This window comes from Rhodococcus sp. IEGM 1305 (genome assembly GCF_030058635.1).
Taxonomy (GTDB): Bacteria; Actinomycetota; Actinomycetes; order Mycobacteriales; family Mycobacteriaceae; genus Rhodococcus_F; species Rhodococcus_F opacus_D.
This window is the reverse complement of record NZ_JASHKX010000036.1, coordinates 1-56757: the sequence shown is the minus strand read 5'-3', so window position 1 is coordinate 56757 and position 56757 is coordinate 1. Positions and strand designations below refer to the sequence as shown.

Annotated in this window: 55 protein-coding genes (1 of these 55 only partly in view); 26 read left to right on the top strand and 29 right to left on the bottom strand. The window is 67.8% G+C overall.

Annotated elements, in window-relative coordinates:
- Window positions 1-366, top strand: partial view of a M23 family metallopeptidase gene (locus tag QM693_RS30870; RefSeq protein WP_105417192.1) — the 3' portion only. 408 nt of this gene lie to the left of the window's left edge; the window shows 366 of its 774 coding nt (coding positions 409-774); its start codon lies beyond the left edge, outside the window; its stop codon occupies window positions 364-366.
- 16 nt (window positions 367-382) lie between these two features.
- Here QM693_RS30870 and QM693_RS30865 read toward each other — a convergent pair whose 3' ends face one another.
- Window positions 383-1396, bottom strand: coding sequence for a LacI family DNA-binding transcriptional regulator (locus QM693_RS30865; protein WP_283354229.1), 1014 nt, complete (start codon window positions 1394-1396; stop codon window positions 383-385).
- Between the two features lie 72 nt (window positions 1397-1468).
- Here QM693_RS30865 and QM693_RS30860 point away from each other — a divergent pair, with 72 nt between their 5' ends.
- The gene (locus tag QM693_RS30860) at window positions 1469-2656 is read left to right on the top strand and encodes a phytanoyl-CoA dioxygenase family protein (protein WP_283354228.1); all 1188 of its coding nucleotides are present in this window, start codon (window positions 1469-1471) and stop codon (window positions 2654-2656) included.
- Window positions 2657-2726: 70 nt separating this feature from the next.
- Entirely contained in the window at window positions 2727-3593 is an 867-nt protein-coding gene (locus tag QM693_RS30855; protein WP_283333583.1) for a sugar phosphate isomerase/epimerase family protein, read from the top strand.
- Window positions 3594-3633: 40 nt separating this feature from the next.
- Here QM693_RS30855 and QM693_RS30850 read toward each other — a convergent pair whose 3' ends face one another.
- On the bottom strand, window positions 3634-4686 hold the full coding sequence (locus tag QM693_RS30850) for a LacI family DNA-binding transcriptional regulator (RefSeq protein WP_283354227.1): 1053 nt from the start codon (window positions 4684-4686) through the stop codon (window positions 3634-3636).
- A gap of 239 nt (window positions 4687-4925) precedes the next feature.
- Here QM693_RS30850 and QM693_RS30845 point away from each other — a divergent pair, with 239 nt between their 5' ends.
- Together QM693_RS30845 and QM693_RS30840 are read left to right on the top strand one after the other, a co-directional pair.
- Window positions 4926-6395: a sugar porter family MFS transporter gene (locus tag QM693_RS30845; protein WP_283354226.1), complete on the top strand. Its 1470-nt coding sequence runs from the start codon at window positions 4926-4928 to the stop codon at window positions 6393-6395.
- Window positions 6396-6471: 76 nt separating this feature from the next.
- Window positions 6472-6876, top strand: coding sequence for a hypothetical protein (locus tag QM693_RS30840; RefSeq protein ID WP_283354225.1), 405 nt, complete (start codon window positions 6472-6474; stop codon window positions 6874-6876).
- Between the two features lie 585 nt (window positions 6877-7461).
- On the opposite strand, the gene QM693_RS30835 is transcribed toward QM693_RS30840, so the two are convergent.
- The 10 genes from QM693_RS30835 to iolC form a co-directional block, all read right to left on the bottom strand.
- Window positions 7462-8463 (bottom strand): ROK family protein, encoded by a 1002-nt coding sequence (locus QM693_RS30835; protein WP_280782356.1) that lies wholly within the window; start codon window positions 8461-8463, stop codon window positions 7462-7464.
- The gene (locus QM693_RS30830; RefSeq protein ID WP_283333587.1) at window positions 8460-9851 is read right to left on the bottom strand and encodes an NAD(P)/FAD-dependent oxidoreductase; all 1392 of its coding nucleotides are present in this window, start codon (window positions 9849-9851) and stop codon (window positions 8460-8462) included. The genes QM693_RS30835 and QM693_RS30830 overlap by 4 nt, the downstream gene beginning before the upstream one ends.
- A 66-nt stretch (window positions 9852-9917) precedes the next feature.
- Window positions 9918-11423 (bottom strand): CoA-acylating methylmalonate-semialdehyde dehydrogenase, encoded by a 1506-nt coding sequence (locus QM693_RS30825; RefSeq protein WP_283354224.1) that lies wholly within the window; start codon window positions 11421-11423, stop codon window positions 9918-9920.
- 11 nt (window positions 11424-11434) lie between these two features.
- On the bottom strand, window positions 11435-12307 hold the full coding sequence (locus tag QM693_RS30820) for a sugar phosphate isomerase/epimerase family protein (RefSeq protein WP_005261338.1): 873 nt from the start codon (window positions 12305-12307) through the stop codon (window positions 11435-11437).
- Between the two features lie 5 nt (window positions 12308-12312).
- Complete coding sequence (locus tag QM693_RS30815; RefSeq protein WP_005562834.1) at window positions 12313-13380, bottom strand: Gfo/Idh/MocA family protein; 1068 nt, start codon at window positions 13378-13380, stop codon at window positions 12313-12315.
- A 26-nt stretch (window positions 13381-13406) separates the two neighbouring features.
- The gene (locus QM693_RS30810; protein ID WP_265146199.1) at window positions 13407-14312 is read right to left on the bottom strand and encodes a sugar phosphate isomerase/epimerase family protein; all 906 of its coding nucleotides are present in this window, start codon (window positions 14310-14312) and stop codon (window positions 13407-13409) included.
- A 35-nt stretch (window positions 14313-14347) separates the two neighbouring features.
- Window positions 14348-16306 carry a 3D-(3,5/4)-trihydroxycyclohexane-1,2-dione acylhydrolase (decyclizing) gene (gene iolD / locus QM693_RS30805; protein ID WP_280782359.1) on the bottom strand — a complete coding sequence of 653 codons (1959 nt, stop codon included), beginning with the start codon at window positions 16304-16306 and terminating at the stop codon, window positions 14348-14350.
- On the bottom strand, window positions 16303-17199 hold the full coding sequence (gene iolB / locus QM693_RS30800) for a 5-deoxy-glucuronate isomerase (RefSeq protein ID WP_280782360.1): 897 nt from the start codon (window positions 17197-17199) through the stop codon (window positions 16303-16305). The genes iolD and iolB overlap by 4 nt, the downstream gene beginning before the upstream one ends.
- A 21-nt stretch (window positions 17200-17220) precedes the next feature.
- Window positions 17221-18120: a Cgl0159 family (beta/alpha)8-fold protein gene (locus tag QM693_RS30795; RefSeq protein WP_283333590.1), complete on the bottom strand. Its 900-nt coding sequence runs from the start codon at window positions 18118-18120 to the stop codon at window positions 17221-17223.
- Window positions 18113-19102, bottom strand: a complete 990-nt coding sequence (gene iolC, locus QM693_RS30790) for a 5-dehydro-2-deoxygluconokinase (protein ID WP_280782362.1) — start codon at window positions 19100-19102, stop codon at window positions 18113-18115. Before iolC ends, QM693_RS30795 begins: the two co-directional genes overlap by 8 nt.
- A 202-nt stretch (window positions 19103-19304) precedes the next feature.
- Here iolC and QM693_RS30785 point away from each other — a divergent pair, with 202 nt between their 5' ends.
- From QM693_RS30785 to QM693_RS30765, 5 genes are all read left to right on the top strand, one after another.
- Window positions 19305-20042 carry a GntR family transcriptional regulator gene (locus QM693_RS30785; protein WP_009474056.1) on the top strand — a complete coding sequence of 246 codons (738 nt, stop codon included), beginning with the start codon at window positions 19305-19307 and terminating at the stop codon, window positions 20040-20042.
- A 31-nt stretch (window positions 20043-20073) separates the two neighbouring features.
- The gene (locus QM693_RS30780) at window positions 20074-21435 is read left to right on the top strand and encodes an MFS transporter (RefSeq protein WP_283354232.1); all 1362 of its coding nucleotides are present in this window, start codon (window positions 20074-20076) and stop codon (window positions 21433-21435) included.
- 188 nt (window positions 21436-21623) lie between these two features.
- A complete protein-coding gene (locus tag QM693_RS30775) occupies window positions 21624-22622 on the top strand; it encodes a substrate-binding domain-containing protein (protein ID WP_280782363.1) in 999 nt (332 codons plus the stop codon).
- Window positions 22623-22761: 139 nt separating this feature from the next.
- Entirely contained in the window at window positions 22762-23820 is a 1059-nt protein-coding gene (locus tag QM693_RS30770; RefSeq protein WP_105414953.1) for an ABC transporter permease, read from the top strand.
- A gap of 5 nt (window positions 23821-23825) precedes the next feature.
- Complete coding sequence (locus QM693_RS30765; protein WP_105414955.1) at window positions 23826-24641, top strand: ATP-binding cassette domain-containing protein; 816 nt, start codon at window positions 23826-23828, stop codon at window positions 24639-24641.
- A 60-nt stretch (window positions 24642-24701) separates the two neighbouring features.
- On the opposite strand, the gene QM693_RS30760 is transcribed toward QM693_RS30765, so the two are convergent.
- Window positions 24702-26102, bottom strand: coding sequence for an MFS transporter (locus QM693_RS30760; RefSeq protein WP_280782364.1), 1401 nt, complete (start codon window positions 26100-26102; stop codon window positions 24702-24704).
- 122 nt (window positions 26103-26224) lie between these two features.
- Window positions 26225-26902 (bottom strand): TetR/AcrR family transcriptional regulator, encoded by a 678-nt coding sequence (locus tag QM693_RS30755; protein WP_280782365.1) that lies wholly within the window; start codon window positions 26900-26902, stop codon window positions 26225-26227.
- A gap of 110 nt (window positions 26903-27012) precedes the next feature.
- On the opposite strand from QM693_RS30755, the gene QM693_RS30750 reads away from it, so the two are divergent.
- Window positions 27013-27927 (top strand): shikimate dehydrogenase, encoded by a 915-nt coding sequence (locus QM693_RS30750; RefSeq protein WP_283354223.1) that lies wholly within the window; start codon window positions 27013-27015, stop codon window positions 27925-27927.
- A 34-nt stretch (window positions 27928-27961) separates the two neighbouring features.
- The gene (locus tag QM693_RS30745; protein ID WP_283354222.1) at window positions 27962-28453 is read left to right on the top strand and encodes a metallophosphoesterase family protein; all 492 of its coding nucleotides are present in this window, start codon (window positions 27962-27964) and stop codon (window positions 28451-28453) included.
- Window positions 28454-28485: 32 nt separating this feature from the next.
- Here QM693_RS30745 and QM693_RS30740 read toward each other — a convergent pair whose 3' ends face one another.
- The gene (locus QM693_RS30740) at window positions 28486-29505 is read right to left on the bottom strand and encodes an Lrp/AsnC family transcriptional regulator (protein ID WP_283354221.1); all 1020 of its coding nucleotides are present in this window, start codon (window positions 29503-29505) and stop codon (window positions 28486-28488) included.
- 142 nt (window positions 29506-29647) lie between these two features.
- Here QM693_RS30740 and QM693_RS30735 point away from each other — a divergent pair, with 142 nt between their 5' ends.
- From QM693_RS30735 to hutH, 3 genes are read left to right on the top strand one after another with little or no spacing between them, the layout of a single operon-like run.
- Window positions 29648-31033, top strand: a complete 1386-nt coding sequence (locus QM693_RS30735; RefSeq protein WP_283354220.1) for an MFS transporter — start codon at window positions 29648-29650, stop codon at window positions 31031-31033.
- The gene (locus QM693_RS30730; RefSeq protein WP_283354219.1) at window positions 31030-32238 is read left to right on the top strand and encodes an amidohydrolase; all 1209 of its coding nucleotides are present in this window, start codon (window positions 31030-31032) and stop codon (window positions 32236-32238) included. Before QM693_RS30735 ends, QM693_RS30730 begins: the two co-directional genes overlap by 4 nt.
- On the top strand, window positions 32235-33821 hold the full coding sequence (hutH, locus tag QM693_RS30725; RefSeq protein WP_283354218.1) for a histidine ammonia-lyase: 1587 nt from the start codon (window positions 32235-32237) through the stop codon (window positions 33819-33821). The genes QM693_RS30730 and hutH overlap by 4 nt, the downstream gene beginning before the upstream one ends.
- Window positions 33822-33842: 21 nt before the next feature.
- Here hutH and QM693_RS30720 read toward each other — a convergent pair whose 3' ends face one another.
- The 6 genes from QM693_RS30720 to pcaH are packed head-to-tail and all read right to left on the bottom strand — an operon-like array spanning window position 33843 to window position 39819.
- The gene (locus QM693_RS30720; RefSeq protein ID WP_037226308.1) at window positions 33843-35054 is read right to left on the bottom strand and encodes an acetyl-CoA C-acetyltransferase; all 1212 of its coding nucleotides are present in this window, start codon (window positions 35052-35054) and stop codon (window positions 33843-33845) included.
- Between the two features lie 36 nt (window positions 35055-35090).
- A complete protein-coding gene (locus QM693_RS30715; protein ID WP_280782372.1) occupies window positions 35091-35888 on the bottom strand; it encodes an IclR family transcriptional regulator in 798 nt (265 codons plus the stop codon).
- The gene (gene pcaDC, locus QM693_RS30710; RefSeq protein WP_283333596.1) at window positions 35885-37087 is read right to left on the bottom strand and encodes a bifunctional 3-oxoadipate enol-lactonase/4-carboxymuconolactone decarboxylase PcaDC; all 1203 of its coding nucleotides are present in this window, start codon (window positions 37085-37087) and stop codon (window positions 35885-35887) included. Before pcaDC ends, QM693_RS30715 begins: the two co-directional genes overlap by 4 nt.
- Window positions 37084-38436 (bottom strand): 3-carboxy-cis,cis-muconate cycloisomerase, encoded by a 1353-nt coding sequence (gene pcaB, locus QM693_RS30705; protein WP_283354217.1) that lies wholly within the window; start codon window positions 38434-38436, stop codon window positions 37084-37086. Before pcaB ends, pcaDC begins: the two co-directional genes overlap by 4 nt.
- A 28-nt stretch (window positions 38437-38464) precedes the next feature.
- Window positions 38465-39106 carry a protocatechuate 3,4-dioxygenase subunit alpha gene (gene pcaG / locus QM693_RS30700; RefSeq protein WP_283333598.1) on the bottom strand — a complete coding sequence of 214 codons (642 nt, stop codon included), beginning with the start codon at window positions 39104-39106 and terminating at the stop codon, window positions 38465-38467.
- Window positions 39106-39819: a protocatechuate 3,4-dioxygenase subunit beta gene (pcaH, locus tag QM693_RS30695; RefSeq protein ID WP_247250296.1), complete on the bottom strand. Its 714-nt coding sequence runs from the start codon at window positions 39817-39819 to the stop codon at window positions 39106-39108. Before pcaH ends, pcaG begins: the two co-directional genes overlap by 1 nt.
- 152 nt (window positions 39820-39971) lie before the next feature.
- Between pcaH and QM693_RS30690 the strand changes: the two genes are divergently transcribed.
- Together QM693_RS30690 and QM693_RS30685 are read left to right on the top strand one after the other, a co-directional pair.
- Entirely contained in the window at window positions 39972-40721 is a 750-nt protein-coding gene (locus tag QM693_RS30690; RefSeq protein WP_005248111.1) for a CoA transferase subunit A, read from the top strand.
- Window positions 40718-41359, top strand: a complete 642-nt coding sequence (locus QM693_RS30685) for a 3-oxoacid CoA-transferase subunit B (protein WP_009474040.1) — start codon at window positions 40718-40720, stop codon at window positions 41357-41359. The genes QM693_RS30690 and QM693_RS30685 overlap by 4 nt, the downstream gene beginning before the upstream one ends.
- A 10-nt stretch (window positions 41360-41369) precedes the next feature.
- Here QM693_RS30685 and fdhD read toward each other — a convergent pair whose 3' ends face one another.
- The gene (gene fdhD, locus QM693_RS30680; RefSeq protein WP_283354216.1) at window positions 41370-42197 is read right to left on the bottom strand and encodes a formate dehydrogenase accessory sulfurtransferase FdhD; all 828 of its coding nucleotides are present in this window, start codon (window positions 42195-42197) and stop codon (window positions 41370-41372) included.
- Window positions 42198-42326: 129 nt separating this feature from the next.
- Between fdhD and QM693_RS30675 the strand changes: the two genes are divergently transcribed.
- The 3 genes from QM693_RS30675 (at window position 42327) to QM693_RS30665 (ending at window position 46117) form a co-directional block, all read left to right on the top strand.
- Window positions 42327-42950 (top strand): GNAT family N-acetyltransferase, encoded by a 624-nt coding sequence (locus QM693_RS30675; RefSeq protein WP_280782377.1) that lies wholly within the window; start codon window positions 42327-42329, stop codon window positions 42948-42950.
- A gap of 62 nt (window positions 42951-43012) precedes the next feature.
- Entirely contained in the window at window positions 43013-44020 is a 1008-nt protein-coding gene (locus tag QM693_RS30670) for an iron-siderophore ABC transporter substrate-binding protein (protein ID WP_283354215.1), read from the top strand.
- Window positions 44021-44068: 48 nt separating this feature from the next.
- The gene (locus tag QM693_RS30665; protein WP_283354214.1) at window positions 44069-46117 is read left to right on the top strand and encodes a S9 family peptidase; all 2049 of its coding nucleotides are present in this window, start codon (window positions 44069-44071) and stop codon (window positions 46115-46117) included.
- Between the two features lie 30 nt (window positions 46118-46147).
- Here the strand turns inward: QM693_RS30665 and QM693_RS30660 are convergent, their stop codons facing one another.
- The 3 genes from QM693_RS30660 to QM693_RS30650 form a co-directional block, all read right to left on the bottom strand.
- On the bottom strand, window positions 46148-46408 hold the full coding sequence (locus QM693_RS30660) for a WhiB family transcriptional regulator (protein WP_280782380.1): 261 nt from the start codon (window positions 46406-46408) through the stop codon (window positions 46148-46150).
- Between the two features lie 63 nt (window positions 46409-46471).
- Window positions 46472-47023, bottom strand: coding sequence for an HNH endonuclease (locus tag QM693_RS30655; protein WP_283333603.1), 552 nt, complete (start codon window positions 47021-47023; stop codon window positions 46472-46474).
- 60 nt (window positions 47024-47083) lie between these two features.
- Window positions 47084-47224, bottom strand: a complete 141-nt coding sequence (locus tag QM693_RS30650; RefSeq protein ID WP_283354213.1) for a hypothetical protein — start codon at window positions 47222-47224, stop codon at window positions 47084-47086.
- A 218-nt stretch (window positions 47225-47442) separates the two neighbouring features.
- Here QM693_RS30650 and mihF point away from each other — a divergent pair, with 218 nt between their 5' ends.
- Both mihF and QM693_RS30640 read left to right on the top strand, forming a co-directional pair.
- A complete protein-coding gene (gene mihF, locus QM693_RS30645) occupies window positions 47443-47754 on the top strand; it encodes an integration host factor, actinobacterial type (protein ID WP_005248100.1) in 312 nt (103 codons plus the stop codon).
- Between the two features lie 153 nt (window positions 47755-47907).
- Window positions 47908-48366, top strand: coding sequence for an SRPBCC family protein (locus QM693_RS30640; protein WP_280782383.1), 459 nt, complete (start codon window positions 47908-47910; stop codon window positions 48364-48366).
- 125 nt (window positions 48367-48491) lie between these two features.
- Here QM693_RS30640 and QM693_RS30635 read toward each other — a convergent pair whose 3' ends face one another.
- The 4 genes from QM693_RS30635 to QM693_RS30620 are packed head-to-tail and all read right to left on the bottom strand — an operon-like array spanning window position 48492 to window position 51739.
- A complete protein-coding gene (locus tag QM693_RS30635; protein WP_283354212.1) occupies window positions 48492-49769 on the bottom strand; it encodes a D-amino acid dehydrogenase in 1278 nt (425 codons plus the stop codon).
- On the bottom strand, window positions 49766-50176 hold the full coding sequence (locus QM693_RS30630) for a RidA family protein (RefSeq protein ID WP_280782385.1): 411 nt from the start codon (window positions 50174-50176) through the stop codon (window positions 49766-49768). The genes QM693_RS30635 and QM693_RS30630 overlap by 4 nt, the downstream gene beginning before the upstream one ends.
- Entirely contained in the window at window positions 50169-50318 is a 150-nt protein-coding gene (locus tag QM693_RS30625) for a hypothetical protein (RefSeq protein WP_280782386.1), read from the bottom strand. Before QM693_RS30625 ends, QM693_RS30630 begins: the two co-directional genes overlap by 8 nt.
- Window positions 50315-51739 (bottom strand): sodium:solute symporter family protein, encoded by a 1425-nt coding sequence (locus QM693_RS30620; RefSeq protein WP_283333608.1) that lies wholly within the window; start codon window positions 51737-51739, stop codon window positions 50315-50317. Before QM693_RS30620 ends, QM693_RS30625 begins: the two co-directional genes overlap by 4 nt.
- A 141-nt stretch (window positions 51740-51880) precedes the next feature.
- Here QM693_RS30620 and QM693_RS30615 point away from each other — a divergent pair, with 141 nt between their 5' ends.
- The 4 genes from QM693_RS30615 to QM693_RS30600 form a co-directional block, all read left to right on the top strand.
- On the top strand, window positions 51881-53041 hold the full coding sequence (locus tag QM693_RS30615) for a CdaR family transcriptional regulator (RefSeq protein WP_283354211.1): 1161 nt from the start codon (window positions 51881-51883) through the stop codon (window positions 53039-53041).
- A gap of 138 nt (window positions 53042-53179) precedes the next feature.
- A complete protein-coding gene (locus QM693_RS30610) occupies window positions 53180-53332 on the top strand; it encodes a hypothetical protein (RefSeq protein WP_009474026.1) in 153 nt (50 codons plus the stop codon).
- A gap of 55 nt (window positions 53333-53387) precedes the next feature.
- Window positions 53388-56063 carry a valine--tRNA ligase gene (locus tag QM693_RS30605; RefSeq protein ID WP_283354210.1) on the top strand — a complete coding sequence of 892 codons (2676 nt, stop codon included), beginning with the start codon at window positions 53388-53390 and terminating at the stop codon, window positions 56061-56063.
- Window positions 56060-56757 (top strand): bifunctional folylpolyglutamate synthase/dihydrofolate synthase (locus tag QM693_RS30600; RefSeq protein WP_283354209.1); only part of this gene is annotated, 698 nt, incomplete at its 3' end. The genes QM693_RS30605 and QM693_RS30600, both read left to right, overlap by 4 nt.

The following is a 56757-nucleotide window of genomic DNA, read 5'->3' as shown; positions in this document are numbered from 1 at the left end:
TCGGGCTTCGGTCCGCGGTGGGGCACCAACCACAACGGCATCGACATCGCCAACTCCATCGGCACCCCGATCAAGGCCGTCACCAACGGCACTGTGATCGAGACCGGTCCGGCGTCGGGATTCGGATTGTGGGTCCGCATCCAGCAGGACGACGGCACCACCGGCGTGTACGGCCACATCGACCAGTCATTGGTGTCGGTCGGTCAGCAGGTCCGGGCCGGCGACCAGATCGCCACCATGGGCAACCGGGGTCAGTCGACCGGACCGCACCTGCACTACGAGGTGTGGGCGGTCAACGGAACCAAGATGGATCCGGCGGGCTGGTTCCAGTCCCGCGGCGTGCCCGTCCCCCAGGGGCAGGGCTAGGCGCTGATCCACGCCGTCAGGGCTGGTTGTACGGGGTGACCACCCGGATGGGTGAGGCGGCGGTCGCGACACCGCCGAGCGCGCCCCGGGCCTGCAGCAACATGCGGCACGCCAGATGGGCGTCGGCCCGCAGATCGTGGTGCAGCACGGCGGAGAGCGTGCCGGCCCGCAACAGCCGCGTGTTGTCCTCGTCGAGGTCGTGGGCGATGAACACGCGACAGGTGCGGCCGGTGCGTTCGAATGCGCGGGCCGTGGCCACGTTGCCGCCGCCGATCGAGTAGACGGCCGCGATGTCCGGGTTCTGCTCGAGCGCCCGGAGCACGAAGCTCTCGATGGTCGCGTCGAGCCCGTCGCTCTCCGCGATGTCGATCACCGCACGGTCGGTGCCGAAACTTCGCAGTGCCGCGCGGAACCCCATCTCCCGTTCCTCCTCGCCACGGAAGGCATTGCTGCTCAGCGTGATCAGGACGGCGGACGACAGGTCGCCGAGCCACTGGTCGACGAGGTACGCGGCAGTCGCCCCCGCGGCCCGGTTGTCGATCCCGACGTAGCCGGCCCGCGAGCTGCCCGGCACGTCGGTGGCATAGGTGACCACCGGTATCCCCGCCGCGGTGAGCCGGTCGATGGCCTCGACGACCTCGACGGAGTCGGGCGCCTTCACGATCACGCCCTGTGTGCCGCGGGCCCCGATCCGATCGAGGGTCTCGACCATCGCCGGTGTCGAGCCGGTTTCCCGGAAATGGAACCGCGATCGCAGAACGGCGGGGGCGAGAGCGGGCAGTTCCGCCTCCACGGCCGCGCGGAACGCGGTGGTGAAGCGTTCGGGGGACTGCATGACGACGTCGACGAGGAACTTGCGTCCACTCAGCTTCAACTGGGTGCGTTGTTTGTCGAGATCGCGGATCGCTTGCTGCACTTCCGCTCTCGTCGATTCCCGTACGCCGGGGCGTTCGTGGAGCACGCGGTCGACGGTGGCCTCGCTCAGCCCCGACTGCTGGGCGATCTCACGGACCTTGTAGCGGTGCTTCACGGCCGCCTCCTGAGGTGAAAATGATGGATTTCTGCTGTTGTTTGCCGATCACATCACAGCAAGACTATCTCCATGACCATCACGACTCCTCCGCCGACCGGCCGGCGTGAGTGGATCCGCGACTCCGACTGCGACCTCGACGTGTTTCGCGTCTCCGTGGATCGCTCGACGAACCCGGCAGACTACCCGTTCGCTCACTCCGTGGAGCAGAACGTCCTGCTGTACCGCAGTGACGTGCTGAAGCCCCACCTCGACGACGCGCAGTCCCGCCGCGCCGTGCAGACCGAACTCGGGCGCGCGCTCACGGACGGTCCCGGAATCGTGGTGTTCCAGAATGCCTTCAGTGATCTCGGCGTACTGGATCGCGCCACGGAACAGTTCGACCTCCTCATCGCGCAGCAACACGCGTCGGGTGGTGTGGTGGGTGACCACTTCGGCAAGGCGGGCGCCAACGACCGCATCTGGAACGCCGCGCAGAAGCTGGCTTTCGGCGCCCCCGATGTGTTCGCCGAGTACTACGCCAACGACATCCTCGCGCTGATCTGCCAGAGCTGGCTGGGCCCGCTGTATCAGGTGACGTCGCAGGTCAACGTGGTCAACCCCGGCGGCGCCGCGCAGGTGCCGCATCGCGACTACCACCTGGGCATCGTGCCCCGGCACGAACTGGCCGAGTATCCGGCGCACCTGCACCGGATGTCGGCCACGCTGACACTGCAAGGGGCGGTGGCGCACTGCGACATGCCCGTCGAGAGCGGTCCCACCCTGTACCTGCCGTACTCGCAACTGTTCGAGGCGGGCTACCTGGCGTTCTCCCGGCCGGAGTTCGTCGAGTTCTTCCGCGCCAGTCATGTTCAGCTGCCGCTGAGGAAGGGCGACGCGGTGTTCTTCAACCCGGCGCTCTACCACGGCGCAGGCCACAACCGTTCGGACGCGCTCCGGCGGATGGCCAATCTGCTGCAGGTCTCGTCGCCGTTCGGCAGGGCGATGGAGGTGCTGGACCGGGAGGCCATGGCGAACGCCGTGTACCCCGCCCTGCTGGCACTGCAGAGTGCCGGGGCGAGTGAGCGCACCCTCCGCAATGCCGTCGTCGCGACGGCCGAGTGTTACCCGTTCCCCACCAATCTCGACCACGATCAACCGGTGCACAGTCTCGCGCCGGCCACTCAGGTGGACACGGTGTGGGAAGCGTTGCGGGAGAGCGTCGATCCAGTGGTGCTCGCAGAACGTCTGTCCGCGCAGACCGCACGGCGACAGCCGTGAGCGGGATTCCCGACGCGGCCACATTGTCACTACAACAGCACCGACCGGTGCGATGGGATGAAAGAGGACGATGACGATTCGACTTGCAGGTGCGCCCATTTCGTGGGGAGTGTGTGAGGTGGAGGGCTGGGGTCACCAGCTCGGCCCCGGCCGGGTGCTCGCCGAGATGCGTGACGCCGGCCTGGCTGCCACCGAACTGGGTCCGGACGGATTCCTCCCCTCGGATCCGCGCGAGCTTACGGACACTCTCGCCCGGTACGACCTGACTGCGGTCGGGGGATTCGTTCCGGTGCTGCTCCACGATCCGGATCATGACGCGGTCGCTGCGGTCGGCGGGGCGATCGAGTCACTCGTCGCGTCGGGGTCGGAGGTGATGGTCCTGGCGGCGGTGACGGGAGCCGTCGGTTACGATTCGCGACCGGAACTCGACGACTCGGGATGGAAGACGTTGTTGCGCAACCTCGACCGCCTGTCGTCGGCCGCCGCCGACCGCGGGCTCCGGGCGGTCATTCACCCCCACGTGGGGACGATGATCGAGAACCGTGCCGAGGTGGACCGCATCCTGGACGGCTCGTCGATTCCGCTGTGCCTGGATACCGGGCACCTGCTGATCGGCGGCACCGACCCCCTCGACCTCGTCACCAGGGCCCCCGAACGAATCGCCCACGCGCACCTGAAGGATGTCGATGCGGCGCTTCTCGCGCGGGTCCGGGTGGGCGAGCTCACCTACACCGAGGCTGTCGCGCAGGGGATGTACACGCCACTGGGCACCGGGGACGTGGATATCGCCGGGGTGGTCGAGCGGCTGCAGAATCAGGGCTACGACGGCTGGTACGTCCTCGAACAGGACACCATTCTCGCGTCGGAGCCGGAGGACGAAGGTCCCGTGCGCGACGTGGTCAAGAGCGTCGAATACCTGAGGAGCATCACGCGGTGAGGCCGTCGCCTCTGCGCTGAATCGTGCCGGCGGGGCGCGGCTACGACCGGGCCGGACCGGTCGTGCCGCGCACCACCAGGTGGGGGTCGATCACGAAATCCTGCGGGTCGAGGTCGTCGTTCTCGAGCCGGCCGATGGCGAACTGCACGGCGTGCCGCGCCAAGCCCTCCGTGTCCTGCCGCACGGTGGTGAGGTCGATCCGGGACAACTGGGCAAGGTGGCTGTCGTCGTACCCGACGATCGAGATGTCTCCCGGCACGTCGACGTGAGCGCGGGTGAACACGTCCATGAGACCGATGGCGCAGCGGTCGTTGCCGGCGAGCACGGCGGTCGGCAGGCGGTCCTCGGCCAGCAGGGTGTTCGCGGCGGCGATGCCTGCGTCCTCGGTGTGCTGGCCGGGAATGACGCGAATGTGGTCGGAGAGGTCGTGCCTGCGCATCGCCGCAAGGTACGCGCGACGCCGTTCGGGTGAGCCCGGGTCCGCGCCGCCGTCGACATGCACGATCTCGCGATGCCCGAGCTCGACCAGGTGGTCGACGGACTGCCGGATGCCCTTGGCGTCCGCTGTCCGCACGGTGTCGACGGCGGTGTGAGGGAGTGCGCGGCCGACGACGGTGACGACGGCACGGTCCGCGAGTGTGCGCAGATACGTTACCTCGGAGAGCGGGCCGAGCAGGATCAGGCCCTCGCACCGGTGGCTGAGGAGGGCTTCGATCGCCTTGTGTTCGTCTCGGGTGGGTGCGCTGGCGGAGAGCAGGACTTCGTATCCGGCGGCCTCGGCCTCCGCGTAGACGGTTCCGATCAGGTCGGCCTGGAAGGTCTGGTGGACGTCGATGAGCACGCCGAGGGTGCGGCTGCGGCCGCGCGCGAGCATGCGGGCGGCCCGGTCGAGCCGATAACCGAGGTCGTCTGCAGCCTGGAGGACGCGATCCCGGGTTTCGTCGGACGCTCCGGGCTTGTTGCTGAAGATCAGTGACACCAGGGTGCGCGACACCCCGGCCCGCGTCGCGACATCGGCCATCGTGGGGCGTCGGTGCAGGGCGGCCGGTAGCCGCTCCGCACCGTCGTGCGCGGCGGCTCGATCGTCGAGCATCTCGATCTCCCTCGGTTGCGTCGTCAGGGGGCGCATTCTCACGCAGCCCGATCTCTGCCCTTGACACCCTCTGTGATTCACATCATAGTAGATAACTGAAGCGCGTTAGTGAAGCGCTTCAGTTCAGCAAACTACGCCCCTTCGGCTGCATCGAGCCGAGCGCACTCGGGCGGTATCGACACGTGAACTGATCTTCCGTGTCGCGATGCGTGAGCATTCCCCAGAAAGGCCAACACCTGATGTCGACAACCCACTCGGCTGCCAGTGCCCGCAAAAACGGCGGCGCTGCGCGCAACGAGCGCAGTCACAAACGCTTCCTGACCAAGCTCACCGTCATCTCCACGCTCGGCGGCCTGTTGTTCGGCTACGACACCGGTGTGATCTCCGGTGCGCTGCTCTACATGAAGGACGAGCTGAACCTCAGCGCCGTCGGCGAAGCCACCGTCGTGAGCTCGCTGCTCTTCCCGGGTGCCGCCGTCGGTGCGCTGCTCGGAGGCCGGCTGTCGGACGCTCTCGGCCGCAAGCGCACGCTCCTCGTCTGTGCGGGTCTGTTTCTCGTCGGCGCCCTCGGGTGTGCGATGGCCCCCAACGTGGAGATCATGGTGCTGGCGCGGATCGTCCTCGGTCTCGGTGTGGGCGCCGCCGCCGTCACCTGCCCGCTCTACCTGGCCGAGATGGCGCCGGTCGAGCGTCGCGGGCGGATGGTGACCATCAACGAACTGATGATCGTCACCGGTCAGATGCTCGCCTTCTCGATCAACGCGCTACTCGACCACCTCATCGAGGATCCGACGGTGTGGCGGTACATGCTGGCCATCGCCTCGGTGCCCGCAGTTCTGCTGATGCTCGGCATGCTCGTGCTCCCGGATTCACCGCGCTGGTACGCGTCGAAGGGCCGGCTCACCGAGACGCGCAGCACCCTCGAGTTGAGCCGCAGCGAATCGGAGGCCGCAGTCGAGTACGCCAGCATCAGCCTCCATGCCGCCCGCGACCGGAACTCGAAGGTCAGTGGCGCCGTCCACTATCTGCGCGACTACCCGTGGATGCGCCGGATCCTCTGGATCGGCTGCGGTCTGGCCATCGTGCAGCAGGCGACGGGCATCAACACGGTCAACTACTACGCCCCGACGATCCTGGAACAGAGCGGGTTGGGTGTCAGCGCGTCCCTGGTGGCCACCATCGCGGTCGGTGTCACGTCGGTGGTCATGACAATTCTCGGAATCATCCTGCTGGGCTACGTGAATCGTCGCACGATGCTGCTGACCGGCTTCATTGGTGTGGCATCCTCGCAGGCCGCGTTGTCGCTGGTGTTCCTGCTGCCCTCGTCCACGGGTCGCAGCTACATCATCCTCGCCGCGATGATGGTGTTCGTCGCCTTCGTGCAGTGCTTCATCGGAACCTGCGTGTGGTTGCTGCTCTCGGAGATCTTCCCGATGGCCATCCGCGGGTTCGCGATGGGCATCGCGGTCTTCGTGCTCTGGACGACGAACGCCTTGATCTCGTTCGTCTTCCCGATCCTGAACTCCGTCCTCGGGTCCACCGGAACGTTCGGCCTGTTCGTCCTCGTCAACCTGGTATCGGTGTACTTCGTGTACCGCTTCGTCCCGGAAACCAAGGGGCGCAGCCTCGAAGAGTTGGAGGACCGGCTCGGCGCAGGCAGGCCCGACGCGTCCGCTGCGGGCAGCACCGCCGCCGTCGCCGCCCACTGATCGCACGCTCTCACGCACCGGTGCCGCCGCCGTCGGGTGGTGATGCCGGTGCGTGGTGGTGTGTGGCTCGTCTCCCGTGCAGTTCGTTCAAGTATTTCGCGTCCTGCTGGTCGTGGGAGCGCTCGGTGAGCAGTCGGAGGGCACAGGAGCGCTGTACCCCGCGGATGTGGTTGTGGGTGAGTTCGATTGCTGCCCCTTCGGGTTCGGTTCGGATGATGTCGCCGCGCGGTGTGGTCCATTCGAGGTTCCCTGCCCCGGTCTGGCGGACGGTCCAGGAGCCGTCGGTTTTCAGCCGGTGGTGGCGTCGGCACAGGCACGCGAGATTCGACTCGACGGTGAGACCACCGTTCTCGGTGTGGTCGTGGTCGAACGGCGTCGTGTGGTCGATGTCGCGAGCCGCGCCGGGACCTGGCAGTTGGGGAAGCGGCAGTTGCCGTCGCGGGCCCGGATCCTGCGGCCGAGAGCCGTCCCCGGTGCGTAGGTGAGTTCGGGTTTGGTTGCTGTGTTCCGGATGTAGGTCACGGGTATGCCGTGAGTCTTCTGAACGGGACTGATCCCGAGGACGTGCCCACCTGCGTCGCCTTCGGTGGCCATTGTGTGGATGCGCTGGAAGACACCGTCGGCGGCCAATGTACGCGCGGAGTCCGCTGGGGGTACCTCCCTGTACGAAGTACTTGGGGGCAGATCGGCCCGTATCCCTCGAGGTGGGCGGGAAGGTCGTCGAATCCGAGGAGCGTCGAGGCGTTGACGACGACCTGAATGAGAGGTCCCGCAACCGCATCGCGAGGGTGTGGGCGTCGGCTGCGGGAAGGTGTCCGTCGAGGTAGGCCATACCGTTCTCCGCGGGGCGGATCCATACGTCGCGATCGGCGACCGCGAGTGTGCTGCGGTGGGCGATGCTGTCGGGGTCGTGACGGGCGATGAGGTATGGGAACCGGAGTGGGCCGGGTTGATGCCGCGGCGCTCGTCCTCGTCGCAGCAGAGGTCGTAGAACTCGGTAACCGCCACAACTTGGCGGGCCGATGCGGCTCCGCGCCCGTGAGTGCTCGAGGAGTCCAGAGACTCGTCAACCACGCACGGGGAGCGGAGCTCCGCTCAGCAGCGCGTCCCTGGCCATCGTGGCGGCCCCGATCCGCTGGGCCGATTCGCCGAGTTGGGTTTCGCGGATTCGGGCGAGGGGGCGGTGTCCGGAACCGGTTGCGAGAGAAGCGTAGACGTCGCGCGCGTGGTCGAGGAACAGCGGTGCCGAACCGCTGACGCCACCGGAGACGACGACGAGATCGGGGTCGTAGACGTCACCGACCATGGCGAGTCCGACGCCCAGCCACCGGGCGAACTCCTCCATGGTGCGGACGGCGAGGGGGTCGCCGTCCCGCGCGGCGCTCGCGATACGGCGGCCGGTGAGCGATCCCGGATCGCTCGCGACCTCGCGTGCGAGGACCGTCGAACTCGTCGGGTCGGCGGCGAGGAGTTCGATGGCCGTGTCGACGAGGGCGGTTCCGCTGCAATACCGTTCCCAGCACCCCCGTTTGCCGCAGGCACACGGTCTGCCGCCCGGGACCACCTGGAGGTGGCCCAGTTCGGGAGCGACGCCGTAACTGCCGCGGTAGAGCGTGCCGTCGATGAGCAGCGCCGCACCGATGCCGGTGCCGATCGCGACCATCACGACATTGCGACCACCGGCGGCGGCACCGAACCGGTGCTCCGCCCACGCCGCCGCGTTCGCGTCGTGTTCGAGGACCACCGGCAGTCCGAGCCGGTCGCTCAGGTCGTTCGCGACCGGCACGTTCTTCCACGGCAGGTGCGGGGCGAAGCGCACCGTGGTGAGGTCGGAGCTGATGAATCCGGCCACGGCGAGACCGACGGCGGCGATCCGATGACGGGACGCGAGCTCGCGGACGGCGCGGTCGAGCGCGTCCTCGAGGGCTTTCGCCGACTGCGGTGTGGGTGCCTGGACGGAGTCGAGTACCTCGCCGGTCTCGTCGACCACACAGGCACGGATACTGGTACCACCGACGTCGATGCCGACGGTGAGAGCGGAAGCAGGCACGGAGGGGACGGTACTCACCGTGCGGAGGCCGTCGCCGCCTCGGGTACCGCCCGGGAAGAATCCTCCCAGGCATCGAGCCGGTTGATCGCCGTCCTCGCGACCACCTGTTGCTCCGTGACCGCCAGGTGTCCCCGGGTCCTGCCCAGGAACGACCATGTCCAGGACATGGCGGTCGCGAGTCGGCTCTTGAATCCGACGATGTAGACCAGGTGGATCAGGAGCCAGAGCAGCCAGGCGAGCAGCCCGGTCAGTTGGAGGCGGCCGACCTTCGCGACCGCGTGGAAGCGGGAGATCATGGCCATGCTGCCCTTGTCGGTGTAGCGGAACGGGGTGCGTTCGGGCTTGTCGCGACCTTTCCGGTGGGCGCGCACCTCCGCGGCGATCAGCTGCGCGGCGTAGCGGCCGCCCTGGATCGCGACCTGCGCGACACCGGGAAGGCCGTCGCGGTTCATCATGTCGCCGACGACGAAGACGTTGCTGTGGCCGGGCAGGGTGAGGTCGGGTTCGACGAGGACGCGGCCCGCACGATCGGTGGCGGCGCCGGTCTGTTCGGCCAGTTGCCGGCCCAGCGGACTGGCTGCGACACCTGCGGACCAGATCTTGCAGGCGGCCTCGATCCGCCGCTCGACGCCGTCCTGGTCGCGGACGGTGAGTCCGTCGTCGTCGACGTCGGTCACCATAGCGCCGAGCTGGATCTCGACGCCGAGATCCTCCAGCGTATCGGCGGCAGCACGACGCAGTTTCTCGTCGAAGGGCGGGAGCACCGTGGGCGCCGCGTCGAGGAGGATGATCCGCGCGTCACGGGGATCGATGGTGCGGTAGGCGCCGGCGAGAGTGCGGTGCGCGAGCTGGGCGATCTCGCCGGCCATCTCGACTCCGGTGGGGCCGGCGCCGACCACGACGAACGTCAGGAGTCGCGCCCGCTCGGCGGGGTCGGTGCTCACCTCGGCGCTTTCGAAGGCGCCGAGGATGCGGCCGCGCAGCTCGAGGGCGTCGTCGATCGTCTTCATCCCGGGTGCGTGTTCGGCGAAATGGTCGTTGCCGAAATAGGATTGGCGGGCACCGGCCGAGACGACGAGGCTGTCGTACTCGGTGACGGTGGTGCGGCCGCGGTGTGTGGACGTGACGGTCCGGTCGGCGACGTCGATCGTCTCGACTCCGCCGATCAGGACGGACGCGTTCTGCTGGTCCTCGAGGACGAGCCGGGTCGCGGGCGCGATCTCACCCTCGGACAGGATTCCCGTCGCCACCTGGTACAGCAACGGCTGGAACAGGTGGTGTGTCGTCCGATCGATCAGAGTGACATCGACGTCCGTCCGTTTCAGGGCCTTGGTGGCGAAGAGGCCGCCGAATCCCGATCCGATGACCACGACCCGATGACGGCGGGCGAGAGAGGTGTCGCTCATGAAGTTCCTTTCGATCGAACGGACTCCGCGCCGGACCGCGGACGGTCCGGCGCGGAGAACCAGTACCTATGCGTTCTGGGGGAAGCCGAGGTTGATGCCGCCGTGGCTGGGGTCGAGCCAGCGGGTGGTGACGACCTTGCCGCGGGTGAAGAAGTGGACGCCTTCGGTGCCGTGGGCGTGGGTGTCGCCGAAGAGGGAGTTCTTCCAGCCCCCGAAGGAGTAGTACGCCATGGGGACGGGGATGGGGACGTTGATGCCGACCATGCCGACCTCGACCTCGTTCTGGAACCGTCGGGCGGCGCCGCCGTCGTTGGTGAAGATGGCGGTGCCGTTGCCGAACTGGCTGGAGTTCACCAGTTCCAGGGCCTCGTCGTACGTCTCGACGCGGATGACGGAGAGGACGGGTCCGAAGATTTCGTCGGTGTACACACTCATGTCGGTGGTGACGTGGTCGATCAGGGTCGGGCCGAGCCAGAACCCGTCCTTGCCGCCGTTCGCCTGCACCTGTCGGCCGTCGACCACGATCGTGGCCCCGTCCTTCTCGCCGGCGTCGATGTAGGAGGCGACCTTGTCGCGGTGCACCTTGGTCACCAGCGGTCCCATGTCGGAATCGCGGGCGCCGTCGCCGATCTTCAACGTGTCGGTGCGCTCCTTGATCTTGGCGACCAACTCGTCGGCGATGTCCCCGACCGCCACCAGGGCGGAGATGGCCATGCAGCGTTCCCCGGCGGACCCGAAGCCGGCGTTGACCATGGCGTCGGCGGCGAGGTCCAGGTCGGCGTCCGGGAGGACGATGGCGTGGTTCTTCGCCCCACCCAATGCTTGGACGCGTTTGCCGTGGGCGGTGCCGGTGGCGTAGACGTACTGGGCGATGGGGGTGGAGCCGACGAAACTGATGGCCTTGATCGCCGGGTGGGTGAGGAGTTCGTCGACGGCGGTCTTGTCGCCCTGCAGGACGTTGAACACCCCGGCCGGGAGTCCGGCTTCGGCCCAGAGTTCGGCCATCCAGATCGCGGCGGTCGGGTCCTTCTCGCTGGGTTTGAGTACGACGGTGTTGCCGGCGGCGATGGCGATGGGGAAGAACCACATCGGGACCATGGCGGGGAAGTTGAACGGGGAGATGATGCCGACCGGGCCGACGGGTTGGCGGAGGGAGGAGACGTCGATGTTGGTGGAGGCGTTTTCGGTCATGCCGCCTTTGAGCAGGTGGGCGATGCCGCAGGCGAATTCGACGACTTCCTGGCCGCGGCTGACTTCGCCGAGGGCGTCGGAGACGACCTTGCCGTGCTCGGCGGTGATGATTTCGGCGAGTTCGCCCTTGCGGGCGTTGAGCAGTTCCCGGAATGTGAAGATCACCTGGGTGCGCTTGGCGAGGGAGGTGTCGCGCCAGGCGGGGAACGCGGCGGCGGCGGCGTCGATGACGGCGCGGGCGTCCTCGACGCTGGCGAGGGCGACCTGACCGGTGACGGCACCGGTCGCCGGGTTGGTGACCGGGGCGGTGTTGCCGCTGGTACCGGCGAATCCCTTGCCGTCGGACCAGTGTGCGATCTCGCGAGTGATGTTGGTGCTCATGTGTTGTCCTTTCACCGCGTGCGCGCGATGTAATCCTTCATGGTCTTCAGTTGGTAGCGGGAGACGTCGTGAGCGTTCTCGTCTTCGGCGAAAACGCTCGACACCATCACCGTGTCGGGTTTGTCGTAGAAGCCGAGTTCGCCGAGCCCGCCGAAGAACTCGTCCCAGTCGAGGTCGCCGTCGCCGATCTTGAGGTGCTGGTGCACACGCACCGGGTTGCCGGGCGGGTTGGTGATGTACCGCAGTCCGTGGGAGCGGTGGTGATCCATCGTGTCCGCGACGTGGACGAGCCGCAGCATGTCGCCGGCCGCGCGCATGATCTCGAGCATCCCGGCGCCCATGTGGTACGAGTGGCACGCGACGTACACCAGTCCGAAGTTCTTCGAGTTGATGCCGCGGATCATCCGGATGGCGTCCAGACCGTTCTCCACGAAATCGTCGGGGTGCGGGTCGATGCGAACGTCGATGCCTTCACGCTCGATGATGGGGACGAGTTCCTCCATCGACCGGTAGAAGGCGCGCTCCGATTCCTCGGCCTTCTCCGGGCGGCCGCTGAACTCGGTGTTCATCACGTTCACACCGAGGTCGACGGTGATCTGAATGGCGCGCTTCCAGTACCGCACCGCCGCCTCGCGGGCGTCTTCGTCGGGGCCCGACCACCGCAGGACCGGCAACACGGAGGCGATTCCGACGCCCGCATCGCTGCAGGACTTGCGGAACTGCCGAACCAGCTCGTCGTCGGCCTTCGGGTGGTTGAAGAACGGGATCATGTCGCGATGAGGGGTGAGCTGCAGGTGTTCGAAGCCGAGTTCGGCAACCACCGCCGGCAATTCGAGGAGGGAGTAGTCGTGGTGGAAGGGGGTGGGGTCGAGTGCAATCTTCATCGTGTTCATGCCCCCGGAATGGAGGAACGGTCGACCATGTCGACGGCCACGCGCTCGCCGGTCTCGAGCGACTGCACGCCGGCAGCGCACACGGCGGCGGCGGCGTAGCCGTCCCACGCACCCGGTCCGTCGATGTAGTTGCCGGTCTCCGCGCCCGTGCGGGCGGCGTTGACCCAGCGCTGGATCTCGACGTCGTACGCCTGGCCGAAGCGTTCCTTGAACGACGGGGTGATCTCCCCGCCCGACATACCTGCGCCCGAGCGGCCGTTGCCCGCGCCGGTGCCGTACTTGCGGACGAGTCCGACATCGAGACCGATGAACGCCGAACCCTTCTCGGCGACGATCTCGGTGCGCACCTCGTACGCGACACCGGTGGTCACGAAGACCTCGACGTCGACGTGGCGACCGGATTCGGTGCTGAAGAACGCGATCTGCGGATCCTGCAGTCCCTCGGGTGCACCCGGGTTCGCGGCGGGGCGGAGGATCTGTACCGAGGTGATCTCCTCGTCGAACAGGAATCGGGTGACGTCCACCTCGTGGACCAGCGAGTCCTTGACGATCATCGAGCTGTCGAAGCTCGGCGGCACGGCGGGGTTGCGGTGCACGCAGTGGGCGAGAAGCACCTGCCCGAACACACCATCGTCGATGAGCGACTTCAGCTGCTCGTACTCGTGGTCGAAACGTCGCATGAAGCCGACCTGGATCAGCTTCTTACCGAGCTCGGCTTCGCGCTTGACGATCTCGAGGGACGTGGCGACGTCGGTGGTCAGCGGCTTCTCACACATCACCGGCTTGCCGTGCTCGAGGCAGGCGAGAAGCTGCTTCTCGTGCGTCGGGCCGGGGGTGGCCAGGACGACGGCGTCGACACCCGGGTCGGCGATCGCGTCGAGCGGGTCGCCGATCACCCGGCAGCCGGGGATTCCGGCCGCGATCTGCTCGGCCTTCTCGACGAAGTAGTCGTTGACGACGGCGACGGTGGCGCCCTTGATGCGTTCGGTGATGCGTGCGACGTGGTCGGCACCCATCATTCCGACACCCAGGACGGCGATGCGCAGGTCGTTGCTTCCGGACATAGCTGACTAGCTCCTGACGTGATCGGTTAGACGAACGTGACGGACGGGATCCCGCAGGACCCCAGGTACTTACGGGTACGCTGTGCGATCGGCAGCGGAACGTCCACAGCGCAGGGGTAGAGATCCTGCTCGACGATCGCGAACACGTCGATGTCGAGCTTCTCGATTGCGGCGAGCAGCGGCGGCAGGTCGGGGATGCCGAGCGGCGGCTCGATCATCGCGCCGAGCTTGACGGCCTCGCCGAACGGCAGGTCCTCGGCCTCGACCTTGGCGCGGACCTCGGGATCGACCTGCTTGAGGTGCAGGTAGCCGATCCGCTCGGGAGCGCGCTCGATGATCGCGAGGTTGTCGCCGCCGCAGTAGCTGATGTGGCCGGTGTCGAGGCACAGGTTCACGTACTCGCTGTCGGTGCCGTCGAGGAAGCGGTACACATTCTCCTCGGTGTCGACGTGGCTGTCCGCGTGCGGGTGGTACTGCGCCTTCACGCCGTACTGCTCGAACATCTTCTTGCCCAGCTCGTTCATGCCGCCGGTCTTCTTCTTCCACTGCTCCGCAGTGAGATTGCGGTCCTCGAGCACCTCGCCGCTGCTCGGGTCGCGCCACATCTCCGGGATCACGACCACATGCTTGCCGCCGGCGGCGGCGGTCAGCTTCGCGACGTCCTCGATCTGGGTCCACACGGCATCCCAGGAGTCGTCCTGGTGCAGGTGCTCGAACACGGTGCCGGCCGACAGTTTCAGATTGTGGGCCGCGAGTTCGTCACGGAGCTGCTGCGGATCGGTCGGCAGGTAGCCGTACGGGCCCAGCTCGATCCACTCGTAACCGGACGCGGACACCTCGTCGAGGAACCGCCCGTACGGGGTCTGCTGCGGGTCTTCGGGGAACCAGACACCCCAGGAGTCGGGGGCGGATCCGACGCGAATAACGCTCATCGGGAAATCCTTTCGAAAGTTCTACTGAGGGAGAGTTAGTTGCCGGACGGGCGCAGGAACGGACGCTGGATCTTCTTCCACTGCGCGTACGTCTCGTAGGCGGTCCGGGTGGAGTCGAGGGTGCTGGTCTCGCTGACCGGCACGTCCCACCAGGATTCGCTGTCCGGGGCCGCGATTCGCGGGTCCGTCTCGACGTGGATGACGGTGGTGTTGTCGCTGGCCTTCGCCACCTTGACGGCGTCGGTGAACTCGGCGGCCGTGTTCGCGCGGATCACGTCGGCGCCGAGGCTCGCGGCGTTGGCCGCCAGGTCGACGGGCAGGATGTCGCCGTCGAGCCGGCCGGAGTCGCCGCGGTAGCGGTAGTCGGTGCCGAACCGCTGCGAGCCGAGCGACTCCGACAGCGATCCGATGGACGCGAAGCCGTGGTTCTGCACGAGGACCACGATGACCTTGACGTTCTCCTGCACGGCCGTGACGAGTTCGGTGGCCATCATCAGGTACGAGCCGTCGCCGACCATGATGAACACGTCGCGGTCGGGGCAGGCCATCTTGGCGCCGATGCCGCCGGCGATCTCGTAGCCCATGCACGAGAACCCGTATTCGACGTGGTAGCCCTTGGAGTCGCGGGTACGCCACAGCTTGTGCAGGTCGCCGGGCATGGAGCCGGCGGCGCACACGACGACGTCGCGCGGATCGGACAGCGTGTTGGCGAGACCGATGACCTGGTTCTGGTTGAGGCCGAGCGAGTCGTCGTCGATCTTGTAGACCGAGTCCACCGTGGACTCCCAGTGGTCGGCGAGTTCTGCTGTGCGCGCACGGTACTCGCCGGAAACCTGGTAGTCGCCCAGTGCCGCGGTGAGCGCCTCGAGTGCCTCGCGGGCGTCTGCGACGACGCTGACGCCGCCCTGCTTCACCGAGTCGATCGACGCGACGTTGATGTTGACGAACCGCACGTCGGGGTTGTTGAACGCGGTGCGCGAGGCCGTGGTGAAGTCGCTGTAGCGGGTGCCGATGCCGATGATCACGTCGGCCTCGGTGGCGAGAGCGTTGGCCGCCGTGGTGCCGGTCGAGCCGATCGCGCCGACCGACTGCGGGTGGTCGTAGGGCAGTGAGCCCTTGCCGGCCTGACTCTGGCCGACCGGAATGCCGGTCGTCTCGGCGAACGAGGCCAGTGCCTCGGTGGCGCCGGAGTAGATCAGGCCGCCGCCCGCGACGATCAGCGGCTTCTTCGCCGACCGGATCACGTCCGCGGCCCGCTCGATCACCGACTTCTCGGGAAGCGGCCGGGCCACGTGCCACGTGCGCTCCGCGAACAGCGACTCCGGCCAGTCGAACGCCTCCGCCTGCACGTCCTGCGGAATAGCGACGGTGGCCGCACCCGTCTCGACGGGATCGGTCAGCACGCGCATCGCACTGAGCAGGGCCGAAGGCAACTGCTCCGGCCGCCACACCCGGTCGAAGTAGCGCGACAGCGGTTTGAACGCGTCGTTGACGGTGACGTCGCCGCTCGAGGGCAGTTCGAGTTCCTGCAGCACCGGTGCGCTCGCGCGGGTCGCGAACGTATCGGCGGGCAGGAGCAGGACGGGCAGCCGGTTGATGGTGGCGAGCGCCGCGCCCGTCAGCATGTTGGTCGAGCCGGGGCCGACGCTGGCCGACACCGCCCACGTCTGCAGACGATCCTTCTGGCGTGCGTACGCGACCGCGCTGTGCACCATCGCCTGCTCGTTGCGCCCGAGGACGTACGGCAGTTCGGATTCGGTACCGGCTTCGACGGCGTCGATCTCGGCCTGGAGCAGTGCCTGACCGAGCCCGGCGACGTTGCCGTGGCCGAAGATGCCGAAGCAGCCGGCGAAGAACTTGGTGCGTTCGCCGTCCCGCTCGACGTACTGGTTGGCGAGGAATCGGATGGTTGCCTGAGCCACCGTGAGGTGGACGGTGCCCTCGGCGTTGGGGTTCTTGCTCGCCGACATCGGCGCGGTGGACACCACGGTCATGCTCCTTCGGACGGTGCGTGGAGGGGGAGGCGGGGATCGACGGTCTGGTGTTCCCAGCTGCCGCGCAGCCAGGTGTGGGCCGGGTCGTCGCAGATGTTCCAGGCGCGGTCTTCGCCGGGGCCGGCCATGACGTTCAGGTAGTACATGTGATGTCCGGGGGCGGCGATCGACGGTCCGTGATAGCCGTGCGGCACGAGGACCACGTCGCCGGAGCGCACTTCCTCGAGCACCTCGATGGGCCGCTCGGGAGTGCCGTACACGCGATGGTAGCCGAATCCGGTTCCGCCGAAATCCACTGCGGTGGAATTGGCGTCGGCGATCTCGAAGTAGTAGATCTCCTCGAGCTGCGACTCGACGTCGCTGTTCTCGTCGTGCTTGTGGCTCGGGTACGACGACCAGTTGCCACCGGGAGTGATGACCTCGCACGCGATGATCGAATCGGCTTCGAAGCGATCGGCGGTGCCGAAGTTGTGCACCTGGCGGCTGCAGTTGCCCGCGCCGCGCAGTTCGACGGAGACGTCGGCTGCCGGGACGTACCGGAACGGGAACTTCTGCCGCGCGCGGGCCCCGCACAGGGCGAATCGTCCACCGGTCGCGCTCGCCACCGTGTAGGCCGAATCCCGGCCCACGTAGGCGAAGTCGCTCGGCCCGTCGAACACGGACCGCCGTCCGGTGAGGGCGAATTCGGTGCCCTCGCTCGACACCGCCGCGGACCCGGCCAATGGCACGACGATGATCTCGTCGTCACCGGACGCGAGTTCGGCCGACCCGCCGGGGGCCAGGGTGAGCACCCGGAGACTCGATTCGGTCCAGCCCGCGGATTCGGGGGTGACCTCGAGGTCGAACGGTCCGGTGGCCGCGGAACCGACCGGCACGTAATACTTGCTGTTCATCGTGGGCCTCTCCGGCGTGCGTCAGTGAACGAGGGATACGGCGGTGTCGACCGCGGCGGCGACGTCCTCGTCCCGCGGGTACAGCAGGGTGCGTCCGACGATCAGGCCGCGGACCGACGGCAGCGCGAGGGCCTTGGCCCAGCTCGCGAACGTCTCCTCGGGTGCCGTCTGCGGGTCTCCGCCGAGCAGCAGCGTCGGAAGCGTCGTCGCGTCCATCACGCGTTCCATCTCGTCGACCACCGGAAGCTTCATCCACGTGTACGCGGACGTGGACCCCAGGCCCTGGCTGATGTGGATCGACTTGATCACGGCGTCGGCGCTGAGATCGTTCTTGACCTTGCCGTCGACACGCCGCGACAGGAACGGTTCCACCATGGCCATCAGTCCGGCCTCGGCCAGCGCATCGACCGCCTGGGCGCACGCGGTGAGGGTGGAGAGGGTGCCGGAATCGTCGAGATCGATGCGGCACAGCATCTTTCCGCCGTTCATGCCCGCCTTCGCGGTGCCGGCCGCGGTGTAGCCGGTCATCCGGTCGTCGAGTTCGAAACTGGCGCCGGCCAGGCCGCCGCGGTTCATCGACGAGATGACCACCTTGTCGTCGAGCGCGCCGAGCAGCACCAGATCGTCGAGGATGTCGGCGGTGGCGAGCACGCCGTCCACACCGGGGTTGCGCAGGGCGGTGCGGAGGCGGTCGAGGAGGTCGGTGCGACTGTTCATCGCGGTCGGACGGTCGCCGACCGAGAGTGCACCGCGGGCGGGGTGGTCGGCGGCGACGATCATGAGCCGGCCGTTACCGCGGACCGTGGGCCGGGCGATCCGGGTCGCCCAAGCGCGGTCGATGGCGGCCGGGTCGTTCGCGCGTACCTCGGTGACGTCGGCGTAGGACGTGCAGACTGCGCGGTGAGCGAGAGTTTCAGACATTGACAGCCTCCGAAGTGGTGGAATCGGCGAGCGCCCGGACCTCGTCGGCCGTCGGCATCGCGGTGGAGCATTCGAGCCGGGAGGCGACGATCGCCCCCGCGGCGTTGGCGTAGCGCAGGATCTTCTCGAGCGGCCACCCGGCGAGCAGGCCGTGGCACAGCGTGCCGCCGAAGCTGTCGCCGGCACCGAGCCCGTTGACCACCTGGACGTCGTTCGGGGGCACCGTGATGCTCTGGGTGCGTGTCTTCCCGAGGACCCCTTTGGGGCCCTGTTTGACGATGGCCAGTTCGACGCCGAGATCGAGCAGGGCGTCCGCGGCCTTGTGTGCGTTGGTCTCGCCGACCGCGATCTCGCATTCCTCACGGTTGCCGACCGCGACGGTGACGTGCTGGAGGGCGCGCTGCACCTGAGCGGTGGCGTCGGCGGGGGAGGACCAGAACATCGGGCGGTAGTCGAGATCGAGGACGGTGTGGGTGCGGCGTCCGCGGGCCTCCCAGGCTGCGAAATGCGCGCTGCGGCTGGGCTCTTCGGACAGACCGGTGACGGTCGACCAGTACAGCTTGGCGTCGCGGACCGCGTCGAGATCGACGTCCGCCGGCGTCACCTGCAGGTCCGGAGCGACAGGTTTGCGGTAGAAGTACAGCGGAAAGTCGTCCGGCGGGAAGATCTCACAGAACGTGACGGGAGTCGGGTGCTCGGTGTCGATGCCGACGTAGCGGTTGTCGACGCCGAGATCGGTGAGCGCGGTGCGGACGAAACGTCCGAACGGATCGTTGCCGACGCCCGAGATGAGCGCGCTGCGGCAGCCGAGGCGGGCGGCGGCGACGGTGACGTTGGCCGCGCTTCCGCCGAGGAACTTGCCGAACGTCTCGACGTGTTCGAGTCCGACTCCGGTCTGCAATGGGTAGATGTCCACACCGCAGCGCCCGATGGCGAGGACGTCCAATCCGTTCCGGTTGGTATGCGTCTGGATGGTGGTCAAGGCTGACTCCCGAATAGGTCGTTGTGGGTGGTCTGCGCAGGGCGCCGAGGTCTGATTGAAACTGTGCTCCACCTCACCGACTCCTGTCAAGACTTTGTCCTGACATTATTACTTGAAGTCAATCTGGTGTTAGTGTTCGCATACACTGCCGGAAAGATCGGCGACGGCGACGTCGCCCCGCGCACGAGGATCGGAGTTGTCCGTGGGTGCACCACTCGCAGTCGAGCTCGACCGATCGAGCCCGGTTCCGCTGTATTTCCAGCTCGCGCAGACGATCGAGAACGCGATCATCGGCGGGGAACTCGCCCCGGGTGACCGCTTCGAGAACGAACTGGCGCTCGCCAAGCGGCTGAACCTGTCACGCCCCACCACGCGCCGCGCCATCCAGGAGCTCGTCGACAAGGGGCTGCTCGTCCGCAAACGTGGGGTCGGAACCCAGGTGGTGCAGAGCGCCGTGCATCGGCCGGTCGAACTCACGAGCCTCTTCGACGACCTCGCGCGGGCGGGGCAGAGCCCGACCACCAAGCTTCTCGACTACCAGGTATCCGTGCCGGCCGAAGACGTCGCCGCCGAACTCAACCTGCAGCCCGGCGCCGAGGTCGCATCCATCCGGCGCCTCCGCAGCACCAACGGCGAACCGCTGGCGCTGATGACCAACCACATCCCGGTGGACCTCGCGCCGGACCCCGAGGAACTGGAGGCGCACGGCCTCTACCACGCACTCCGGGCCCGCGGCGTGCACATCCGTCTCGCCCGGCAACGCATCGGCGCGAAAGCGGCGAGCAAGGCGGAGGCGTCGCTGCTCGACGAGAAGACCGGGGCGCCGCTGCTGACGATGAACCGAACCGCGTTCGACGACTCGGGAAGCGCCGTCGAGTTCGGCAGCCACTGCTACCGCGCGTCGCGGTACTACTTCGACACGACCGTTGTCGATCGCTAGAACCGCGCGCGCGACGTCGTTCCCCCGTGGAATGGCCCTGCTGGTGGCAGGTGCCCTCTTCATGGAGATTCTCGACGCCACCATCATCGCGCCCGCCGTCCCGCTGATCGCCGAGTCCTTCGGTGTCGACGCAGTCGACGTCAACATCGCGATCTCCGCCTACCTGGTCACGGTCGCCGTCCTCATCCCCGCGAGCGGGTGGGTGGCCGACCGGTTCGGGACCCGCCGCGTGTTCGTGGCCGCCATCGCCGTGTTCACGCTGGCGTCCATCGGGTGCGCGGCGAGTGTCTCGTTGCCGATGCTCGTCGCGATGCGGGTGCTGCAGGGAGTCGGCGGCGCCATGATGGTGCCGGTCGGGCGGCTCGCGGTGCTGCGGTCGAGCACGAAGAGCGACCTCGTCCGCGCGATAGCCCTGCTCACGTGGCCCGCGCTCGCGGCGCCGGTCATCGCGCCCCTGCTCGGCGGTGCGATCGCCACCGTCGGCTCGTGGCGATGGATCTTCGTCATCAACATTCCCATCGGCATTCTCGGAATCCTGCTGTCCCTGAAGCTGGTTCACGGGGCAGGCTCGCGGTCGACCAGCAGGCTCGACTGGTGGGGCCTCCTCGGAGTCGGAACGGGAATCGCGGCAGCCCTCATCGCGCTGGAGAGCATCCGTGTGACGGGCACCGACTGGCGGCGAGTCGCGATCGGGGGAGTGGTCGCGGTCGTTCTGCTGGCGGCCTCGGTGCGCCATCTCGCCCGCACGCCCCACCCGCTCGTCGACTTCCGCGTGCTGCGCGTGCGCACGCTACGCACCACTGTCACCGGGGGGTCGCTCTACCGGCTGATCGTCACCGCGGTGCCGTTCCTGCTGCCGCTGCAGTTCCAACTCGGCTTCGGCTGGACGCCGTTCCTCGCGGGTCTGCTCGTCGCGGCGTTGTTCGCCGGCAACATTGCCATCAAGCCCTGTACGACGCCGCTGATGCGGCGCTTCGGGATCAGGCCGATCCTGCTGGTCAACGCCCTGCTGTCCGTCGGCTGCTTCGGGCTGCTCGCCGCCCTGAGCTCGTCGACCCCGATGCCGGTCATCGCGGCGGTCCTCTTCGTGAGCGGAGCCCTGCGCTCGGTCGGATTCACCGCGTACAACAGTCTCGCGTTTTCCGACATCGAGCGTGCCGACCTCACGCACGCGAACACTCTCAACGCCGCCGTGCAGGAACTGGCGGCCGGTCTGGGTATCGCGGTCGCGGCGCTCGCCCTCACCGCGTTCACGCCGTTGGCGACGTCGTCCGAGCACGGGTTCGGGTCCGAATACTCCTGGACCTTCGTCCTTTTGGGCCTGCTGATGCTGTGCACGGTGGTCGACACCCTGCGTCTGCCGCGCGACGCCGGGGCAGCGGTCACGCGCTGAGCGCGCCTGCACCCGTCCACCCATCTGCTCGATTTCCGGGCCGTCTGCGGGGACACCCATGTCCGCTCATTTGATCTGTGGTCCTAATGTCCAGACAAACTATTGACTTTCGGGTGTGACGCGTATTACATCTAAGGCACACGGCCGAGACGTCACCGGGCCGTTCGTCCCCCCGAGAGGAAAAGCAGATGAACTTCCCCAACCGGCGTCGCGTGGCGGTACTGGCCTGCGCGAGTGCCTTGGTGATGAGCCTCGCGGCGTGCTCGAGCACCGGAGGCAAGCCGGACAGCAGCGGGTCCGGGATCGGCGCGGGCACCGCCGACACCCCGCGCATCACGATCGCGATGGTCACGCACGCGGCACCGGGCGACACGTTCTGGGACCTGATCCGCACGGGCGCGCAGGATGCCGCGGACAAGGACAACGTGGAACTGAAGTACTCCTCCGATCCGCAGGCTCCCAACCAGGCCAACCTCGTGCAGACGGCCATCGACTCGAAGGTCGACGGGCTCGCGCTCACCCTCGCCACCCCCGAGGCGATGGCTCCCGCCGTCAAGAGCGCGCAGGACGCAGGCATCCCGATCTCCGCGTTCAACGCCGGATACGGAGCCTGGAAGGACATGGGGGTCACCCAGTACTTCGGGCAGGACGAGACCATCGCCGGCCAGGCCGCGGGGAACCGGCTGAACGAGGACGGCGCCAAGCACGTCATCTGCGTCATCCAGCAGCAGGGCCAGATCCAGCTCGAATCCCGTTGCGCCGGCGCCAAGCAGACCTTCCGCGGCACGTTCGAGACCCTCAACGTGAACGGTGAGGACATGCCGTCGGTGAACTCGACGATCGCTGCCAAGCTCCAGCAGGACCCGTCCATCGACGGTGTGCTCACGCTCGGCGCTCCGATAGCCCTCACCGCCGTGCAGTCGGTCGGCAACGCGGGCAGCCCGGCCAAGGTCTACACGTTCGACACCAACGCGGCACTCGTCGACGCCATCTCGGACGGCAGCGTGCAGTGGGCCATCGACCAGCAGCCGTACCTGCAGGGCTACCTGGCCATCGATTCGCTGTGGCTCTACCTCAACAACGGCAACGTCATCGGCGGCGGCGGACCGACTCTGACCGGGCCGTCGTTCATCGACAAGTCCAACATCGACAAGGTCGCCGAGTATGCCAAGGCCGGCACCCGCTGATCGGCGGTCGATCACATGTCAGGACACACGATCCGGACCCCGGTGGGTCCATCTCACGCACACACCATCACCATCGACCCGGTCGCACGACCGGCCGGCATCGCACAACGCTGAGATCCACCGGCGCGGAGAGGAAATCATGTCCACACAGCAAGATCTGGACCTTGCCAGTCACAAGGTCGTCCACGACGAGCGGGTGAAGGAGCAGAAACGCCTGCAGCGTCTGCTGGTCCGCCCCGAGATCGGTTCCCTGTTCGGTGCGATCGCCATCTTCGTCTTCTTCATGGTCGTCGCCCCCCCGTTCCGCAGCCCCGAAGCGCTGGCCACGGTGCTCTACGCCTCGTCGACGATCGGGATCATGGCGTGCGCGGTGGCACTGCTGATGATCGGCGGGGAATTCGACCTCTCCGCCGGCGTCGCCGTCACCACCAGCTCCCTGGCGGCGTCGATGATCGCCTACAACCTGCACCTGAATCTGTGGGCCGGCGCCGCCCTCGCCCTCGTGGTCTCGCTGGCGGTCGGGTTCTTCAACGGGTACCTGGTGATGAAGACGAAGATCCCCAGCTTCCTGATCACGCTGAGCTCGTTTCTGATGCTCACCGGCATCAACCTGGCGGTCACCAAACTCGTCACCGGGCAGGTCGCCACCCCCAGCGTGTCCGACATGGCCGGGTTCGACTCGGCGAAGAGGGTGTTCGCGTCCTCGTTCGAGGTCGGCGGGGTGTCGGTGCGGATCACCGTGGTCTGGTGGTTGCTGTTCACCGCGATCGCCACCTGGGTGCTGTTCAAGACCCGGATCGGGAACTGGATCTTCGCCGTCGGCGGTAACCAGGACTCCGCCCGCGCCATCGGCGTCCCGGTCACGAAGGTCAAGATCGGGTTGTTCATGACCGTCGGGTTCGCCGCGTGGTTCGTCGGGATGCACCTGCTGTTCTCGTTCAACACCGTCCAGTCCGGGCAGGGTATCGGCAACGAGTTCCTCTACATCATCGCCGCGGTCATCGGCGGCTGCCTGCTCACCGGCGGGTACGGCACCGCGATCGGCGCCGCGATCGGCGCGTTCATCTTCGGCATGACGAACCAGGGCATCGTCTACGCCGGCTGGAACCCGGATTGGTTCAAGTTCTTCCTCGGCGCGATGCTGCTGTTCGCGGTCATCGCCAACAATGCCTTCCGTAACTACGCCGCCAAGAGGTGACCGGTATGAGTACTATCGAACAACTTCCCGTCGATACCGAACCCGGTGGTGGCGACAAGATCCCGCTGATCGAGCTCAAACACGTCGGCAAGCAGTACGGCAACATCATCGCCCTCGAGGACATCAACCTGCGGGTGCGGGCCGGGGAGGTCACCGGTGTCCTCGGCGACAACGGGGCCGGCAAGTCCACCCTGATCAAGATCATCGCCGGCCTGCACCAGCAGAGTTCGGGCGAGTTGCTCGTCGACGGCGAGGCCCTCACGTTCGGCTCGCCGAAGGAGGCCCTGTCCAAGGGCATCGCCACCGTCTACCAGGACCTGGCGGTGGTGTCGCTGATGCCGGTGTGGCGGAACTTCTTCCTCGGCCAGGAACTACGGAAGGGACCGCTCAAGTCCCTCGACGCGAACGGGATGCGCGCCACCACGATGTCCGAGTTGTCGAAGATGGGCATCGAGCTGCCCGACGTCGACGCCCCCATCGGGTCGCTGTCCGGCGGCCAACGCCAGTGTGTGGCGATCGCCCGGGCGATCTTCTTCGGCGCCCGCGTGCTGATCCTCGACGAGCCCACCGCCGCCCTCGGCGTCAAGCAGTCCGGGATGGTGCTGCGCTACATCTCCGCCGCCAAGGAACAGGGCTTCGGGGTCGTGTTCATCACCCACAACCCGCACCACGCCTACATGGTCGGCGACCACTTCGTCCTCCTCAACCGCGGCCGCCAGAAACTGGACTGCACGTTCGACGAGATCAGCCTCGAAGAACTCACCCAGCAGATGGCCGGCGGCGACGAACTCGAAGCACTCACCCACGAACTGCGGCGTTAGGCACCGACACGACGATGCGCCCGGCACACGTGCCGGGCGCATCGTTCGTTTCCGAGTGGGTCAGACCTTCGCGTTCGCCTTCGCCTTCGTGAGCGCGACATCCTCCTTGTCGAGGTCGAGCAGCGGAGTGCGGGAGTTCTCCTTGGCCGTGGAGGCAGAGGCCGCGGCGATGAGCGCGCAGACGGCGGTGAAGATCGCGACCGGCACCCAGTTCTTGGGGTCGGCGCCCCGCAGTGCCTGGGCGATGGTCGGTGCGAAACCGGCGAGAGCGAATCCGAGCTGCGTGCCGATCGCCATGCCGGAGTAGCGAACCCGCGAGGAGAACATCTCGGCGTAGAACGCCGGCCAGATGGCGTTGGTCCCGGCGTAGACGCCACCCATCAGCAGGATGCCCGCGAGGAAGATCATCGCCACGTTGCCGGTGCCGATCGCGGCGAAGTACAGGAAGATTCCGGCGGCCGAACCGATCGCGCCACCGATGAACACCGGCTTGCGGCCGATCCGGTCGGACAGCATGCCGAACAGCGGCTGCGAGACTAGGGCCACCGCGTTGGCGGCGATCGCGACCCACAGCATGGTCGTGCGGCTCATCCCGATCTCGGGGGTGGTGGCGTAGGCGAGGCCGAACACGGAGAACACAGTGCTGACGACGGCGATGAACGCGCAGAAGACCACACGGAGAACGTCGCGCCAGTGCGTGCGGAAGAGGTCGACGACGGGCAGCGGGGCGGGCGTCTCGTCCAGCGCCTCCTTGTTGGCGATGAAGATTTCGGGCTCTTCGAGCTTGCGACGCACGATGTAGGCGACGACGAGGACGAGGAGGCTGCACCAGAACGGGACGCGCCAGCCCCAGCTGTAGAGGGTCTCGTCGGGCAGCGCCGCGACGGGGATGAACGCGAGGCTCGCGACGATGAAACCGGCCTGGGTACCGGTGAGCGTCCAGCTGCAGAAGAAGCCGCGACGGTGTGCGGGGGAGTGCTCGAGGGTGAGTGAGCCCGCACCCGACTGTTCGCCCGCCGCGGAGATGCCCTGGCAGATGCGCAGCAGCACCAGCAGCACCGGTCCGACCATCCCGGCCTGCTCGGACGACGGCAGACAGCCGATCAGGAACGTGACGACGCCCATGAGAACCAGGCAGAACATCATCACCTTCTTGCGTCCGGCCCGGTCGCCGAAATGTCCGACGAACACGGCGCCGATCGGGCGCGCGATGTAGGAGATGCCGAAGGTGGCCAGCGACAGCAGCAGCGGATTCTTCGATCCCTCGAAGAACACGTGCGGGAACACCAGCGCAGCAGCCGAGGCGAAGATGTAGAAGTCGTAGTACTCGAGCAGGCTGCCGAAGAACGCGGCCTTCGCGGCCTTCTTCGCGTTGGTGGGATCAGCGTTGGGGTCGACGGAGGAGCGGCCTTTGCCGTCACCGTTTCGACCGGAGACGCCGGTGCCGTAGTCGATGGTCATCGATACTCCTGGGGAGCGAGGAATGTGAACACTGGCGGCTCGGAAGAGCAGGTGTTCGTAGGTCGTAGAAGCAAGGTAACCCCGGTCACAGCCTCGAGTCAATAATGGTCGAAATGGTTAGTTCATACTTTTCCGGGCTGCTGCAGGTAGGCCAGGACGACGTCGCCGATCATCGTGCGCAGGTGGGGGCGGTTCTCCGCGCCGGTGAGATCCCAGTCGAACAGCGCCCTGAACGTGTACCGATTTGCCACCCGGAAGACGCAGTACGAGCTGATGAGCATGTGGATGTCGAGCGCCGTCGTGTCGGTGCGGAAGAGGCCCGCCTCCTGCCCTCGCCGGAGGATCTGCTCGAGCGTGCGGATCGCCGGGGCCTGCGTCTCGGGGAGTCCCTCGGCCTGGACGAGGTTGACGCCGCGATTCGTGTTCTCGATCGCGACGAGACGAATGAAGTCCGGGTGAGCTTCGTGATGGTCGAACGTCAGCTCGGCGAGCGCCCGGATCGCCTCGGTCGGCTCGAGGTGGTCGACGTCGAGCTGGGACTCCTCGTAGCGGATCTCCTCGTAGGCACGCTGGAGAACCGCCCGGTACAGCCCCTCCTTGTCGCCGAAGTAGTAGTAGAGCATCCGCTTCGTGGTGGCGGTCTTCGCCGCGATCTCGTCGATGCGGGCGCCGGTCAGGCCCTTGTCGGCGAATTCCGTCATCGCCACCCGCAGGATGTTCTCCCGGGTCTTCTCGGGGTTACGGGTCCGTTTGACCGTCTCCTTCTCGGAGGTCGCGCCCGTCGTCTCGCTTCGTGTCATCGGTGAAACTCCTGCCTCTGCTGTCTTCCACGCGGTATGGAGGTATGCTACCGTGACATAACTCACTAGATAGTTAATTAGCTCCCAGCCCTCTCCCGGAAGTGATCGCCATGACCTCTCGTGACCTCGATGCCCCCACCGCTCGCCCGTCGTACCTGTGCGGTCTGATCGGCACCGGGATCTCGAAATCGCTGACCCCGCCGCTTCACGAGGCCGAGGGTCGCGCGCAGGGCGTCGGGTACGTCTACCGGATCCTCGACCTCGACACGCTGGGCATGGGGGTCGAGGGACTGCCGCAGCTCCTCTCGGCCGCCAAGCTCCTCGGGTTCAACGGGCTCAACATCACGCACCCCTGCAAGCAGGCCGTCATTCCGCTCCTCGACGACCTGTCCGACGACGCCCGCAAGCTCGGCGCGGTCAACACGGTCCACATCGACGGTGGGCGCCTGGTCGGCCACAACACCGATTGGTCCGGATTCGCGCGCAACATGGACGAGGGTCTCGAAGGCGCGCCCATGAACCGCGTCGTGCAACTCGGGGCCGGCGGGGCAGGCGCGGCCGTCGCCTACGCCGCACTGACCCGGGGTGTCGGACACTTCACGATCATCGACGCCGACGCCGCGCGCTCGAAGGACCTGCGCGACTCGCTCGCCGAACTGTTCCCGGACCGGGAAATCGCTGCCGGCGACCTCTCCGCCGTTCCCGCCGCGGTCGGTGCGGCCCAGGGCCTCATCCACGCGACGCCGATCGGCATGGCGGCCCACCCCGGCATGGCACTCGACGCCGCCCTGCTGCGCCCCGACCTGTGGGTCGCGGACGTCGTCTACCGTCCCGCCGAAACCGAACTCCTCGCCCGCGCCCGCGAGATTGGCGCCCGGACCCTCAGCGGAATCGGTATGACCATCGGTCAGGCCGTCGACTCCTTCCGGATCTTCACCGGCCTCGAGCCGGACGCCCAGCGGATGCGTGAGCACATGGGTCTGCTGTTGCAGGCAGAGGACGCCGCCGCGCTCGCGGGCGCGTAACGGCCGCGCCTGCCACGTGGCGCAGACTGTCACCGTGAGGTTATTGCTGCTGGCCGACACCCATGTCCCGAAACGGGCACGAGACCTGCCCGCCCGGGTGTGGGACGAGGTCGACCGCGCGGACGTGGTGATCCACGCCGGCGACTGGGTCGATCTCCCCACGTACGAGGCCCTGCGGGCCCGATCGGCGCGGCTCGTGGCGTGCTGGGGCAACAACGACGGCGACGACCTGCGCGCCCTGATGCCCGAGCGGGCGGACGTGACCCTGGCCGGGGTGCGCATCACCGTCGTGCACGAGACCGGGGCCTCCGCAGGCAGGGAGAAACGGATGTCGGCCGCCTACCCGGACACCGACGTCCTGATCTTCGGGCACAGCCACATTCCCTGGGACACCACCACGGAAACCGGTCTGCGACTGCTGAACCCGGGATCACCGACGGATCGACGGCGGCAGCCGCACTGCACGTACATGACGACCACCGTTCGGGACGGGGAACTCGGCGACGTCGAATTGCACCGGTTGTGACGGACCCGACGTGACGGTGATTCGGGCGCCCTTCAGTACGCAGTCAACGGGATCACGCCAGTGGTCCGGCCGAGGGGATCGAGGACGTGCCCGCCCCTCTTGAACGTGTGCAGGGTGATGAACCTGTCGGTGATCACGAGTGAGGGGAGTTCGCGCGTCAGGGCCGCCTCGAACGGCGCGATCTCGGCAGCCGCCCGAAACCACATGGTGGCGACGATCGTCGACGTTCCCGTGACGGCCTCGACGACACGACATCTGGGCATGCGGCCCAACAGGTTTCCCGCTGTGTTCAGCTCACCCGGCGGAACGGTCATCATGAAAGTCGTCGGCACGATGGGCCCGAGAAGTTCGGGGGCTCCCTCGCACCGCAGGGCGACACGACCCGAGTCCGTCATTCTCTCGACTCGGCGGCGCGCGGTCGGCCCGGTCGTCCCGCACCGGGCGGCGAGATCGGTCCAGGATTGCCGGCCGTCCGTCGCCAGGGCCTGAAGCAGAGCCCGGTCGAGGTCGTCGAGTGAGGATAGCGGTGTCCGACGGGTGGAGGGGGTCGGCGGCACCAGGCGAGTGGACTGTTCCAGGTCCAGGGCTTGGACCCGCCACCGCGAACCCTCCCGGTAGGTGGTCAGCGCGACCATCGATGTCACCGCGGTGATTCCGTCGATTCGTTCGATCCGGTCGTCGAGAAGCCGAGCGAGATCTGCCATGCCGGGAACGAACACGTCGAGAAGGAAATCCGCTGCGCCAGTCGTGCTGGACACGGTCGCCACAGCCGATTCGCCGACGAGTGCCCGGGCCACGTCGCGTTTCGCCTGAGGTCTGCAGTGGACGGCCAGGAATGTGGCACATCCCTGGCGAACGAATGCCGGGCCGGGAACGACCGCAACCCACGCGGAACCGCGTTCGGTCAGCAGCTTCCACCTTCTCGCGAGGGTCTTCGGTGTGTGCCCGAGGGTCTGAGCCAGCTCTGCCCAGTCGACTCGCGGGTTCAGCTGGAGGGCGTCCGTGATGGCGAGATCGAGCTCGGTAGCTACCTCTGGCGTTACATCTGGCATTCTGCAGGGCCTCTTCTGTGAGAAACCGGTCATCTTTCCAGGTTAGTGAGGTGGGCCACCGAGAGTTGTCGCAGCGCAGGTGCGCAACCTGGAACAACCAGGCACAGCGAAGTCGAGGTCGATGATGCAGACAATATCGGTTGTGGGTGAAGACCTGAGGGCCAGACGGCTCCCGGCAGGGGCACTACTGGGCTCGATGGCCACCGTCGAGTTGCTCAGCGGCGTCACACAGGGCTATCTCACCCCACTGCTGCCTTCGCTCGGCGACAGCCTCCAGATCACGGCATCCGGACAGACCAGGATCTATCTGCTGTCTCAGTTGGCGTTCGCGATCTGGACACCGTTACTCGCCAAACTGGGCGATTCGTTCGGGTACCGCCGTTTTCTCCGCCTCTCCATTGCCCTCGTCGCTGCCGGGTCGCTGATCATGGCGATCGCGCCGAGCGTGCTGACGATCTCGGTCGGTGTCGTTCTCCAGGGTGCGGTCGTGGGCTTCATGCCACTCCTGATCGGGATCCTGCGACACCAGGCGCCGGCGAGTCGCCGCACGGGAGTCGGCCTCCTGGTCGGCGTCCTCACCGCGGCCGTCGGCATCGGCGGTGTCGTCTCGGGCTCCCTCAGCGAGCGGTCGGCGACCCTCGGGCTGTGGGTCGCGGTACCGGTCGCGGTCCTGGCGGTGATCGCCGGTTTCCTGCTTCCCGATGGGGCCCCACGGGCGGGCGGCCGTATTCCACTCGTGTCCTTCGCCCTGCTCTCGCTCGGTCTGGCCGGCGTGGTGGCCGCCCTGTCGCTCGGTGCGGACTGGGGATGGACATCGGGAGAAACGATCGGATCGATGTTTGTGGGTGTCGTCGGTCTCGCCGCATGGATCGGCGTCGACTCGGCCTCGAAGTTCCCGATGGTGGATCTCCGCATGCTCGTCCACCCACCCGTGGCCGTCGTCTCCGGGGTCACCTTCTGTCTGGCCTTCTCGACGATCGGCTTCTTCGGTGCGAACGCCGTCTTTCTCGGGTCCTCGCCCGACGACAGCGGATTCGGCCTTTCCTACGGGCCTCGTTCGATCGCGCTGGTCGCACTGGCTCTCAACGTGTTCGCGCTGGCGAGTTCACTCTCCACCGCGACGATGCTTCGCAGGCTCGGCGAACGGCAGACACTTGCCCTTTCGGGCGCCCTGATCGCAGCCTCGTTCGGCAGTCTGCTCCTCTGGCATTCGACGGCGCCCCAGTATCTCGCCGCCATCGCTCTGCTCGGCGTCGGTTTCGGCGGCTATCAGGCCTCGACGCGCGCACTGTGCGTCGAATCGGTACCCGACCGCGAGACCGCCATGGCGGCGGGGATCAACGAACTCGCGCTCTCGATGGGTGCGGCGATCGGAGCGGCCACAGTCGGCGCAATCCTGTCCGCGACCAGCACTTCCGCGGGGGTCACGTTGCAGTCCTACGTGTGGTTGTGGTGCGTGTGTGCAGCGGTCGCACTCGTGGGGGCCGGCCTCGGCCTGTGCTACCGGAAGGGGTCGGACCTCTCATGACGGACCGAAGTACGCTCGTCCCAGCCGATGTTGCGGCGAAGATCGAGTCCTGTGTGGAGACCTGGTCGGGCGCACTGATCACCCTGAGCCACAGCCTCCATCACGAGCCGGAACTGGCATTCGAGGAACATCGATCGGTATCCAAGATCATCGACCTCGCGGAAGGTGCCGGGTTCGAGACGGCGCACGGCGTCGGGGGCCTGGCGACGGCCTTCGTCGCGACCAAGGGTACCGGCGCCCTCACCATCGGCTTCTGCGCCGAATACGACGCGCTTCCCGAGATCGGCCATGCGTGTGGGCACAACGTCAACGGCGCCGCCGCGGTGGGTGCGGCAATCGCGTTGGCGGAGGTGGCGGACTCCCTGGATGTCCGGGTCAAGCTCGTGGGAACCCCTGCCGAGGAAGCGGGCGGCGGGAAGGCCATCCTTCTGCGAGCCGGCGTATTCGACGATGTCGCCGCCGCCATGATGGTGCACGCGGGCGGGCGAGACGAGGTGGGCGGATCCTCCCTGGCGATGAGCCAGTGGACGGCCGAATATGTGGGTAGGTCCTCGCACGCCGCGACCGCCCCGTGGCTGGGCGCCAACGCGCTCGACGCGGTGGCCGTGGCGTACAACGCCGTAGGACTCCTGCGTCAGCAACTCGAGCCCGGCCTCGTCGTATCGATCATCGTCACCGACGGTGGGCACGCCTGCAACGTGATTCCGTCGAATGCTCGGGTGGCAGTGGAGATTCGAGCGACATCGACGACCAAGCTCCGGCAGGTGCAGGCGAGAGTGCGAGCGTGTCTCGAAGCCGGTGCCCTCGCAACGGGCACGGACGTCAGCATCACACCCTGCGGCGAGGACTTCGCGGAACTGCGGCAGGACGATTTCATGACCCGCGCATACTCCCGGGCGATCGGCACCCGCGGCCGGACCGCCCTGTCCCGGGCAGGCGACCACATCGCGTCGACGGATATGGGAAACATCTCCCACGTGCTACCCGCCATCCACCCGACCATCGGGTACGACGTCGGAGATGCCGCACACCACACGGCCGAGTTCGCATTGCACGGCACCTCCCCGTCCGCCGACGAAGCGGTACTGGACGGGGCACTGGCGATGGCAGCGGTCGGGGCGGAACTCGCCCTCGATCGAGATCAGCGCACACGACTGCTCGACCGAGTCCAGAATCCACACCTCCGAAGGGAAGAAAAAGTATGAGCGTCGATACCGTTGCGCGTCATGGAGACGACTGTGCACGAGCCGAGGAGACCGTCGTAGTCGGCGTCGGAGCTGTCACACCGGAGCAGGTGCTGAGTGTCGCTCGCCGAGGTGCCGCCGTGACGCTGTCCGAAGACGCGCTCCTTGCGATGAGCGAGTCACGTCGGCGCATCAAGGATCTCGCGGAGGATCCGAAGCCCGTCTACGGAGTGTCCACCGGGTTCGGGGCCCTCGCGACCCGGCACATTCCGCTTCGATTGCGTGCCCGATTGCAGCGCAGCCTGATTCGCTCGCACGCGGCAGGGTCGGGTCCCGGGGTCGAGCGGGAAGTGGTGCGGGCGTTGATGTTGTTGCGCCTCTCGACCCTGGCCACCGGGCGCACGGGGGTGCGCCCAGAGGTCGCGCAGGTTTACGCGTCGCTCCTGTCGGCCGGCATCACGCCGGTGGTCCACGAATACGGGAGCCTCGGGTGCTCGGGTGATCTGGCGCCGCTGGCCCATGTCGCGCTCGCGGTGATCGGTGAGGGCACGGTGCGGGATGCGGACGGGGCGCAGATGCAGGCGCGAGAGGCGATGTCCGCCGCCGGTATCGCACCGGTGATCCTCGAGGAGAAGGAGGGGCTGGCCTTGATCAACGGCACGGACGGCATGCTCGGCATGCTGGTGCTGGCGTGCGAGGACCTGCACGGGCTGCTGCGTCTGGCCGACGTCACCGCGGCGATGAGTGTGGAGGGTTTGCTCGGCACCGACAAGGTGTTCGCCCCGGACCTGCAGGCGCTCCGGCCGCATCCCGGACAGGCGGCTGCTGCGGACAACATGACGCGGTTGCTCGCGGGTTCAGCCATCGTCGCCAGCCATGCGGGGCCGGAGTGCACGGTGGTGCAGGACGCCTACTCGTTGCGGTGCGCGCCGCAGGTGGCCGGGGCGGCGCGGGACACGCTCGCGCACGCCGAGCGGGTGGCGTCGTGGGAACTGGCGAGCGCCGTCGACAATCCGGTGGTGACGCTGGACGGGCGGGTGGAGTCGAACGGCAATTTCCACGGGGCGCCGGTCGGGTACGTGCTGGACTTTCTGGCGATCGTCGTCGCGGACGTGGCGAGCATGAGTGAGCGTCGCACCGACCGCTTCCTCGACGTGGCCCGCAATCACGGGCTGCCCCCGTTTTTGGCCGACGATCCCGGGGTGGACAGCGGCCACATGATCGCCCAGTACACCCAGGCGGCGATCGTCTCGGAGCTGAAGCGGCTGGCGGCGCCGGCGAGTGTGGACTCGATTCCGTCGTCGGCGATGCAGGAGGATCACGTGTCGATGGGGTGGTCGGCGGCCCGGAAGCTGCGCCGGGCGATCGACGGACTGACCCGGGTGCTCGCGATCGAGGCGTTGACGGCCGCTCGTGCGCTCGACCTGCGTGCCCCGCTGGCACCGTCGCCGGCGACGGGTGCGGTGCGGGACACGATCCGCGAGCACGTCGCCGGACCGGGGGCCGATCGTCACCTCGCGCCGGAGATCGAGGCCGCGGTCATCCTCGCGGCCTCGGGCAGGTTGCTCGAGACCGCTGAGGGTGTCGTGGGTGCGCTGGCCTGACGACAGACCCGCGTTTCTGGATCAGACCCGCTCGAATACCGCAGCCAGTCCCTGGCCGCCGCCGATGCACATGGTCTCGAGGCCGTAGCGGGATTCGCGACGGTCCATCTCCCGCAGGAGGGTGGCGAGAATGCGGCCGCCGGTGGCACCGACGGGGTGTCCGAGGGAGATGCCGGATCCGTTGGGGTTGAGGCGTTCGTCGGTGGGGTCGAGGTCCCAGCTGCGGAGGACGGCGAGCGTCTGCGCGGCGAAGGCCTCGTTCAGTTCGATGACACCCATGTCGGACAGCGACAGTCCGAGTTGCCCGAGGGCCTTCTCCGTGGCGGGCACCGGGCCGATGCCCATGGTGCGCGGTGGGACGCCGGCCACGGCCCAGGACGCCATGCGGGCGAGGGGCTTCAGCCCGAGTTCCTTCGCCTTCTCGGCGGTCGTCACGATGCACACGGCGGCACCGTCGTTCTGCCCGCTGGCGTTGCCGGCGGTGACGGTGGAGGCGGAGTCGATCTTGGAGCGGATGGCACGGAGCTTCGACAGGGACTCCACCGTGGTGTCTGCGCGCGGGTGCTCGTCCTTGTCGACTACGAGCGGGTCCGACTTGCGTTGCGGCACCGTCACTCCGACGATCTCCTCGGCGAAGCGGCCCGATTCCTGCGCGGCGACGGCACGCTGGTGCGATTGCACGGCGAGCGCGTCCTGGTCCTCTCGGCTGATGTCGAACTCGGCGCGGAGGTTCTCGGCGGTCTCGATCATGCCGCCGGGCACGGGGAAGTTCGCGCCGCCGGCGGTGACGCGGGCGCGGGCGAGCCGGTCCGCGAGTTGGACCCCTTCGCCCTTGACGCCCCAGCGGATGTTCGGGTTCGTGTAGAACTCGGCCTGGCTCATGGATTCGGCGCCACCGGCGAGGACGAGGTCGTTGCCGCCGGACGCCACCTGCAGCACGGCGGTGATGACCGCTTGCAGACCGGATCCGCAGCGGCGATCCACCTGCATGCCGGGGACGTCGATGCCGAGTCCGGCGTCGAGGGCCGCGATCCGGCCGATGGCCGGGGCTTCCCCGCCCGGGGACGCCTGGCCCAGGATGACGTCGTCGATCTGGCTGCCCTCGATGCCGGTGCGTTCGACGAGCGCCGTGATGACGGTGGCTGCGAGGCTCTGCGGGGTGATGTCCTTGAACACTCCGCCGAAGCGCCCGACCGGCGTTCGCAGGGGCTCGCAGATGACGACGTCACGCATGGAAAGACCTTTCATGAAGTTTCCTCGGGCACTGCGTCAGCGATTGACGGTGGCGAGGTCCTGTTCGATGTCGGTTGCGGTGACCCGCAGCGACGGGATGAGATCGGAATGCAGATCCTCGAGGCTGTATCGCGCGGCCGGAGTGGAGATGTTCACCGCGGCGACGGTCAGCCCGGAGGCGCCCCGGATCGGGGCGGCCATCGACCGCAGGCCTGCCTCGAGTTCCTGGTCGAGAACGCAGATACCGTCCGCGCGAACAGCGAGAATCGCAGCTTTCAGCTCGTCACGGGCCGTGATCGTGCGTTCGGTGAGCCGCTGGATGTCGAGCTTCTCGAGGTACGCGTCGAGTTCGTCGTCGGGCAGTCCCGCCAGCAGGACCCGGCCCATCGAGGTGGCGTACGCGGGGAGCCGGGTGCCGATGGTGATGCCCACCGTCATGATCCGGCTGACGGGCACGCGGGCCACGTACACGATGTCGGCGCCGTCGAGGATCGACACCGACGACGACTCGTGCACCTTGTGGCTCAGCCTCTCGAGGTGCGGCTGCGCGACCTCCGGCAGCGACAGGCTCGACAGGTAGCTGTATCCGAGTTCGAGAACCCGCGGGGTGAGCCAGAACGCGGAACCGTCCGTGGCCACGTAGCCGAGCTCGACGAGGGTGAGCAGAAATCGGCGTGCGGTGGCGCGGGTCAGGTCGGTGGCGCGGGCGACGTCACTGAGCGTGCGCCGCTGATTCCGGTTGTCGAAGCAGCGGATCACGGCGAGGCCTCGGGCCAGCGACTGCACGTAGTCGGGGGACGGGAGGATCTTCTCCGTCGGTTCGGTAGCGGTCATGTCTGCGAATTCTCCTCCGTGGGCCCGGTGCCGGTGGAGGACAGGTCGGCGAGGGCCTGTTTGCCGAGTGCGAAACCGAGATTGCTGTTGGGCACACCGGCGTAGACGGCGGTGTGGAGGAGCACCTCACCGATGGTGTCGGCGTCGACACCCGCGCGGAGGGCGGCGCGGATGTGCATGTCGAGTTCGTGCTCGTTGCCCACCGCGGTGAGAACGGCGATCGTGAGCAGTCGCCGCAACTCGTGGTCCAGCCCGGGGCGCGACCAGATGTCGCCCCACGCGGTGCGGGTGATGAAGTCCTGGAACGGTGCCGTGAAGTCGGTGGTTCCCGCCACGGAGCGGTCCACGTGCGCGTCGCCGAGTACCGAGCGTCGCACCGTCATTCCCTGTGCGTGCGCGGCGCGACGTCCGCGCGCGTACCCGCCGCCGACGATGTGTTCGCGCAGCAGCGCCGTCACGGCACCTGCCTGCTCGAGGTTCGCGACGTGGGCGGCGGGGGAGAGCACCTCGAACCGGGCACCGGTGATGCCGTCCGCGAGGATCTGCATGACCGACGGCGGGGTGGACGGATCCTCCTCGCCCGCGATCACCAGTGTCGGTGCGCTGATGCGGGACAGGTCGGCAGTGAACTCCCAGTCGGCGAGGGCGTCGCAGCACGCGGCGTATCCCTCGGGGGACGTCGACGCGATCATTTCGCGGTAGTGCCGGACGAATTCCGGATCACGTTTGGCGAGCCCCTCGCTGAACCACCGTGCGACAACGGCATCCGCGAGCGACTCCGGACCGTCGGTGCGTGATGCCGCGGCCCGCTCGATCCATGCCTGCGGTTCACCGAATTTCGCGGCGGTGCACAGCAGCGACAGCGACAGCACCCGGCGCGGAGCGTGCGCGCCGAGCCACTGGGCGATCGCCCCGCCCATGGACAGTCCGACGAAGTGGGCGGCGTCCACGCCGAGCGAGTCGAGCAGGGCGAGGACGTCCTCGGACAGGTCGCGGACGGAGTACGGACCGTCCGGTGCCGGCGATTCGCCGTGGCCGCGTTGATCGACGGCGACCACCCGGCATTCGTCGGACAGGGCCGCGATCTGCGGGTCCCACATGGACCGGTTGGAGCCGAGCGATCCGAGCAGGACGACGACGGGGGCGTCCGCCGCGCCGCTTCGGGGTCCGGAGATTTCGTGTGCGAGTGCGACTGTCATCGCGTTCCTTCCCGGCCGCGGGCCACTGTCTCCAGTGCGCGGTCGACGATGTCGTGGGCGTGGCCGAGGTATCCGGCGGGGTCGAGCAGGGCGCGGATCTCGTCCGCCTGCAGGTACTGGAGGAGCCCCGGATCCTCGTCGAGGGGGTGTCCGGTCTCGCACGCGGCGGTGACGAGGTCGCGCGCGTTGTCGGTGCGGGCGGACAGGGCGCCGGTGACGCGTTCCGCGAGGAGCAGGCCACCGGTGATGTCGAGGTTGCGGGCCATCGCGTCGGGGTGAACGTTCAGCCCACCGAGCGAGTCGGCGATGCGCGCGACGGCTCCGCCGGTGAGACGCAGCAGGTCCGTGAGCGTTTCCCACTCGGCGTGCCAGGCGCCCGCGGCGCGCTGCTGCTCGTGATCCATCGAGCCGAGGATCGTCGCGACGAGTCCCGGGGTGCGGCGGGACGCGGCGCGGGCCGCGATCGCGGCCACCGGATTGCGCTTGTGTGGCATGGCCGACGAACCGCCGGGTGACCCTTCGCTGACCTCGCCGACCTCGGTGGACGACAGGAACACGAGGTCGGTGGCGATCTTGGACACCGCGCCCGCGGCCGTTCCGAGCGCCGACGCGAGCAGTGCGATGCGGGTGCGATCGGTGTGCCAGGGCACGTCCTGCCGTGCCAGCCCGAGCTCGTCGGCGAGCTCGTCGGCGACGTCGAGGCCGTGCGGGTAGAGCGCAGCGGACGTGCCGGCCGCACCTCCCAGTTGCACGGGGAGGCCGTCCAGTGCGTCGAACAGCGCGCGGGAAGCCCTGTGCAACGCCGTCATCCACCCCGCGGCGAGTACGCCGAACGTGGTGGGGAGGGCCTGCTGGCCGAGTGTGCGGCCGGCGATGGGGGTGTCGCGCTGGGCCCGTGCGAGCGCCTCGGCGCACAGCGCCGCCTCGTCGAGGGACGCCAGGATGTGCGCACCCGACCGGCGGCACAGCAGCATCAGGGCGGTGTCGAGGATGTCCTGACTCGTGGCGCCCTTGTGCACGTGGCTTCCGGGCACCCCGAGATCGGCGGCCGTGACCTCGCCGCGGAGCAGTTTTACCAGCGGGATCACGGGATTGCCGCCCGCTGCGGCCGCCTCGCCGAGGGCACCGACATCCACGGAGCCCTCGGCGACGACGCGCGCGAACACCGACGAAATGGCGTCGGCGGACGCGGCGGGGATGACGTCGCATTTCGCTTCCGCCCGGGCCAGTGCGGCCTCGACCTCGACCATCGCGGTGACCCACGCCCGGTCCGAGAGCAGCGCCGACAAGTCGCCGGCACCGAACGTCGGATCGAACAGGGCACCCCGGGAAGGCTCCGGAGAGTTCACGCGCGACACCTTTCTGGGTTGTGACCGGTTACAGGGCGAAGAACGGGGTTTCCCGTCCTTCTGTGTTCTGCACGTGGATCGTCAGGTGGTATCCGCGATCCGTCTTCTCCGCGATCAGCTTGGGGCGGTCGGCTTCCGGGACGGCGGAGAGCACGGGGTCCGATGCGTGCGCGTCCGTGTCCTCGGGGAAGTAGAGCCGCGTGTACAGCCGCTCGAGCATGCCGCGGGCGAACAGTCCGACGTTGATGTGCGGGGCCTCGACGGCGCCGTCCTCGGCGGGGAGTGCGCCCGGCTTCACGGTGTGCACCACGATCGTGCCGCTCTCGTCGGCGAACACGCGGGCCAGGCTGCGGAAGCCGGCGGGGGTCGCCTCGGCGGCACCGCGGGGATCGGTGGGGCTGTTGAACCGTCCTGCGGCATCTGCCTGCCAGGTTTCGATCATCGCGTCGCCGATGGGCTGACCGGCGCCGTCGATGACGTTGAAGGACACGTCGATTCGTCCCGGCGCATCCTCGGGGACGGCGTCGCCGCTGTTCTCCCACGTCGGGAACAGGCCGATGTGGACGTACGGGCCGACGGTCTGGGACGGGGTGACACCGAACGGCACCTGGTCCTGGCTCTTGGCGAGGACCGGGTAGCGGGGGGCGTCGGGGTTCTGGGTGTCGATCATCAGTGGCCCTCCGGGTCCTCGAACGGGGTGGCGTCCTGACCGCGCAGGACGATGTCGAACTTGAATCCGACGGCCCAGTTGTCGCGGGTGTGGTCGTAGTCGAACGTGCTGATCATCCGCTCGCGTGCCGCTTCGGGCACCGCGTTGTAGATCGGGTCCTGGAAGAAGAACGGATCGTCCGGGAAGTACATCTGCGTGACCAGCCGCTGGGTGAACGCCTGACCGAACAGGGAGAAGTGGATGTGCGCGGGCCGCCACGCGTTGTGGTGGTTGCCCCAGGGGTAGGCGCCGGGCTTGATGGTCGTGAACTCGTAGTGGCCCTGCTTGTCGGTGAGGCAGCGGGCGACACCGTTGAAGTGGGGGTCGAGCGGGGCCGGCCAGGAGTCCATCTTGTGGCGGTAGCGGCCTCCGGCGTTGGCCTGCCACACCTCGATGAGGGTGTCGGGGATGGGTTTGCCCGCGCTGTCGAGGACGCGGCCGTGGACGATGATGCGCTGTCCCTGGGCCTCGCCGCCGTTGGCGTGGGTCATGTCGTTCTCACCCTTGGCGATGTCGGCGTCGCCGAAGACCGGACCGGTGATCTCGCCGAGTCGCTGCGGGACCAGGATCAGGTCGTTCTTGGGGCTGCGCAGCCGAGTTGTCTTGTACTCGGGGAACAGCAGCGGGGCATTCGCTTCGTGCCCGGCGTGGTGGTGGGCTGGCAGATGCAGCATGGAAAAAGATCCTCACGTTCTCGATGTGAACAGTCGGCCGCTATTCGCACATAGTAGTCGCGTTCTGTGATGGGGCCAACAGGCGGGGCGCAATTTGTTCGCAATGTGGATGGGTGTTCACTACTCGAACATTTTGCGGTAGCCTGGGTCACATGGTCAACAAAGTCTTCGCAACGGCGGCCGAGGCCGTTGCCGATGTCCCCGACGGAGCGTCCCTCGCGGTGGGCGGCTTCGGCCTCGTCGGTATCCCCTCGGTCCTCATCGACGCCCTCCTCGCACAAGGTGCCACCGACCTCGAGACGGTCAGCAACAACTGCGGCACCGACGGTTTCGGTCTGGGTCTGCTCCTCGAGCAGCACCGGATCCGGCGCACGATCAGCTCGTACGTCGGCGCCAACAAGGAATTCGCGCGGCAGTACCTCAGCGGAGAGCTCGAGGTCGAGCTCACTCCGCAGGGCACGCTGGCCGAGCGCATGCGCGCCGGGGGAGCGGGCATCCCCGCCTTCTACACCCCCGCCGGTGTCGGGACGCAGGTCGCCGACGGCGGTCTGCCGATCCGCTACGACGGCCAGGGCGGCATCGCGGTGGCGAGCAAGCCCAAGGAGACGCGCGAGTTCGACGGGGAGGCCTTCGTCCTCGAACGCGCCATCCGCACCGACTTCGCGCTGGTCCATGCATGGAAGGGTGACCGCCTCGGCAACCTCGTGTACCGGGAGACGGCCCGCAACTTCAACCCGGACGCCGCCGGCGCCGGTCGCATCACCATCGCGCAGGTCGAGTACCTCGTCGAGCCCGGCGAGATCGACCCCGCCGAGGTGCACACCCCCGGCATCTTCGTCCAGCGTGTGGTCGAGGTCGGCAAGCAGGAAACGGGAATCGAGAACAGGACGGTACGGGCATGAGCTGGACGCGTGACGAGATGGCGGCCCGGGTCGCGGCCGAACTCGAGGATGGGCAGTATGTGAACCTCGGCATCGGCATGCCCACGCTCATCCCCGGTCACATCCCGGCCGGCAAGGACGTCATCCTGCACTCGGAGAACGGCATCCTCGGCGTCGGGCCGTACCCGACGGACGACGAGGTCGACCCCGAACTGATCAACGCGGGCAAGGAGACCATCACGGTGGTCCCCGGCGGCGCGTTCTTCTCCTCCTCCGACTCCTTCTCGATGATCCGCGGCGGCAGCGTCGACGTGGCCGTTCTCGGCGCCATGCAGGTCAGCAGCCACGGAGACCTGTCCAACTGGATGGTCCCGGGCGCCATGGTCAAGGGCATGGGCGGCGCGATGGACCTCGTCCACGGCGCGGGCAAGGTCATCGTGATGATGGATCACGTCACCAAGAAGGGTGAGCACAAGATCCTCGAGGAGTGCACGCTGCCGTACACCGGCAAGCGCTGCGTGCAGAAGATCGTCACCGATCTCGCCGTCATCGACGTCACTCCCGACGGCCTGCGGCTCGTCGAGACCGCTCCCGGCCACAGCGTCGAGGACGTCCAGGCGGCCACCGGCGCGACGCTCCTGGTCGACGCCACCGTCTAGAAACGCCCGCTCAGGCCCCGGTCTTCACGCGCTGGGCTCCGGCATAGACGTTCATCGACTCCCCACGGAGGAAGCCGACGAGCGTCGTGCCGGATTCCAGTGCCAGGTCGACGGCCAGCGAGGACGGCGCCGACACCGCGCCGAGCATCGGTACCCCCGCCATCACGGACTTCTGCACCAGTTCGAAGGATGCGCGCCCGCTGACGAGGAGAACGCTGCCCGACAGCGGCACCCGATCCTGTGTCAGCGCCCACCCCAGCACCTTGTCGACGGCGTTGTGCCTGCCGACGTCCTCCCGCAGCGCGACGAGTGCGCCGTCGGGGGTGAACAGGCCCGCGGCGTGCAGTCCGCCCGTCGAATCGAAGATGCGCTGACCCGACCGCAGGGTGGCCGGCATCGACGACAGGGTGGCCGCGGTCACGGACAAGTCGTTGCCGGACAAGGGGAATCGTGACCGTGTCCGGACCTGGTCGAGCGACGCCTTGCCGCACACTCCGCAGGCCGACGAGGTGACGAACCGGCGTTCCGGTCCACCCGGCGCCGGGACGCCCTCGGCCAGAACCACGTCGAGCACGTTGTACGTGTTGGCTCCGCTCTCGTCGACGCCGTCGCAGTAGCGGGCGACGGACACGTCGTCACGGCTCTCGATGATGCCCTCGGTCAGCAGGAACCCGTGCACCAGATCGATGTCGTCGCCCGGCGTGCGCATCGTCACCGACAGCGAACGGCCGCCGACCCGGATCTCGAGGGGTTCCTCGACGGCCAGCGAATCGGGTCTGCGTGTCGTTCCGTGCTCGGTGATGCGGACGACCGGGCGTCGCGCGGTGACGCGGCCCATCACCTGCCGCCGGATTCGAGCGGACTGCGTGCGGACGAGGGGCGGGTCATGGGTCCATAGTGGCCCCGAACCGGGCGCGACGGCCAGCCGTTCCGGCGCGCCCGCCTGGTGTGCCCGTACCCTCTGGACATGGGTGTGAGCGTGCGAGCGGCGACCGGATCCGACATCCCCGAACTGGCGCGCGTCCTGGCCGACGCGTTCTTCGACGACCCCGTGATGGTGTGGATGTGGCCGGATCCCGAGCGCAGGCGGCGCGGCCTGCCGAGACTGTTCGCGGTGGAGATCCGCCATCACCATCTTGCCGGGGGCGGAGCCGAACTGGCCGAGGACGGCGACGGCGTGGTCCGCGGGGCCGCGATGTGGGATCCGCCCGGCGGCTGGAAGCAGTCGACGTTGTCGTCGCTCCTCAGCCTGCCGGGGCTGGTCCGCGCGTTCGGCTCGCGGCTGGGCGTCGGGGCCGCGGTGAGCGGAACCGTCGAGGACGCACACCCGGTCGATCCCGTGCACTGGTATCTGGCGACGATCGGGACGTCGAACGCGGGACGGGGCGGCGGTTACGGGAAGGCGCTGTTGCGGTCGCGGCTGGACCGATGTGATGCCGAGGGGCTCCCGGCATATCTGGAGTCGAGCAAGGAAGACAACATTTCCTACTACCAGCGGTTCGGCTTCGACGTCACCGGCGAGATCCGGATCCCGGACGGCGGGCCGACGCTGTGGGCGATGTGGCGCGAACCCGTCCGCGCGACCCCTTAGGCTAAGCTCGGCAAGCCTTACCTAAGTGGTTCGTAGTACCTGGTAGACGAGAGGGTCGCCGCATGAACGTGGGTCAACAGAGGATCGGCCTGAGCCGACGCGGATTCCTCGTGGGCACCGGGGGAGCGCTGCTCGCGTTCGCCGCGGCCTGCAGCAGCTCGGACGGCGACGGCTCCGGCAGTGAGCCGTCCGGCCCCGTCATCGCCCACAAGTACGGCGAGACCCAGGTGCCGACCGACCCGCAGCGCATCGTCAGCGTGGGCTACAACGACCAGGACACGATCCTCGCGCTCGGCGGCACGCTGGCAGGCACGTTCGACTGGTACGGCGACTACCCCTACGGCGTGTGGCCGTGGGCGCAGGACCTCCTCGGCGACGCGCAGCCCGAGATCGTGGGCACGGCGTCGACCAACATCGATTTCGAGAAGGTCGCGACGGTCGCCCCGGATCTGGTGGTCGGTACCTACTCCGGCCTCACCCAGGCCCAGTACGACAAGCTGAGCGCCATCGCGCCGACGGTCGCGCAGCCCAAGGAGTTCGCCGACTTCGGCGTCCCGTGGCAGGACCAGACGAGGATTCTCGGCGAGACGCTCGGCAAGAAGGACAAGGCTGCCGAGCTCGTGTCCTCCGTCGAGACGCAGTTCGACGACGTCCGGGCCGCCAACCCGGCGTTCGCGGGAAAGACCGTCCTCGTCGGCGCGCTCAAGGGTCCCGGGCAATTCGGTGTGTACGGTCCGGAGGATCCGAAGGTCCGCTTCTTCACCGAACTCGGCTTCGTCAATCCCGCTGTGACGGAGCAGATCACCGGCAACTTCGCCGAGATCAGCACGGAGCAGCTGTCGCTCGCGAACGTCGATCTCCTCGTCTGGTACGCAGGCGGCGGTTACGGCGACAAGCTGCGCGAGGAACTCGACAAGACACCGATCTATCAGGAACTCGACGTGGTGAAGGCCGGCCGCACGATCACGCTCGAGGACGCCGCTGCCGAGGCGATGGCGTGGAGCACCGTATTGAGCCTGCCGTACGCGTTGAACGAGATTCCGCCGCGGGTCGCGCCCCTGCTCGTCTGAGACGCGGATGTCCGACGGTGTGAGCCCGGTTCGTGATACCAACGACTCGTGACCGCGATTCCTGAACTCCACGCCGGAACTCCTTTCGACGACCTCGACGACTACCTCGCGCTCGGCCGCGTCGGCGGCCTCGCGCTGTCCGCGGACGGGCGAAGGCTGGTCGTCGCGCAGTCGACGCTCGACGAGAAGGCGACGAAGTACGTCACCGCGTTGTGGGAGGTCGATCCCACCGGCGGGTTCGCGGCCCGCCGGCTCACCCGTGGCCGCAGCGGGGAGTCCAACCCGACGTTCACCAGCGACGGCGATCTCCTCTTCACGTCCTCCCGTCCGACGCAGGACGAGGACGACCTTCCCGACGACCTGTGGCGGCTGCCCGCGCGGGGCGGCGAGGCGGTGGTCGTCGCGCGCCGCGGCGGCGGCATCACCGGGGTCCGCGCCGCACGGTGCGCGCCGCGGGTCGTCGTCACCACCGGGGTTCTCGGGAGATCCGGGGAGTCCGCCGACGACGAGCGGGTGCGCACCGAGCGCAAGGAGAAGAAGGTCTCGGCGATCCTGCACACGGGCTACCCGATCCGCTATTGGGACCACGATCTCGGTCCCGAGGTGCCCCACCTCCTGTCCGCCTCACTGGACGCGCTCGCGGAGAACGGGCAGGAGCCGGAGCTGACCGACCTCACCCCGATGCCGGGTCCGGCGCTGCGGGAGGCGAACTACGCGCTGAGCGACGACGGCGCCTTCGTCGTGACGTCGTGGACGGTTTCCGGTCCGCTGGCGTCGATCCGGAACATCCTCGTGCGCATCGACACCGAGACGGGGGCGCGCACGATCCTCGTCGACGACGCCGACGCCGATCTGTCGGACCCGGTGATCTCCCCGGACGGACGGCACGTCGTGTTCATGCGGGAATCACATGCGACACCCGACTCCGCGCCGCGATTCACGCTGCACCGCTACAGCTTCGACAGTGGCACCGTCTCGGAGGTGGCGCCGGGGTGGGACCGGTGGGCCACGTCCGTGGTCTGGCTGTCCGACGGGTCGGGGCTCCTCGTCACCGCCGACGACCGCGGGCGCGCGCCGATCTTCCTGCTCCGTGACGGCGCGGACCCCACTCGGGTGACGACCGACGACTGCGCGTACACCGACCTGCAGGTCGCCCCCGACGGGTCGACGGTGTTCGCGCTGCGGGCGTCGTACGCGGCGCCGCCGCACCCGGTGCGCATCGACATCACCTCCGGCGCCGTCTCACTGCTGAAGGCGCCCGCCGACCTCCCCGAGTTGCCGGGGACGCTGACGGAGGTCGAGACGGTCGCCGCCGACGGCGCCGCGGTGCGCGCGTGGCTCGCGGTGCCGACCGGCGCCTCCGCCCACGCGCCGGTTCCTCTCGCGCTGTGGGTGCACGGCGGCCCCCTGGGGTCGTGGAACACCTGGTCGTGGCGATGGAACCCGTGGCTGCTCGTGGCGCGGGGATACGCCGTGCTGCTGCCCGATCCGGCGTTGTCCACCGGCTACGGGCAGGAGTTCGTCGAGCGGGGCTGGGGTAAGTGGGGTAAGGCCCCGTTCACCGATCTCATGGCGATCACCGACGCCGCGGTGGCACTGCCGGAGATCGACGACAAGCGCACCGCGGCGATGGGCGGATCGTTCGGCGGTTACATGGCCAACTGGATCGCCGGACACACCGACCGGTTCAAGGCGATCGTCACCCACGCCAGCCTGTGGGCGCTGGACCAGTTCGGCCCCACCACCGATGCCGCCTGGTACTGGCAGCGGGAGATGACGCCCGAGATGGCGGTGGAGAACTCGCCGCACCTGTACGTCGCGGACATCGTGACCCCCATGCTGGTCATCCACGGCGACAAGGACTTTCGCGTTCCGATCGGTGACGGGCTGCGGCTGTGGTTCGAGCTGCTGTCCGAGTCGGGGTTGCCCGCGGACGACGACGGTCGCACCGAACACCGCTTCCTCTACTTCCCGGACGAGAACCACTGGATCCTCACCCCGCAGAACGCGAAGGTCTGGTACCAGGTCGTGCTCTCGTTCCTCTCCGAGCACGTGCGGGGCGAGGACGTCGCGCTGCCCGAGATCCTGGGCCGGTAGCCGGCGGACCGGGGCCGCGCCGAGGCGGAGTCACGCCCGCTTCTCGCGACCCCGATCGAATTCCTTGCCACCCCACACGCCGGACTGGCCGGTGGCCCTGGCGAACAGCTCGCAGCGCGTCCGCAGTGGGCAGTGATGACACACGTCGCGCGCGTACGCGAAATCCTCGGTCGGGAACGGGAACCACCGGTCCGGCTCGGGGTCGGCGCGACACGCGGCGTCGACCCAGCCCGCGGGGTCGTCGGAGGCAGGCAGCAGGGTGGACAGGGTCGTGTCCAGGACGTCGGTCATCGGGAAATCTCCCCTTCCCGGGAGAAGGTCGGTCGGGTGGAGGCGGGTGCGGGGGTCTCGCGGTCAGACCGCCGCGAGATCCCTCCAGATCTGCCGCTGCGCCTTCTCGATGTGCCGGGGCGCCTTCGGCTCCCAGAGGAGCGGCATTCCCGCCTCCTCCGGTGTGCGGTCGGCCTTCCTCTGGTTGCAGGGGACGCAGCAGGCCACGAGGTTGGCCCAGGTGTTCGGGCCACCGCGGCTCCTCGGCAGCACGTGGTCGATGGTCGTCGCGACAGGCTCGGCGCAGTAGCCGCAACGATTGCGGTCGCGGCGGAACACGCCCGCGAACGTCGCGCGGCTGCTGTCGGTCACCAGCACGGAGTGCGGGACGTAGACGTAACGCAGCAGTCGGATGGTCTGCGGCAGGCTGATCTCGACGTGCTGCGAGCGGATCGGGAACGGCGGCTCCCGATCAGCGACCGTCTCGGCCGCACCGACACTGATCAGCACGACGGCGCGCTCGGCGGGAATCTCACAGAGGGCCTCGTACGTCACATTGAGGACCAGCACATCCGCACGCGACCAGTTGCGCGCGTCGAGGGTGCTGCCGGGTGGGTTACGGGAGAAGTGCCTCACGGGAGATCTCGGTTCTGTCGGTTCGCGGCGGTGGGGGCACGCCGGCCGACGGAAGTCGAGTCAGGCGTGGCGGGCGGTGCGGTGGGTCTTCGGGGCGGGCATGATCCCGCGTTCGCCTTGCCTGCCGACGGGGAAGGAGGAGGCGATGCCCGTGCGTGACGGCTGCAACCGGGCTGCGTGGGCTGAGGGCAGTGCGCGCATCGCTACGTCCTTCCTGAACTCGACGTGTGAACTGAACCGATCGGAACACGTCGAGCATGACACAGCGCACGGCCCGCGTCCTGGTATTTTCGGCGCCGTCGGACCCGTGAGCGGGGCGTGTCGAATCGGACAGGATCCGCGACACGTCCGATGGATGCGGTGAAGTAGCGGTTCTCTCGCTACGGTGTTCGATACGTACCCCGAATGAAGGAGACATCGTGGCACTTCCCCAGCTCACTGACGAACAGCGGGCAGCAGCTCTCGAGAAGGCCGCCGCCGCTCGTAAGGCACGCGCAGAGCTCAAGGACAAGCTCAAGTCCGGTGACATCACCCTCAAGCAGGTCCTTTCCAAGGCCGATGTCGACGACATCATCGGAAAGACCAAGGTCAGCGCCATTCTGGAAGCCCTGCCGAAGATCGGCAAGGTGAAGGCCCAGGAGATCATGGCCAACCTGGAGATCGCTCCGACGCGCCGCCTCCGTGGCCTCGGCGACCGTCAGCGCGACGCCCTGCTGGCGCACTTCAGCTGACACGTTCCCCGGGTGCCCGCCCCATCGCCTTCCGGCGACCGGCGGGCGCCCGGACGCGTCTTTCCTGCCCCCACCCCCGCTAGTGCAACCTGACGGTTGCGCAAATGGCCGCCGATGTGCAACCGTGAGGTAGCACATTGTCGAGAGGTGAGGATGATCATGAGCGTTCCGGACGCATCCCAGGACAGGATCGAGCGCGAGATTCAGATCGACGCCCCCATCGAGCGGGTGTTCCGGCTGGTGAGTGAACCCGGCTGGTTCATCGGCGACGGCGAACCCGGCAAGACGACCACCACACGCGAAGGCGACGTCTTCGTCGTGGACTTTCCCCCGTACGGGCGCTTCCCGATACTTCCCGTCACGTCCGACGCACCGCACTACGTCTCGTTCCGTGGGGGAGACGATCCCGCGCAGCCGCTCGTGGAGGGCACGTCCACCCTGGTCGAGTTCTTCCTGTCGGAGCGGGACGGTGGCACGCTCCTCCGCGTCGTCGAGACCGGATTCGCCGCCTTGTACCCGAATGCCGAGCGCCGCGCGGCCGCCTACGAAGGCAATATCGAGGGCTGGGAAATGCAACTGGCGTTCGCCAAGCGTGACGCCGAAAGCGGCTAGCGCGAAGCATCTGTCGCGCTGATGTGTCGACCTCGCTGACCGCAGTCGGGGGTTGCGGTCAGCGAGGTCGGTGCGCCGCCGTTTCGGGAGGCACGCTCGGATAGTCGTCGGGTCAGTGCACTTCGTTACGCGCCTCGTCCGCTCGGATGCCGGCGCGACGAAATCGGGGAGTACGGACTCGGGTCGATGTCCGGTCGCCGTTCGTCCACGAGATCCGCGAGGATGCGGGCCGAGCCGACCGCCATGGTCCAGCCGACGTGACCGTGACCGGTGTTGAAGTACAGATTGTCGTGCCGTCCCAGCCCGATCATCGGCGGGCCGTCGGGCGTCATCGGGCGAAGGCCCGTCCGGTATCTGGCCGTGTCCCAGTCCACGGCGCCGGGGAACAGTTCGTTCCCCGCGTCCACGATGCCCGCGTAGTCGGCGGGCGAGTGACTGCGGTCGTACCCGACGAATTCCGCGGTGGCCGACATTCTCAGCTCGTCACCGAACCGCGACCAGGCGACGAGTGTCTTCTCGTCGATGCCGCCCACCACCGGTGCGCGTTCGGGGTCCTTGACGGTCGCGGTCAGCGTGTATCCCTTGGCCGGGTAGACGGGTAGCCGCAGACCGACACTCCTCGCGACGAGAGCACTTGCGGCCCCCGCGGCGAGGACGAAGGCATCCGCGCGAATGTCGCCCCGGTCGGTGACGGCCGAGGTGATGGCCGCGCCGTCGGTCTCGAGGCGCATGACGGACGTGCCCAGGTGGAACCGGACCCCTAGCCGTCCGCATTCCTCGGCGAGCCCCACCGAGAACCGGTGCGGGTCGCCGGTGCCGTCGGTGCGGTCGTGGATCGCCCCCGCGAACGTGGCCGTCCCGTGCCGGAGGGCGGGCTCCGCGGCCGCGATCTCCTCCGGTCCCAGCACGTCCTGCTGCTGTCCGTGGTCGCGGAGCAGCTGCGAGTTCACCTGCGCGTGCTCGAGTTCCGCTTCCTCCCGGTACAGGTACAGCACGCCGTTGCGTGTCTGGCAGTACTCCAGGTTCTCGCGGGCGGTGAGTTCGTCCATCAGCTGCTGGCTGTACCGGGCCAGTCGGAGCTTCGCGAGAGTGTTCGACCGCGCCCGGGAGGCCGTGCACTCGCGGAGGAATCGCACACCCCACCGGGCGAGTTCGGCGTCCGCCCGGGGGCGGACACGGATCGAGGTCGACGCGCCGAGCAACGATCGGACCAGCATGGTGGGAGCCGACGGCGACGCCCACGCGTAGGAGTGACCGGGGGCGATCAATCCGGCGGTGCTCGCGCTGGTGTCGGACGCGACCTCGCTGCGCCGGTCGTATACATGCACCTCGTGTCCACGCTCGACCAGAGCGTGGGCGGTCGCCACACCGACGACCCCTGCTCCGAGAACTGCCACCTTCATTCCGCTTCCTTTCCTTCGGTCGAGCCCCGGCCCGTGACGGCGACGGCCTGTATCTCCACGAGTAGCTGCGGGTCCAGCAGGGCTGCGACCACCGTTGCCCTGGCCGGGCGGTGGTCTGCGGCGAACCAGCGCATCCATTCCTCGTTGAAACGCGGGGCGTCCTCGGCGTTCGCGAGATACACCGTGGCCGAGGCGATGTCGTGCAGGGTGGCGCCGGCCGCGGCGAGGACCCTGTCGAGTCGTGTGAGGGAGTGACGTGTCTGCTCCACCACATCGGTACCGACGACGTTGCCGGTGTCGTCGAACGAGACCTGGCCGGAGACGAACACGAGGTCGCCGACCCTGCGCGCCGACGGGTACGGGCTGGTGCCGGTGGTCACCCCGGGGACGTCCACGATGTCATCCATGGTCGCGCTCGCCCGCTGTGGCGCCACCGCTGTCACCGCGGAGCACTTCCTTGACGTAGAAGCGCCAGCCGAGGAATCCGACCCACAGGGTGACGGTGACGACGGCGGTGGGTACCCCGTAATAGAGGAGGACGGGAATCATGCGAATTCTCCTTCGGTGACGCGGACGGCAGGCTGTTGCCGGCGCGGATAGCGGGACGAGGTGGCCGTCGCGACCGTGACGAAGACGAGGAGGTTGGCGACGACGCCGGGCACCAGCCCATCCAGTCCGAACGGAGCGTCGAGGCCCCACTGCCACACCGCGGTGACGATCGCGCCCGCCGTGATCGCCGACAGTGCCGCCGGCGCGGACCGCACGCCGAACAGCACCGCGCCGAACAACGGAACGATGACCGTCGGAGCCCACAGTGTGTAGCTGTAGAGAAGGGCGTCGACGATGGACGGAACGCTGAGGGCGAAGATGGTCGCCCCGGCACCGACGACGACACTGGTGGCCCTCTCAATGGTGAGCCGCCTCGACGGCGGCAGCTCGGTGGGGCTGAGGGGCTGGTAGATGTCCTTGGTCAGGACGACGGCGGTGGAATTGAGGTAGGAACTCGCCGTCGACATCACGACCGCCATCAGCGCCGCCACCACCAACCCGAGAACGCCGACCGGCATCAGATTCATCACCACGGTCGGTAGCGCCTGATCGCTTTCGATGTCCGGGTACAGGACGAGTGCGATCAACCCGAGAGACGCCGAGGTGAAGAAGAAGAAGAACGAGAAGAACCCGGCCAGTGCGTAACCCTTACGGGCGTGCCGCGAGTCGGGGGTGGAGAACGTCCGCTGCGCGTACGGCGGGACCAGCGTCTCGCCGAGCAGTAGTGCCGCGAAGAGCGTGAGGAACTGTGCGGGGGAGTAGTCACCCATGAACGAAAGATGCTCGGCGGGAACACTGTCCAGGAGGGCCGACGGTCCGCCGACGGCGTCGAGCCCGATGAGGAGCGCCACCGGCAGGAGTACTCCCAGGAAGACGAACTGCAACAGGTCCGTCTGGATTACCGCCCAAGCCCCACCGAACGAGGAGTAGAGCACGACCACACCCATGCCGATGATCACCGCGGGCACGGTGGGCACGTCGAGGGTGGCGTTGACGACGGTACCGATGGCCAGGGCCTGGGCGCCGAGGATGCCGGCACACAGGACGACGGACAGTACGCCGGTGACCAGTCTCGCCGGCCGGCCGTAGTGGGCCTCCATGATGTCGCCGAGGGTGTGGGCGCCGATGTAGTTCTTGAGTCTGGGCGCGACGAAGTAGCCGACGAGCACCGTCTGAACGCCGAATGCGCAGAAGGCGAACATGTACACGTAGCCGTCACGCATCGCGGCGCCGGCGACACCGAGCGATGCTCCGCCGCCGAGGAACGCTGCGGCCAGGCTGCCGAAGAAGACCGGCCAGATGATTCGGTTGCCTGCCACGGCGAAATCGTCCGGCGACTTGACGCGTCGCATGGTCTGGACGCCGATCAGGACGAGAAGCAGGAAGTAGGCACCGAGAAGTATCCAGTCGAGGATTGCCATGTGAACTCCTAGTTGGGATGAACCCATCGTAGGAACGGCATGTGACCGAGGTCACTAGGCAAGTTGACCTTGATATACACTGGAATCGATACTTGATTGTGCGATATGCACAACCCCTCGCAGGGTTCGGAAGGACTGTCGATGCTGAGTGAGGCTCTGGCGCAACAGATCGCGAACGAGATCACCGACGTCATCGGGTTCAACGTGCTCATCACGGACGCGGCAGGCACGGTGGTCGGCAGCGGGGACGAACGTCGCATCGGCCAATTCCACGAGGCATCGATCGAGGTGATCCGTGCGCGGCGCATGATCGCGCATTCGGCAGCGGACGTCCGCGACCTCGTCGGCAGTCTGCCCGGCGTCACCATTCCGCTCATCATCGACGGTGACGTGGTGGGCACGATCGGGCTGTCCGGTTCGCCCGAGCAGGTCGAGCAATTCGGGCTCGTGGTCAAGCGGCAGACCGAAATCCTGATGCAGGAGGCCTCGCGGATCGGTACGCGGCTGACCTACGAGCGGGCAGCGGAAGAACTGCTCCGCGACATCTGTGATTGGCATCGCTCCACGTTCACCGAGGCCCAGATCGTCCGGCGGGCAACGGGTCTGGGATACGACCTGCGCCTTCCCCGGGTCATGCTGCTGATCAGCTACGACAGTCACTCCGACGACGTCGCGGTCCCGGGGCAGCCCGTGTCGCACAAGGTCCTGCGCGCCGTGCAGGACGCCTTCGACTCCGCGACCGATCTGGTCGCGCCGCTCGCCCGGCAGGTCGTCGCGGTCACCACCGTGGTGACCGCACGGACGCCCGCGGCGGATGCGGCTCTGACGGACCGGTGCCGGAAGTATGTGTCCCTGGTCCGTGAACGGGGATGGGACACCCGCGTGGGGATCGGCTCCATCGCGCACGGGGTCGAACAGCTCAATCTCTCGTCCCAGGACGCGTACGACGCGCTCCGGCTCGGCGCGGTTCTCGACCCACGCGGACAGGTCTACGACATCGACCGGTTCCGCCTCCATCAGGCCGTCTCGGTGATACCCGCGGAAACCCGTGACAGACTGTCACGGGCCGTGCTCGGCGCGTTGGCCACCGACAACGACTGGCCGCACCTGCAGGAGACGCTGATCGCGTGGGGGGAGTGCGGGTTCAACTCCAGCCGGGCGGCGCAGCGGCTGCACGTCCACCGCAATACCCTCGCCAACCGACTCGACAAGATCGCCCGGCTCCTCGGTCGCCCGCTGGACGAACCGGGTCTGGGTATGACGCTCTACCTCGCCTGTGTGGTGGCACAGCGGGCCGGCTGAGCCTACTGCCGGCGTGTGTGTGAACCTCACCGGCGCGCCCGTCGCCGTGTCGCCGCCGATCGGCGGCGTTTTCGATGCATACTCGACATTCTCGAGTGGTTGCCGCACTGGATGCGGCAGACGAACCGGAGGAATCCCTTGAACGACCACCACGTGCAGCTCTTCTCCGAGCTGCACAGCACCGCAGGATCCCAGGCAGGCGGCGAGGATGCCGGCGAGGCGCTGCGCCCCGTCGACCCGGAGCATCGCACCGCCACCGAGGTGCACCGCGCCCTGTTCAGCGACCAGTAGCGAGGCGGACGGTAGCCCCGTCGTCGGTCGTCCGCGCGTTCATTAGACTCGATGGGTGACCAGTGCAGCTCCAGAAAATCCCCAGAACCGTGCCGATGCCCTTCCGAAGAGCTGGGACCCCAGTTCCGTCGAGGACGATCTGTATCAGGGCTGGGTAGACGCCGGTTACTTCCGCGCGGACCCGCACAGCGACAAGCCGGGCTACTCCATCGTCCTGCCGCCGCCGAACGTGACCGGCAGCCTGCACATGGGTCACGCGCTCGACCACACGTTGATGGACGCGCTGAGCCGCCGCAAGCGGATGCAGGGCTATGAGGTGCTGTGGCTGCCCGGCATGGACCACGCGGGCATCGCGACGCAAACCGTGGTCGAGAAGCAGCTCGCCGTCGACGGCAAGACGAAGGAAGACTTCGGCCGCGAGCTGTTCATCGACAAGGTGTGGGACTGGAAGCGCGAGTCCGGTGGCACCATCGGCGGCCAGATGCGCCGGATCGGTGACAGCGTCGACTGGAGCCGCGACCGGTTCACCATGGACGACGGGCTGTCCCGCGCCGTCCAGACGATCTTCAAGCGCATGTACGACGACGGGCTGATCTACCGGGCCGAGCGTCTCGTCAACTGGTCGCCCGTGCTGCAGACGGCGATCTCCGACATCGAGGTGAAGTTCGAGGACGTCGAGGGTGAGCTGGTCTCGCTGCGGTACGGCTCGCTGAACGACGACGAGCCGCACGTCGTGGTCGCGACCACCCGTGTCGAGACGATGCTCGGTGATACCGCCGTGGCCGTCCACCCCGACGACGAGCGCTACAAGCACCTGATCGGGACGACGCTCGAGCATCCCTTCACGGGGCGCGACATCCCGATCATCGCGGACGAGTACGTCGATCCCGAGTTCGGCACCGGCGCCGTCAAGATCACGCCCGCACACGACCCCAACGACTTCGAGATGGGCCTGCGGCACAACCTGCCGATGCCGACCATCATGGACAAGACCGGCAAGATCGCCGACACGGGAACGCAATTCGACGGTCTCGACCGCTTCGAGGCGCGCGTCAAGGTGCGCGAGGCGCTCGCCGAGCAGGGTCGCGTGGTCGCGGAGAAGCGGCCCTACCTGCACAGCGTCGGGCATTCCGAGCGCACCGGTGAGTCCATCGAGCCGCGCCTGTCGCTGCAGTGGTGGGTGAAGGTCGAGTCCCTCGCGAAGGCCGCCGGTGACGCGGTGCGCAACGGTGACACGGTCATCCACCCGGCCAGTCAGGAACCGCGGTGGTTCGCCTGGGTCGACGACATGCACGACTGGTGCATCTCGCGTCAGTTGTGGTGGGGTCACCGGATCCCGATCTGGTACGGCCCCGACGGCGAGGTCGCGTGCTTCGGACCGGACGAGACCGCACCCGAGGGATGGGTGCAGGATCCAGACGTCCTCGACACCTGGTTCTCCTCTGGGTTGTGGCCGTTCTCGACCATGGGCTGGCCCGAGAAGACTCCCGAGCTCGAGAAGTTCTATCCCACAAGTGTTCTCGTCACCGGTTACGACATCCTGTTCTTCTGGGTGGCGCGGATGATGATGTTCGGCACGTATGTGTCGGAGGACGACGCCATCGCTGGCGGCAAGTCCGGACCGCAGATGCCGTTCGAGGACGTGTTCCTGCACGGCCTCGTCCGCGACCAGTTCGGCAAGAAGATGTCGAAGTCGCGGGGCAACGGCATCGACCCGCTCGACTGGGTCGACCGCTTCGGCGCCGATGCGCTCCGCTTCACGCTGGCCCGCGGCGCCAACCCCGGCAGCGACCTGTCCGTCGGCGAGGACCATGCGCAGTCGTCGCGGAACTTCGCGACCAAGCTGTTCAACGCGACCAAGTTCGCCCTCATGAACGGGGCCGCGCCGGCACCGCTGCCCGGACGCGGCGAGCTCACCGACGCCGACCGGTGGATCCTCGACCGTCTCGAGCAGGTGCGCGGGGAGGTCGACGCCGCATTCGACCGGTACGAGTTCAGCAAGGCGTGCGAGGCGCTGTTCCACTTCGCGTGGGACGAGGTCTGCGACTGGTACCTCGAGCTGGCCAAGGTGCAGTTCGCCGAGAGCGACACGGTCGCGGCGAACACGAGGGCCGTGCTCGGCAACGTCCTCGACGCCCTGTTGCGCCTGCTCCACCCGGTGATCCCGTTCGTCACCGAGACGCTGTGGACGGCGCTCACCGAGCGTGAATCCGTCGTCGTGGCGCAGTGGCCGCAGTCGAGCGAGGCGGCCGCGGATGCGGTTGCGGCGCAGCGTGTCGACGACATGCAGCGACTGGTGACCGAGGTGCGCCGGTTCCGCAGCGATCAGGGTCTCAAGCCCTCGCAGCGGGTTCCCGCACGGATCAGCGGCATCGCCGAGGCCGATCTGGACACGCAGCTCGCCGCGGTCACGTCGCTGGCGCGCCTGACGGACCCGGAGGACGGGTTCGCGGTGTCCGCGTCGGTGGAGGTGCGCCTGAGCAAGGCGACCGTCACCGTCGACCTCGACACGTCCGGCAACGTCGACCTCGGCGCCGAGAAGGCCCGGCTGGAGAAAGATCTCGCGGCCGCGCAGAAGGAACTCGCCGGTACCACGGCCAAGCTGTCCAACGAGGCGTTCCTGGCCAAGGCCCCCGACGCCGTCAAGGACAAGATCCGTACGCGTCAGCAGATCGCGACGGAAGAAATCGAACGCATCACCAAGCGATTGAAGGAGCTGGAAGGCGCGTGACCTCGCCCGACTTCACGCCGGAGGAAGTCAGTCCTGTCGACCTCGCGGAGCTGACACTGGTCGAGGCGGAACTCGACAAGCGGTGGCCCGAGACGAAGATCGAGCCGTCCCTCACCCGGATCGCGGCCCTGATGGACGTACTCGGTTCGCCGCAGCACGGCTATCCCGCCATCCACGTCACCGGCACCAACGGCAAGACGTCGGTGACGCGGATGATCGACGCGCTGCTCACGGCGCTGCACCGGCGCACCGGCCGCACCACCAGCCCGCACCTGCAGCTCGCCACCGAGCGCATCAGCATCGACGGGCGCCCGGTGTCGCCCCGCCGGTACGTCGACACGTACCGGGAGATCGAGCCGTACGTGCAGATGATCGACCAGCAGTCGCAGGCGGCCGGCGGCCCCGCGATGAGCAAGTTCGAAGTGCTCACCGCGATGGCGTACGCCGCGTTCGCGGAGGCGCCCGTCGACGTGGCCGTCGTCGAGGTGGGTCTCGGCGGGCGTTGGGACGCAACCAATGTCATCGACGGCGAGATCGCGGTGATCACCCCGATCAGCCTCGATCACGCCGAGTATCTCGGCGACGACCTGGCCGGGATCGCCGAGGAGAAGGCCGGCATCATCAAGAAGGGCCGCGAGGACGCGCTGGTGCCCCGCGACGCCGTCGCGATCCTGGCCGAGCAGACGCCGGAAGT

Coding starts and splice junctions, on each gene's coding strand:
- QM693_RS30860 (WP_283354228.1), top strand. CDS start 1,469: ATGACCATCACGACTCCTCCGCCGACCGGCCGGCGTGAGTGGATCCGC.
- QM693_RS30855 (WP_283333583.1), top strand. CDS start 2,727: ATGACGATTCGACTTGCAGGTGCGCCCATTTCGTGGGGAGTGTGTGAG.
- QM693_RS30850 (WP_283354227.1), bottom strand. CDS start 4,686: ATGCTCGACGATCGAGCCGCCGCGCACGACGGTGCGGAGCGGCTACCG.
- QM693_RS30845 (WP_283354226.1), top strand. CDS start 4,926: ATGTCGACAACCCACTCGGCTGCCAGTGCCCGCAAAAACGGCGGCGCT.
- QM693_RS30830 (WP_283333587.1), bottom strand. CDS start 9,851: ATGAGCGACACCTCTCTCGCCCGCCGTCATCGGGTCGTGGTCATCGGA.
- QM693_RS30825 (WP_283354224.1), bottom strand. CDS start 11,423: ATGAGCACCAACATCACTCGCGAGATCGCACACTGGTCCGACGGCAAG.
- QM693_RS30820 (WP_005261338.1), bottom strand. CDS start 12,307: ATGAAGATTGCACTCGACCCCACCCCCTTCCACCACGACTACTCCCTC.
- QM693_RS30815 (WP_005562834.1), bottom strand. CDS start 13,380: ATGTCCGGAAGCAACGACCTGCGCATCGCCGTCCTGGGTGTCGGAATG.
- QM693_RS30810 (WP_265146199.1), bottom strand. CDS start 14,312: ATGAGCGTTATTCGCGTCGGATCCGCCCCCGACTCCTGGGGTGTCTGG.
- iolD (WP_280782359.1), bottom strand. CDS start 16,306: ATGACCGTGGTGTCCACCGCGCCGATGTCGGCGAGCAAGAACCCCAAC.
- iolB (WP_280782360.1), bottom strand. CDS start 17,199: ATGAACAGCAAGTATTACGTGCCGGTCGGTTCCGCGGCCACCGGACCG.
- QM693_RS30795 (WP_283333590.1), bottom strand. CDS start 18,120: ATGTCTGAAACTCTCGCTCACCGCGCAGTCTGCACGTCCTACGCCGAC.
- QM693_RS30780 (WP_283354232.1), top strand. CDS start 20,074: ATGGCCCTGCTGGTGGCAGGTGCCCTCTTCATGGAGATTCTCGACGCC.
- QM693_RS30775 (WP_280782363.1), top strand. CDS start 21,624: ATGAACTTCCCCAACCGGCGTCGCGTGGCGGTACTGGCCTGCGCGAGT.
- QM693_RS30770 (WP_105414953.1), top strand. CDS start 22,762: ATGTCCACACAGCAAGATCTGGACCTTGCCAGTCACAAGGTCGTCCAC.
- QM693_RS30765 (WP_105414955.1), top strand. CDS start 23,826: ATGAGTACTATCGAACAACTTCCCGTCGATACCGAACCCGGTGGTGGC.
- QM693_RS30760 (WP_280782364.1), bottom strand. CDS start 26,102: ATGACCATCGACTACGGCACCGGCGTCTCCGGTCGAAACGGTGACGGC.
- QM693_RS30755 (WP_280782365.1), bottom strand. CDS start 26,902: ATGACACGAAGCGAGACGACGGGCGCGACCTCCGAGAAGGAGACGGTC.
- QM693_RS30750 (WP_283354223.1), top strand. CDS start 27,013: ATGACCTCTCGTGACCTCGATGCCCCCACCGCTCGCCCGTCGTACCTG.
- QM693_RS30740 (WP_283354221.1), bottom strand. CDS start 29,505: ATGCCAGATGTAACGCCAGAGGTAGCTACCGAGCTCGATCTCGCCATC.
- QM693_RS30730 (WP_283354219.1), top strand. CDS start 31,030: ATGACGGACCGAAGTACGCTCGTCCCAGCCGATGTTGCGGCGAAGATC.
- hutH (WP_283354218.1), top strand. CDS start 32,235: ATGAGCGTCGATACCGTTGCGCGTCATGGAGACGACTGTGCACGAGCC.
- QM693_RS30720 (WP_037226308.1), bottom strand. CDS start 35,054: ATGCGTGACGTCGTCATCTGCGAGCCCCTGCGAACGCCGGTCGGGCGC.
- QM693_RS30715 (WP_280782372.1), bottom strand. CDS start 35,888: ATGACCGCTACCGAACCGACGGAGAAGATCCTCCCGTCCCCCGACTAC.
- pcaDC (WP_283333596.1), bottom strand. CDS start 37,087: ATGACAGTCGCACTCGCACACGAAATCTCCGGACCCCGAAGCGGCGCG.
- pcaG (WP_283333598.1), bottom strand. CDS start 39,106: ATGATCGACACCCAGAACCCCGACGCCCCCCGCTACCCGGTCCTCGCC.
- pcaH (WP_247250296.1), bottom strand. CDS start 39,819: ATGCTGCATCTGCCAGCCCACCACCACGCCGGGCACGAAGCGAATGCC.
- QM693_RS30690 (WP_005248111.1), top strand. CDS start 39,972: ATGGTCAACAAAGTCTTCGCAACGGCGGCCGAGGCCGTTGCCGATGTC.
- QM693_RS30685 (WP_009474040.1), top strand. CDS start 40,718: ATGAGCTGGACGCGTGACGAGATGGCGGCCCGGGTCGCGGCCGAACTC.
- fdhD (WP_283354216.1), bottom strand. CDS start 42,197: ATGGGCCGCGTCACCGCGCGACGCCCGGTCGTCCGCATCACCGAGCAC.
- QM693_RS30675 (WP_280782377.1), top strand. CDS start 42,327: ATGGGTGTGAGCGTGCGAGCGGCGACCGGATCCGACATCCCCGAACTG.
- QM693_RS30670 (WP_283354215.1), top strand. CDS start 43,013: ATGAACGTGGGTCAACAGAGGATCGGCCTGAGCCGACGCGGATTCCTC.
- QM693_RS30660 (WP_280782380.1), bottom strand. CDS start 46,408: ATGACCGACGTCCTGGACACGACCCTGTCCACCCTGCTGCCTGCCTCC.
- QM693_RS30650 (WP_283354213.1), bottom strand. CDS start 47,224: ATGCGCGCACTGCCCTCAGCCCACGCAGCCCGGTTGCAGCCGTCACGC.
- QM693_RS30640 (WP_280782383.1), top strand. CDS start 47,908: ATGATCATGAGCGTTCCGGACGCATCCCAGGACAGGATCGAGCGCGAG.
- QM693_RS30635 (WP_283354212.1), bottom strand. CDS start 49,769: ATGAAGGTGGCAGTTCTCGGAGCAGGGGTCGTCGGTGTGGCGACCGCC.
- QM693_RS30630 (WP_280782385.1), bottom strand. CDS start 50,176: ATGGATGACATCGTGGACGTCCCCGGGGTGACCACCGGCACCAGCCCG.
- QM693_RS30625 (WP_280782386.1), bottom strand. CDS start 50,318: ATGATTCCCGTCCTCCTCTATTACGGGGTACCCACCGCCGTCGTCACC.
- QM693_RS30620 (WP_283333608.1), bottom strand. CDS start 51,739: ATGGCAATCCTCGACTGGATACTTCTCGGTGCCTACTTCCTGCTTCTC.
- QM693_RS30615 (WP_283354211.1), top strand. CDS start 51,881: ATGCTGAGTGAGGCTCTGGCGCAACAGATCGCGAACGAGATCACCGAC.